The sequence below is a fragment of the Bradyrhizobium sp. CSA207 genome, from assembly GCF_029051685.1.
Classification (GTDB): Bacteria; Pseudomonadota; Alphaproteobacteria; order Rhizobiales; family Xanthobacteraceae; genus Bradyrhizobium.
The window spans coordinates 227,398-285,068 of the sequence record NZ_JAACFT010000004.1 but is presented as its reverse complement, the minus strand read 5'-3'; the positions used below and the strand labels follow the sequence as shown (position 1 = coordinate 285,068).

At 64.8% G+C, this 57,671-nt stretch carries 51 protein-coding genes and 1 riboswitch (2 of these 52 only partly in view); of the genes, 27 read left to right on the top strand and 24 right to left on the bottom strand.

Annotation, left to right across the window (positions count from 1 at the left end; genetic code table 11):
• The 13 genes in view from GWG65_RS06280 to GWG65_RS06220 are tightly spaced (at most 30 nt apart) and all read left to right on the top strand, a layout consistent with a single transcriptional unit that may run on beyond the window.
• On the top strand, positions 1 to 1,424 hold the end of the coding sequence (locus tag GWG65_RS06280) for a flotillin family protein (protein ID WP_275194533.1). 1,486 nt of this gene lie to the left of the window's left edge; the window shows 1,424 of its 2,910 coding nt (coding positions 1,487–2,910); the start codon falls outside the window, past its left edge; its stop codon occupies positions 1,422 to 1,424.
• 10 nt (positions 1,425 to 1,434) lie between these two features.
• Positions 1,435 to 1,872, top strand: a complete 438-nt coding sequence (locus GWG65_RS06275) for an SRPBCC family protein (RefSeq protein WP_247390209.1) — start codon at positions 1,435 to 1,437, stop codon at positions 1,870 to 1,872.
• Between the two features lie 5 nt (positions 1,873 to 1,877).
• Complete coding sequence (locus tag GWG65_RS06270; RefSeq protein ID WP_247390211.1) at positions 1,878 to 2,321, top strand: SRPBCC family protein; 444 nt, start codon at positions 1,878 to 1,880, stop codon at positions 2,319 to 2,321.
• 2 nt (positions 2,322 to 2,323) lie between these two features.
• A complete protein-coding gene (locus GWG65_RS06265; RefSeq protein ID WP_275194532.1) occupies positions 2,324 to 3,142 on the top strand; it encodes an FAD binding domain-containing protein in 819 nt (272 codons plus the stop codon).
• Positions 3,143 to 3,170: 28 nt separating this feature from the next.
• Positions 3,171 to 3,647, top strand: a complete 477-nt coding sequence (locus GWG65_RS06260) for a (2Fe-2S)-binding protein (protein ID WP_148738018.1) — start codon at positions 3,171 to 3,173, stop codon at positions 3,645 to 3,647.
• An 11-nt stretch (positions 3,648 to 3,658) separates the two neighbouring features.
• On the top strand, positions 3,659 to 5,245 hold the full coding sequence (locus tag GWG65_RS06255; RefSeq protein ID WP_275194531.1) for a molybdopterin cofactor-binding domain-containing protein: 1,587 nt from the start codon (positions 3,659 to 3,661) through the stop codon (positions 5,243 to 5,245).
• Positions 5,246 to 6,268, top strand: coding sequence for a molybdopterin cofactor-binding domain-containing protein (locus GWG65_RS06250; RefSeq protein WP_275194530.1), 1,023 nt, complete (start codon positions 5,246 to 5,248; stop codon positions 6,266 to 6,268).
• Between the two features lie 10 nt (positions 6,269 to 6,278).
• Complete coding sequence (locus tag GWG65_RS06245) at positions 6,279 to 7,160, top strand: MoxR family ATPase (protein WP_275194529.1); 882 nt, start codon at positions 6,279 to 6,281, stop codon at positions 7,158 to 7,160.
• Positions 7,157 to 8,278 carry a VWA domain-containing protein gene (locus GWG65_RS06240; RefSeq protein WP_275194528.1) on the top strand — a complete coding sequence of 374 codons (1,122 nt, stop codon included), beginning with the start codon at positions 7,157 to 7,159 and terminating at the stop codon, positions 8,276 to 8,278. Before GWG65_RS06245 ends, GWG65_RS06240 begins: the two co-directional genes overlap by 4 nt.
• Positions 8,275 to 9,159 (top strand): amidohydrolase family protein, encoded by an 885-nt coding sequence (locus GWG65_RS06235; RefSeq protein WP_275194527.1) that lies wholly within the window; start codon positions 8,275 to 8,277, stop codon positions 9,157 to 9,159. The genes GWG65_RS06240 and GWG65_RS06235 overlap by 4 nt, the downstream gene beginning before the upstream one ends.
• A 30-nt stretch (positions 9,160 to 9,189) precedes the next feature.
• Positions 9,190 to 10,038, top strand: coding sequence for an MBL fold metallo-hydrolase (locus GWG65_RS06230; RefSeq protein WP_247390227.1), 849 nt, complete (start codon positions 9,190 to 9,192; stop codon positions 10,036 to 10,038).
• 20 nt (positions 10,039 to 10,058) lie between these two features.
• Positions 10,059 to 11,633: an isochorismatase family protein gene (locus GWG65_RS06225; RefSeq protein WP_275194526.1), complete on the top strand. Its 1,575-nt coding sequence runs from the start codon at positions 10,059 to 10,061 to the stop codon at positions 11,631 to 11,633.
• 3 nt (positions 11,634 to 11,636) lie between these two features.
• Positions 11,637 to 12,263: an NAD(P)H-dependent oxidoreductase gene (locus tag GWG65_RS06220; RefSeq protein WP_275194525.1), complete on the top strand. Its 627-nt coding sequence runs from the start codon at positions 11,637 to 11,639 to the stop codon at positions 12,261 to 12,263.
• Positions 12,264 to 12,303: 40 nt separating this feature from the next.
• On the opposite strand, the gene GWG65_RS06215 is transcribed toward GWG65_RS06220, so the two are convergent.
• Complete coding sequence (locus GWG65_RS06215) at positions 12,304 to 13,227, bottom strand: LysR family transcriptional regulator (protein ID WP_275194524.1); 924 nt, start codon at positions 13,225 to 13,227, stop codon at positions 12,304 to 12,306.
• Positions 13,228 to 13,334: 107 nt separating this feature from the next.
• Between GWG65_RS06215 and GWG65_RS06210 the strand changes: the two genes are divergently transcribed.
• From GWG65_RS06210 to GWG65_RS06155, 12 genes are all read left to right on the top strand, one after another.
• A complete protein-coding gene (locus tag GWG65_RS06210) occupies positions 13,335 to 13,658 on the top strand; it encodes a Dabb family protein (RefSeq protein ID WP_275194523.1) in 324 nt (107 codons plus the stop codon).
• Positions 13,655 to 14,734, top strand: a complete 1,080-nt coding sequence (locus GWG65_RS06205) for a maleylacetate reductase (RefSeq protein WP_275194522.1) — start codon at positions 13,655 to 13,657, stop codon at positions 14,732 to 14,734. Before GWG65_RS06210 ends, GWG65_RS06205 begins: the two co-directional genes overlap by 4 nt.
• Positions 14,735 to 14,738: 4 nt before the next feature.
• On the top strand, positions 14,739 to 16,112 hold the full coding sequence (locus GWG65_RS06200; protein ID WP_275194521.1) for an amidohydrolase family protein: 1,374 nt from the start codon (positions 14,739 to 14,741) through the stop codon (positions 16,110 to 16,112).
• Positions 16,113 to 16,133: 21 nt separating this feature from the next.
• Positions 16,134 to 17,036: an NAD(P)-dependent oxidoreductase gene (locus tag GWG65_RS06195; protein ID WP_275194520.1), complete on the top strand. Its 903-nt coding sequence runs from the start codon at positions 16,134 to 16,136 to the stop codon at positions 17,034 to 17,036.
• Between the two features lie 15 nt (positions 17,037 to 17,051).
• The gene (locus GWG65_RS06190; protein WP_275194519.1) at positions 17,052 to 17,936 is read left to right on the top strand and encodes an intradiol ring-cleavage dioxygenase; all 885 of its coding nucleotides are present in this window, start codon (positions 17,052 to 17,054) and stop codon (positions 17,934 to 17,936) included.
• Positions 17,937 to 18,007: 71 nt separating this feature from the next.
• The gene (locus tag GWG65_RS06185) at positions 18,008 to 19,402 is read left to right on the top strand and encodes an FAD-linked oxidase C-terminal domain-containing protein (RefSeq protein ID WP_275194553.1); all 1,395 of its coding nucleotides are present in this window, start codon (positions 18,008 to 18,010) and stop codon (positions 19,400 to 19,402) included.
• A complete protein-coding gene (locus GWG65_RS06180) occupies positions 19,399 to 20,922 on the top strand; it encodes a sugar ABC transporter ATP-binding protein (RefSeq protein WP_275194518.1) in 1,524 nt (507 codons plus the stop codon). The genes GWG65_RS06185 and GWG65_RS06180 overlap by 4 nt, the downstream gene beginning before the upstream one ends.
• The gene (locus GWG65_RS06175; protein WP_275194517.1) at positions 20,915 to 21,865 is read left to right on the top strand and encodes an ABC transporter permease; all 951 of its coding nucleotides are present in this window, start codon (positions 20,915 to 20,917) and stop codon (positions 21,863 to 21,865) included. Before GWG65_RS06180 ends, GWG65_RS06175 begins: the two co-directional genes overlap by 8 nt.
• Entirely contained in the window at positions 21,862 to 22,839 is a 978-nt protein-coding gene (locus tag GWG65_RS06170) for an ABC transporter permease (RefSeq protein WP_247390256.1), read from the top strand. Before GWG65_RS06175 ends, GWG65_RS06170 begins: the two co-directional genes overlap by 4 nt.
• 43 nt (positions 22,840 to 22,882) lie before the next feature.
• The gene (locus GWG65_RS06165) at positions 22,883 to 23,851 is read left to right on the top strand and encodes a sugar ABC transporter substrate-binding protein (protein WP_275194516.1); all 969 of its coding nucleotides are present in this window, start codon (positions 22,883 to 22,885) and stop codon (positions 23,849 to 23,851) included.
• Positions 23,852 to 23,915: 64 nt separating this feature from the next.
• Entirely contained in the window at positions 23,916 to 24,203 is a 288-nt protein-coding gene (locus tag GWG65_RS06160) for a YciI family protein (RefSeq protein ID WP_275194515.1), read from the top strand.
• Between the two features lie 707 nt (positions 24,204 to 24,910).
• On the top strand, positions 24,911 to 25,954 hold the full coding sequence (locus GWG65_RS06155) for an AraC family transcriptional regulator (RefSeq protein WP_275194514.1): 1,044 nt from the start codon (positions 24,911 to 24,913) through the stop codon (positions 25,952 to 25,954).
• A gap of 161 nt (positions 25,955 to 26,115) precedes the next feature.
• Here GWG65_RS06155 and GWG65_RS06150 read toward each other — a convergent pair whose 3' ends face one another.
• From GWG65_RS06150 to hydA, 14 genes are all read right to left on the bottom strand, one after another.
• Entirely contained in the window at positions 26,116 to 27,078 is a 963-nt protein-coding gene (locus tag GWG65_RS06150) for a tripartite tricarboxylate transporter substrate binding protein (RefSeq protein ID WP_275194513.1), read from the bottom strand.
• 253 nt (positions 27,079 to 27,331) lie between these two features.
• A complete protein-coding gene (locus tag GWG65_RS06145; RefSeq protein ID WP_275194512.1) occupies positions 27,332 to 28,315 on the bottom strand; it encodes an oligopeptide/dipeptide ABC transporter ATP-binding protein in 984 nt (327 codons plus the stop codon).
• Positions 28,312 to 29,301, bottom strand: a complete 990-nt coding sequence (locus GWG65_RS06140) for an ABC transporter ATP-binding protein (RefSeq protein WP_275194511.1) — start codon at positions 29,299 to 29,301, stop codon at positions 28,312 to 28,314. The genes GWG65_RS06145 and GWG65_RS06140 overlap by 4 nt, the downstream gene beginning before the upstream one ends.
• A 19-nt stretch (positions 29,302 to 29,320) precedes the next feature.
• Positions 29,321 to 30,244 (bottom strand): ABC transporter permease, encoded by a 924-nt coding sequence (locus GWG65_RS06135; RefSeq protein ID WP_275194510.1) that lies wholly within the window; start codon positions 30,242 to 30,244, stop codon positions 29,321 to 29,323.
• Positions 30,241 to 31,182 carry an ABC transporter permease gene (locus tag GWG65_RS06130; RefSeq protein WP_275194509.1) on the bottom strand — a complete coding sequence of 314 codons (942 nt, stop codon included), beginning with the start codon at positions 31,180 to 31,182 and terminating at the stop codon, positions 30,241 to 30,243. The genes GWG65_RS06135 and GWG65_RS06130 overlap by 4 nt, the downstream gene beginning before the upstream one ends.
• Positions 31,183 to 31,199: 17 nt before the next feature.
• The gene (locus tag GWG65_RS06125; RefSeq protein ID WP_275194508.1) at positions 31,200 to 32,804 is read right to left on the bottom strand and encodes an ABC transporter substrate-binding protein; all 1,605 of its coding nucleotides are present in this window, start codon (positions 32,802 to 32,804) and stop codon (positions 31,200 to 31,202) included.
• A 141-nt stretch (positions 32,805 to 32,945) separates the two neighbouring features.
• Positions 32,946 to 34,616: an ABC transporter ATP-binding protein gene (locus tag GWG65_RS06120; protein WP_275194507.1), complete on the bottom strand. Its 1,671-nt coding sequence runs from the start codon at positions 34,614 to 34,616 to the stop codon at positions 32,946 to 32,948.
• The gene (locus GWG65_RS06115) at positions 34,613 to 35,461 is read right to left on the bottom strand and encodes an ABC transporter permease (protein ID WP_275194506.1); all 849 of its coding nucleotides are present in this window, start codon (positions 35,459 to 35,461) and stop codon (positions 34,613 to 34,615) included. The genes GWG65_RS06120 and GWG65_RS06115 overlap by 4 nt, the downstream gene beginning before the upstream one ends.
• A complete protein-coding gene (locus GWG65_RS06110; RefSeq protein ID WP_275194552.1) occupies positions 35,458 to 36,489 on the bottom strand; it encodes an ABC transporter permease in 1,032 nt (343 codons plus the stop codon). Before GWG65_RS06110 ends, GWG65_RS06115 begins: the two co-directional genes overlap by 4 nt.
• A 31-nt stretch (positions 36,490 to 36,520) precedes the next feature.
• Positions 36,521 to 38,140: an ABC transporter substrate-binding protein gene (locus GWG65_RS06105; RefSeq protein ID WP_275194505.1), complete on the bottom strand. Its 1,620-nt coding sequence runs from the start codon at positions 38,138 to 38,140 to the stop codon at positions 36,521 to 36,523.
• A gap of 107 nt (positions 38,141 to 38,247) precedes the next feature.
• Positions 38,248 to 39,684, bottom strand: a complete 1,437-nt coding sequence (locus GWG65_RS06100) for an NAD(P)/FAD-dependent oxidoreductase (RefSeq protein WP_275194504.1) — start codon at positions 39,682 to 39,684, stop codon at positions 38,248 to 38,250.
• Positions 39,681 to 40,430, bottom strand: a complete 750-nt coding sequence (locus GWG65_RS06095) for an SDR family oxidoreductase (protein WP_275194503.1) — start codon at positions 40,428 to 40,430, stop codon at positions 39,681 to 39,683. The genes GWG65_RS06100 and GWG65_RS06095 overlap by 4 nt, the downstream gene beginning before the upstream one ends.
• 1 nt (position 40,431) lies before the next feature.
• Complete coding sequence (locus tag GWG65_RS06090; RefSeq protein ID WP_275194502.1) at positions 40,432 to 41,406, bottom strand: NAD(P)-dependent oxidoreductase; 975 nt, start codon at positions 41,404 to 41,406, stop codon at positions 40,432 to 40,434.
• A gap of 16 nt (positions 41,407 to 41,422) precedes the next feature.
• Positions 41,423 to 42,892 carry a dihydropyrimidinase gene (hydA, locus tag GWG65_RS06085; protein WP_275194501.1) on the bottom strand — a complete coding sequence of 490 codons (1,470 nt, stop codon included), beginning with the start codon at positions 42,890 to 42,892 and terminating at the stop codon, positions 41,423 to 41,425.
• Between the two features lie 56 nt (positions 42,893 to 42,948).
• Between hydA and GWG65_RS06080 the strand changes: the two genes are divergently transcribed.
• Positions 42,949 to 43,611 (top strand): aspartate/glutamate racemase family protein, encoded by a 663-nt coding sequence (locus GWG65_RS06080; RefSeq protein ID WP_275194500.1) that lies wholly within the window; start codon positions 42,949 to 42,951, stop codon positions 43,609 to 43,611.
• On the opposite strand, the gene GWG65_RS06075 is transcribed toward GWG65_RS06080, so the two are convergent.
• From GWG65_RS06075 to GWG65_RS06040, 8 genes are all read right to left on the bottom strand, one after another.
• A complete protein-coding gene (locus GWG65_RS06075; protein WP_275194499.1) occupies positions 43,608 to 44,276 on the bottom strand; it encodes a flavin reductase family protein in 669 nt (222 codons plus the stop codon). The genes GWG65_RS06080 and GWG65_RS06075 overlap by 4 nt on opposite strands.
• A gap of 5 nt (positions 44,277 to 44,281) precedes the next feature.
• Complete coding sequence (locus GWG65_RS06070) at positions 44,282 to 45,214, bottom strand: N-carbamoyl-D-amino-acid hydrolase (RefSeq protein WP_275194498.1); 933 nt, start codon at positions 45,212 to 45,214, stop codon at positions 44,282 to 44,284.
• A gap of 100 nt (positions 45,215 to 45,314) precedes the next feature.
• Complete coding sequence (locus GWG65_RS06065) at positions 45,315 to 46,997, bottom strand: long-chain-fatty-acid--CoA ligase (protein WP_275194497.1); 1,683 nt, start codon at positions 46,995 to 46,997, stop codon at positions 45,315 to 45,317.
• Positions 46,994 to 48,289, bottom strand: a complete 1,296-nt coding sequence (locus GWG65_RS06060; RefSeq protein WP_275194496.1) for an aminotransferase class III-fold pyridoxal phosphate-dependent enzyme — start codon at positions 48,287 to 48,289, stop codon at positions 46,994 to 46,996. Before GWG65_RS06060 ends, GWG65_RS06065 begins: the two co-directional genes overlap by 4 nt.
• 10 nt (positions 48,290 to 48,299) lie before the next feature.
• Positions 48,300 to 49,880 carry a hydantoinase B/oxoprolinase family protein gene (locus GWG65_RS06055; RefSeq protein ID WP_275194495.1) on the bottom strand — a complete coding sequence of 527 codons (1,581 nt, stop codon included), beginning with the start codon at positions 49,878 to 49,880 and terminating at the stop codon, positions 48,300 to 48,302.
• The gene (locus GWG65_RS06050; protein ID WP_275194494.1) at positions 49,877 to 51,886 is read right to left on the bottom strand and encodes a hydantoinase/oxoprolinase family protein; all 2,010 of its coding nucleotides are present in this window, start codon (positions 51,884 to 51,886) and stop codon (positions 49,877 to 49,879) included. Before GWG65_RS06050 ends, GWG65_RS06055 begins: the two co-directional genes overlap by 4 nt.
• Positions 51,887 to 52,492: 606 nt before the next feature.
• Positions 52,493 to 53,962: a PepSY domain-containing protein gene (locus tag GWG65_RS06045; RefSeq protein ID WP_275194493.1), complete on the bottom strand. Its 1,470-nt coding sequence runs from the start codon at positions 53,960 to 53,962 to the stop codon at positions 52,493 to 52,495.
• Between the two features lie 12 nt (positions 53,963 to 53,974).
• Positions 53,975 to 56,326 (bottom strand): TonB-dependent receptor, encoded by a 2,352-nt coding sequence (locus tag GWG65_RS06040; RefSeq protein ID WP_275194492.1) that lies wholly within the window; start codon positions 56,324 to 56,326, stop codon positions 53,975 to 53,977.
• A gap of 111 nt (positions 56,327 to 56,437) precedes the next feature.
• Positions 56,438 to 56,640: riboswitch (cobalamin riboswitch) on the bottom strand.
• Between the two features lie 75 nt (positions 56,641 to 56,715).
• On the opposite strand from GWG65_RS06040, the gene GWG65_RS06035 reads away from it, so the two are divergent.
• Positions 56,716 to 57,288, top strand: coding sequence for a histidine phosphatase family protein (locus GWG65_RS06035; RefSeq protein ID WP_275194491.1), 573 nt, complete (start codon positions 56,716 to 56,718; stop codon positions 57,286 to 57,288).
• Between the two features lie 6 nt (positions 57,289 to 57,294).
• On the opposite strand, the gene cobT is transcribed toward GWG65_RS06035, so the two are convergent.
• Positions 57,295 to 57,671: the 3' portion of a nicotinate-nucleotide--dimethylbenzimidazole phosphoribosyltransferase gene (gene cobT, locus GWG65_RS06030; RefSeq protein WP_275194490.1), read on the bottom strand. 676 nt of this gene lie beyond the right edge of the window; 377 of the gene's 1,053 nt are visible here — the last part of the coding sequence; its start codon lies off the right edge, out of view; it ends in the stop codon at positions 57,295 to 57,297.

Genomic DNA, 57,671 nt, shown 5'->3' with positions numbered 1-57,671 from the left:
GCAACCAGATGCTGGAGGTCGCCGGCATCGCCGCGCGGGAGACCACCGAGGCCTCGCGTATCGCCCAGGAAGAGCGCGTCCGCTCGCTCGAAATCGCGCGCAACCGCGCTGTCGAGGAAGCCGATATCGCGTCGCGCGAAGCGATCGAGGCCGCCCGCATCGCCCAGGAGAAGGCGGTCGCGGCCGAGCGCATACAGGCTGAGCGCGACACGCGGTCGCTCGAAATCGAGCGGACGGGTGCTTTGGAGGCGGCCGAGCTGAAGCGGCGCGACGCCATCGAGCGCCAGCGTATCGGAGTGGACCTCGCGCTCGAGGCCGAGCGGATCAACTCCTCCAAGAAGCGCGAAGTCCTCAATATCGAGCAGAAGAAGGCGATCGAGATCGCGGACGAGGACCGCGTCATTGCGCTCTCCACCAAGCGCTCCGAGCGGATCGACGCCGACCGCCAGGTCAAGCAGGCCGAGATCGTTGCCCGCAAGGAAGTTGAAACCACCGACGTCTCGCGTGAGCAGGCGCTGGAGGCGGCGCGGATCGAACGCCGCCGCTCGATCGAGCAGCTCGAGGTCGCTCGCGTCCAGTCGCTTCAGGAAGCCGAGATTGCCGCACGCGAGGAGGTCGAGCGTGCCCGCATCTCCTCCGACCGCGGACTCGACGAAGCCCGCATCGGCCGCGAGCGCGAGCTGCGCAAGCTCGAGGTCAATCGCGAGAAGGAGGTCGAGACCGTCCTGATGGAGAAGGCGATCGCGATCCATACCAAATCGCTGGAGGAATCCGCGGCCAAAGCCTCGGCCGAGGAAGCGCGGATACGCGCCACGGAAGCCACCGAGCGCGTCATCACCGCGCGCGAGAACGAAATCGCCAAGCGCCGCAAGAGCGTCGAGATCCTCATCGCCGAGAAGCAGGCCGAGGAGACGCGGATTACGGCGGAGGCCGAGCGCGTGCGCGCGGCCGTGGAGGCGGAGGCGCAGCGGCTGCTCAATGAAGCCGAGAATGTGCTGACCGATCAGGCGCGCTACTCGCTGTTCCGCAGGAAGCTCTTGGACCGCATCGAGGGCATCGTGCGCGAGAGCGTCAAGCCGATGGAGAAGATCGAGGGCATCCGTATCCTCCAGGTCGACGGCCTCAACGGCAACGGCCATGGCGGCAATGGCGGCCGCAGCGCCACCGACGAGGTGATCGATTCGGCGCTGCGCTACCGCGTGCAGGCGCCGCTGATCGACTCCCTCCTGGCGGATATCGGCGTCGAAGGCGGCAGTCTCGCCAAAATGCCGGGCCTGATCCGCGAGGCCCGTGACATGCAGGGCATCAAGGAATCCGCGCGCAAGAGCGGCGGTGGCGGCGGCGAAAAGCCGGCCGCCTCGCCCACGCCACCCGCAGAGGGCGGCGAACCGCCGGCCGAGCGCGGTCCGCGGAAGAAGAGCTGAGGTCCAGACCATGCCCCGCGTCTACGTCTCTACCGTCGTCAATGCGCGCAACGACCGCGTCTGGGCGCGGGTGCGCGACTTCAACGGCCTGCCGAACTGGCATCCCGCGATCGCCGAGAGCCGAATCGAGGGCGGCGAGCCCTCCGACAAGATCGGCTGTGTGCGGGATTTTCGCCTGCGCAACGGCGATCGCATTCGCGAAAAGCTCCTCGGCCTCTCCGATTACGACATGTTCTGCACCTACTCGATCCTGGAATCCCCGATGGGCGTGGAGAACTACGTCGCAACGCTGCGGCTCACGCCGGTCACCGATGGCGACCAGACCTTTATGGAATGGACCGCCGAGTTCGACTGCGCGCCGGAGCGCGAGACGGAGCTGGTGAGCAATATCGGCGGCGGCGTGTTCCAGGGCGGCTTTGATGCCCTCAAGCGCGTGTTCGGAGGCTGACAACTGTGCCGCATATCGTCAAGAGCACCATCCTGGATGCGCCGACCGATGCGGCATGGTCGGTGCTGCGCGATTTCAACGGGCATGATCGCTGGCATCCGGCCGTTGCGACCTCCTCGATCGAGCGCGCGCAACCTTCCGACAAGATCGGCTGTGTCAGACGATTCAAACTGAAGGATGGCGCCGAACTTCGCGAACAATTGCTGGCGCTGTCCGACCTCGAGCAGAGCTTCAGCTATTGCCTGCTCGATACCCCGATCCCGATGTTCAACTACGTCGCCCATGTCCGCTTGCTACCAGTCACCGACGGCGATCGTACCTTCTGGCACTGGGAGTCGCGTTTCACCACCAAGCCCCAGGATCGGGACCGCATCATCCACATGGTCGCGGAAGATATCTACCAGGCCGGATTCGAGGCGATCCGCCGGCATCTGAAGGAGGCTGCATAGTCATGGCCGTGACCGTCAAAACTTTTGCCAGCGCCGGCGAAGCGGCCGGTGCGCTATCCTCGGACCGAAGCGCGCGCTATCTCGGCGGCGGCACGCTGGTGATGCGCGCGCTGAACGAAGGCGACGTTTCGATCTCGACCGTGGTCCGCGCCAGCGACCGGGCGCTGACCCGGATCGACCCATCGGGCCCGCGCATCACGTTGGGCGCCGGCGTGACCTTCGCACGCGTCCTCGCCGAACGTGACCTTGCCTTCCTGCACGCCCCGGCGCGCTCGATCGGAGGCCCCGCAGTGCGCAACATGGGCACGGTGGGCGGTAATCTCTTTGCTCCAAACCCCTACGGCGATTTCACCGTCGCGCTGCTGGCGCTCGATGCAACCGTCGCGGTGCAAGGCAGCTTTGGTGCACGCGATATTCCGATCGAGGAGTTCCTGCAATCGCGCGAGCGGCGGGCCGGGACACTGGTGCTGTCAGTGTCCTGCACGCGGCCGGCGAGCAATGAGGCGTTCCGTTATCGCAAGATTGCCCGCATCAAGCCGAAGGGCGGCTCCGTCATTACGATCGCCGCGCATCTGCCGATCTCGGGCGGCCGCATCGCCGGCGCGCGCATCGCACTTGGCTCGATGGCGCCGACGCAAATCCGAGCCCGCGCCGCCGAGCGCGCGCTGGAAGGGCGTTCGCTGGATGCCGCAACGATCAGTGCCGCAGCTTCGGCGGCGGCCGAAGGCACGTCGCCGTCCGACAACGCGCTTGGCAGCGCCTGGTATCGCCGCGAGATCGTCGGCGTGCATCTGCGCCGTCTGCTGTCCGGCCAGGAATAGACAGTGAATAGACAGGGAATAGACCGTCATGTCCAAGATACCCCTGCAGTTTCGTCACAATGGCCGCGATGTCGCGATCTTCGTCGACGGCGGCACCAATCTCCTGGTCGCGCTGCGCGAGCTGATCGGCGACATGACGCCCAAATTTGGCTGCGGCCAGGGCGGCTGCGGCACCTGCAGCGTGCTGATCGATGGTGAGCTTCACCTCTCCTGCCTGACACTGGCCGAAACTGTCGCTGGCCGCTCGATCGAAACGCTCGACGGCATGAAGCAGGGCCCGAACCTGCATCCGCTGCAGCGCGCCTTCGCCGACAACTTTGCCGCCCAATGCGGCTATTGCACCCCGGGCATGCTGATGGCCGCGAAGGCGTTGCTCGACCGCAACCCCTCCCCGAGCCGCGAGGAGGTCGTCGAGGCGATCTCCGGCAACATCTGCCGCTGCACCGGCTACGAGCCAATCGTCAACGCCATCCTCGCCGCCGCGGGCGGCCGAGCCAGCGCCTAAGGATGTAAACCATGCTGGAACTGCGCAAGGACATTTTCGCCGACGAGCGCGACGATAACTTAAAGGAGATCGGCAAGGGCACGCAGCGTCAGGATATGCTCGGCCACGTCACGGGCACGTCGAGCTATTTCAACGACCACAAGCTCCAGGGCATGCTGCACCTGAAGGTGGTCCGCTCGACGCAGGCGCATGCCAGGATTCGCCGCATCGATATCACGGAGGCCGAGCGTTCGTCCGGCGTGCGCCGGATCATCCGCGGCGCCGACGTGCCGCGCAACCTCAACACGCTTCTGAGCCTGATCAATTTCGGCAAGGACGACGAACCGTCGCTGGCGGTCGACAAGGTCCGCTACAAGGGCGAACCGATCGTCGCCATCGTCGCCGACAGCGAGCGCGAAGCCTTTGAGGCCATAGCCAAGGTCAAGGTCGATTACGAGCCGCTGCCAGCCGTGTTCGACGTCGAGGATGCGCTGAAGCCCGGCGCGCCCGTGGTCAACGAGACCTATCCCAAGAACACCTTCACCTATCACGAGACTTATGATCACCAGAAGCTTCGCTTCGGCGATGCCGACGCCGCACTTGCAACGGCCGATCACGTGCTGGAGCAGCGCTACCAGATGTCGCCGATCGAGCATGCGCCGACGGAGACCAACGGCGCGATCGCAGCTCCCGACACCAATGGTCGCTACGTGGTCTACACCTCGACGCAGGCGCTGTTCTTCTCGGTCGACACCTGCGCCAAGATCCTCGACGTTCCCTCCAACACCTTCCACTTCATTGGCGGCACGGTCGGCGGCGGTTTTGGCGGCAAGGTGGATACGCTGACGGAGCCGCTCGCCATTCTCGGCGCGATGCTGACCGGGCGGCCCGTGCGCTACGTGTTCGGCCGCGAGGAGGAAATGCAATACGGTCCGCCCCGCGGCGCCGAACGCATCTACATAAAGGACGGCGTGATGCGCGACGGCCGCGTAATCGCGCGGAAGATCCGCGCCTATTTCGACAGCGGTGCGTATACGCGGCTCTCGAGCTACGCCGCCGTGAAATGCGCCGCGCACCTGCCGGGCCCCTACACCATCCCGAACGTCTATGGCGACGTCTACTGCGTCTTCACGAACCGCACGCCGGCAACGGCGATGCGGGGCTTCGGCGTCACCGCGATGGATTTTGCGATCGAGTGCCAGATGGACAAGCTCGCGAACCTCGTTGGCATGGACCCGATGGAATTTCGCATCCTCAATGCCTATCGCGACGGCGACATGAAGGCGCACCGTCGCGAGGCCAAGAACACCGCGCTGATCGAGTGCGTCCAGGTCGCCGCCGAAAAGGCAAAATGGCCGATCCGCGACGAGTTCAAGCGCGCCTCATCGCGCAAGGACGGCGGCGGCAGCCGCGCAATCATCCCGCCGACGCCGGCCGATAGCCGTGCGCGACCGACCGCGCCCGTGCAGCAGCGCACGACCTACGATCGCGCGCCAGCTGCCACCTCCCGCGAACCGCCGCGAGAGCCACCGGCGCCGCCACCACCTCCACCGCGGCCGTCGGCGCCCTCCCATGGCGCGACCCGCTTCTCCTCCGTCTTCGGCACCAGGAGGCGCTAGATGACCCGGCATCGCGGACGCGGCATGGCGTCGATCAACTATCCCATCGGCATGAATCTCGGCGGCGACCCGAGCCAGGCGCTGGTCCACTCCAACCCGAGCGGCAAGTTCACGGTGGCACTGTCATCGATCGATCTCGGCCAGGGCATGAAGTCGGTGACCCGGCAGATCTGCGCGGAGACGCTGGGCGTGCCCGTGGAGGACGTCTACGTCGACACCGCAGATTCTGACACCGGCCCGCACTGCATGGGCTCGTTCGCCTCCCGCGGCACCCATCGCGTCGGCAATGCCGTGATGGCGGCGGCGCGCGAGGCGCGCGGCGTGATGATGGAGGCAGCCGCCGAGGAACTCGAGGTCAACGCCTCCGATCTCGAGACCGACGGGCGAGGCAACATCCACGTCAAGGGCGCGCCGCATCGCTCGATTTCGACCAAGGACGTCGCGATCGCTGCACAGTTCAAGCAGGGCAAGACTATCTCCGGGCGCGGCATCTTCCTTGTGCCGCTGTCGAACGTCGATCCTGAAACCGGCGAGATGTCGCCTGCGACCTGCTACGCCCATGCCTGCCTCGTTGCCGAGGTCGACGTCGATGACGAGACCGGCGAGGTGGCGATGGTCCGCATGGATTCCGCCTATGAGCTCGGCCGCGCGCTCAATCCGCGTCTGGTCGAGCAGCAACTGGTCGGCGGCGCCTGGATGGGCATCAGCCACGCGCTGTACGAGACGCCGGAGCCGTACTATCCCGACCCCGTTCACGGTCCCCGCGACTTCGTCGAATATCTGATGCCGGGCCCCGGCGACATCTGCCCGCACGACATCGCCGTATTGGAACGCCCCGCGCCCGATGGTCCCTTCGGCGCCAAAGGACCGGGCGAGATGTGCGCCAATCCGGTGCTGCCGGCCGTTGCCAACGCCATCTTCAACGCTGCCGGCGTGCGGATCGACGATTTGCCGATCACGCCCGAAAAGGTGCTGCGCGCGATCAAGGCCCAGGGCGGCGCCCGGCCGCAGCCGCGCCGCTGAGGGATTTGCGATGGCGGTCCGCAGCAACATCGTCGGCATCGATAGCCCGGAAGCGCTGGAGAAGGCGCTGCGGGCGGCCTATTACCTCGCTGACGAGGGGCTGGCGACCGCAGCCTATCTTGGGCTGGCGCTCGGCAAGCCGCTGCTGCTCGAAGGTGCGCCCGGCGTCGGCAAGACCGAGGCCGCCAAGGCCATTGCCGCCGTGCTCGGTCGCCGGTTGATCCGCCTGCAATGCTATGAGGGCATCGACGCATCCGCCGCACTCTACGAATGGAACTATCCGCGTCAGATGCTTGCGATCCGCCAGGCCGGCGACGAGAGCATCGACATCTATGGCGAGACGTTTCTGATCGAGCGCCCGATGCTGGCCGCGCTGCGCGCGCCCGATTCCACTGTCCTGCTGATCGATGAGATCGACCGTTCCGATCAGGAATTCGAGGCCTTCCTGCTCGAGTTCCTCTCCGATTTCCAGATCTCCATCCCCGAGCGCGGCACGGTACGCGCCGTCGAGCGACCGGTCGTGGTGCTCACCTCGAACCGAACGCGCGACCTGCACGAAGCCTTGCGCCGGCGCTGCGTGTACCACTGGATCGACTATCCCACAGAAGAGCGCGAGGCGCGCATCGTGATGCTGCGGGCCTCGAGCGTCGCGGAGGCGACCGCGCGAGCCGTCGTCGCGGCCGTCGGGAAATTGCGGCGCGAGCCGCTCAGCAAGGCGCCGGGCATCGCCGAAGCCGTTGACTGGGCCGAGGCGGCGACCCTGCTGCACAAGGGTGGCGCGCGCTGGCCGGACGCGTTCAAGCGCTCGATCGGCGTGGCGCTCAAGGACGAGGAGGATCTGCATTTCATGTCGCCGCGGCTCGACGCAATGCTCGCGGAGGCGACCGCATGAGCACCGAATCAGAGCTCCCGCGCGCAGCCAGCATCTTCGTCTCCTTCGTCGCGCTGCTGCGCGCCAACGGCTTTGCGGTCGCGCCGGAGCAGACCACCACCTATCTTGCCGCGATCGAGCTGCTCGGCCCGCGCGACCTCAACGACATCCGGCAGTCGGCGCTGGCGACCCTCGCCCCGCCACCCGAGCGTCGCACCACCTTCGACCGGCTGTTCGATCTCCATTTCCGCGGCAGCGAGGCGATCGAGCATGCCGATGACGGTGAGGACGACGAGACCGTCCGTCTCCAGGAGGAAGGCCGCGGCGACGAGGAACCCCTGCTCTCCGACGAGGCCAACGAGTCAGGCCTGGCCGCGAGTCGAACCGAGGCACTGGTCGGGCGCAATTTCGCTCAGGTCTCCATGACCGATGCGCTTCGCCGACTCGCGCGCGACGCCCCCAGCCGCCTGCCGAAACGGCGCGGCCACCGGCGCATGCGCGCCCGTCGCGGACCGTTTGCCGATCTTCGCCGTACCTTGCGCGACTCAGTCCGCAGCGACGGAGAGATCCTTCGGCTCGGGCATCTGAAGCGCAGGCAACGCCCGCGAAAAATCCTGCTGCTGATCGATGTCTCGGGCTCGATGAAGAGCCGCACCGAGGAGAACATGAAGCTTGCACATGCGCTGGTGCAGGCCGCGCCAGGCGTCGAGATCTTCACCTTCGGCACGCGGCTCACCCGCGTCACTCGCCCGCTGCGACTGAAGCGGCGGGAGCAGGCGCTGAATGCAGCCGCGCACCTCGTCAGCGACTGGGACGGCGGCACCCGCATCGGCGACGCACTGCAAGCCTTCCTCGCAGTGCCGCGGTTCGGCGCATATGCGCGTGGGGCGGCCGTGGTCGTCGTCTCGGACGGCCTCGAGCGCGGCGATTGCGATGCCTTGCGCGACGCCGTGGCAAAACTGTCGCGGCGCGCCTGGCGCGTCAGCTGGCTGACGCCGCTCGCGACGGGTCCGGGCTTCCGCCCGCAGACCGAGGCGCTGGTCGCCATCGAGCGGTTCGTCGATGACCTCGTGGATGGCGGAACAAGCGCGTCGATTGTCGCGCACGTCCTGTCACTCGGACGAAGGAGAGTTGCGTGACCGATATCGTCGATGGCCATCATCATATCTGGCGGCAAACCGATCTGCCCTGGCTGAGCGGCCCGATGCAGCCCCGTATCTTCGGACCCTACGAGCCGATCCGGCGCGACTATCCGATCCAGGAATATCTGGGCGACCTGAAAGATATCGGCGTCACACGATCGGTCTACGTCCAGACCAACTGGGCCAATGACCGTTTCGAGGACGAAGCCGCCTGGGTGCAGCGGACGTCCGACGAGCACGGCTGGCCTCATGCGATCGTCGCCTACGCCAATTTCGCGGTCGACGACGTCCGTTCGCAGCTTGATCGCCTAAAGCGCTACCCGCTGGTGCGCGGGCTGCGCATGCAGCTGCACTGGCATGAGAATCCGCTTTACCGCTTTGCCGCCCGGCCTGACCTCTGCATCGATCCCATGGTTCGCCGCAACGTGGCGCGCCTTGCCGACTATGGCTGGAGTTTCGATTTGCAGGTGTTCACGCCGCAGATGCCGAATGCCGCGCAGTTGGCCGAGGCGTGTCCCGCAGTCACTTTCATCCTCCAGCATGCCGGCATGCTGGAGGATCTCTCGCCAGCCGGCCGCACCGCATGGCGCGCCGGGATGGCCCGGCTTGCTGCATGCCCGAACGTGGTCTCCAAACTTTCCGGGCTCGGCACTTTCATCCATCGCAACGATGCGGCACATATCGCCGCCGTTCTGACCGACACCGTCGCGATCTTCGGTGCCGAGCGCTGCCTGTTCGGCTCCAATTTCCCGATCGAGAAATTATGGAGCAGCTATGGCGACCTCGTCGATGCGTTTCGTGCGGCTGCCGCGCCGCTGACGGCCCAGCAGCAGGACGCAATCTTCAGGACGACGGCGACACGCGTCTATCGGCTTTGACAGACAACAACAGAACAGGGAGCGAAAGGAATGGCGCTGGAGATCAAGATCCTGGACTACGGCGATATCGAGCTGGAATCGAGCTTTCTGGTCCTCGGCCGTGACTGCGGCCGAACCCGCCGCGTCCTCACCCTCGGCTTTCTGATCCTTGGCGGCAAATATCCGGTCGTGGTCGATACCGGCTATCGGTCCAACCAGATCATGGAGACGCTGGGCATGCGCGGGCTTCAGTACCATGAGCACATGATCGAGAACCAGCTCGCCCGTCACGGCGTGCGCATGGGCGACGTCCGCTTCGTCTGCCACACCCACCTGCACATCGACCATGCCGGCAAAGACGATCTGTTCCCCATGAACACGACCGTCGTCCTCAACCGCAAGGAGCTCGAATATTCCGTCTCCGGCCTAATGCACCCGCAATATCCGGCACCGGACATCAAGCATCTGATCGACCGTCTGCACACCAAGAGCGCGCTGCGTTTCCTCGACCTCGAGATCACCGGCCCGATCGAGCTGATGCCTGGCGTGTACTGCGATGCCGCCAACGCGCATACCGAAGGCTCGATGAACATCATCGTCGAGACCGCGGACGGCATAGCTACCATTTGCGGCGACGTCATCTACGACATCAACGACCAGATCGTCACGCCCTTCAATGAGATTCACGATTGGGAGCCGCGCACCACCGGCAACCACGGTACCACCAAACGAGCGGAGAAGGCCGCGATCAAGAAGCTGCTCAGCAATTCCCGCTATTTACTGCCGGTGCACGACCGCCCGGCCAAGATCGAAGGCGGTAACGTCATCGGACGACTGCACGACCAGGTCCCCGGACCGATCGTGCAGTCACTGCCCGAGCGCAACTGGTTCCCGGCCTGAGGTCAGCCAAGGATCGACCGATGACGCACGTCACCTTGCGAAGCGAATTCGAGACACTGATTGATCCCTACGCGCCGGTCGCGCAGGTCGGCACCGGTTTCGACTTCACGGAAGGTCCGATCTGGCATCCGGTCGACCATTATCTCCTGTTCTCGGACATGCCGGGCGACGTACGCCGGCGCTGGGATGCGCGGCGCGGCGTCGTCGAGGTCAAACGTCCGTCGAACAAATGCAACGGCATGACCTACGACGCTGAGCTCAACCTGATCGTCTGCGAGCACGGGACCTCGTCGCTGGTCCGCGAGCGGCCGGACGGGCGGCGCGAGGTGCTTGCCTCACATTTCCAGGGCCAAGAGCTCAATAGTCCCAACGACGTCTGCGTGCACTCCTCCGGCGCGATCTATTTCTCGGATCCCTGGTATGGCCGCATGCCGGTCTATGGCGTCGAGCGGCCGCGCCAGCTCGGCTTCCAGGGGGTCTATCGCGTCATGCCCGGCGGCGAGCCGAAGCTCGTCGTCGACCGCAACCTGTTCGATCAGCCGAACGGACTATGCTTCTCGCCGGACGAGAAACTGCTCTATGTCAACGACACCGTGCAGGCGCTGATTCGCGTGTTCGACGTCGATAGTGACGGCTCACTGTCGAATGCGCGGGTGTTCGCCAGTGGCATCCGCTCCGAGCTGGAGCCCGGTGTGCCCGACGGTATGAAATGCGACCAGCATGGCAATATATGGGTCACCGCGCCTGGCGGCGTCTGGGTCTATTCGCCACGCGGCGAGCTGCTCGGCAAGCTGCGCGTGCCGGAGCTGGTCGCCAATCTTTCTTGGGGCGGTCCCGATTTTCGCACGCTGTACCTGACATCGACGCATTCGGTGTATGCGATTCCGACCAAGGTCGGCCCGCGCCACGAGCCTTATATGAGTGGCCGGCGCAGTGCTGGCGGCGCGACTGCAAGCTCTTCGCCCGCAGCGCCCATCCTCGCCGATGGCGAGATGCGGCTCGATCCGCAGCGTTGCGCCATGATCATTCAGGATCTCCAGAACGACGTGATCATGGATGGCGGCGCCTTCGCCGAATCGGGCGCACCGGCTCACGCAAAGCAGCAGCATGTCGTCGAGAATGTCCGCCGCCTCGCCGAGGCGGCGCGCGCCCGGGGCGTCGCCATCATCCATGTCTGGTTCGTCGTCGAGCCGGGCGCCCCCGGGGTCACGCTGAACGCGCCGTTGTTCGAGGGGCTGGTCGACAGCAAGGCGATGGTTCGCGGAAGTTGGGGCGCGGCACCGATATCCGGACTCGAGCCACGACCTGGCGATTTCGTCGTCGAGAAGATGCGGATGAGCGCCTGGGAAGGCACCCGGCTCGAGACGATCCTGAAGGCGACGGGGCGCGACATGATCATCAACACGGGCGCATGGACCAACATGTCGGTCGAGCACACGGCACGGACCGGCGCCGACAAGGGTTATTTCATGATCGTCCCGGAAGATTGCTGCTCGACCATGAACGCCGACTGGCACAACGCTTCGATCAATTTCGCCATGCAGAACGTCGCGGTCGTCACAAGGGCAGATGTCGTCATCAGAGCGCTGGGATAAGGAGTGGCAAAGCTCCTGCACCTGTCCTGCTCGCCCCGCGCCGACTCCGAGTCGAGTGCGGGCGCGCGCGTCTTCCTTGACGGCTTTCGCCAGGCCCGGCCGGACTGGGATGTCGATGTCATGGACATCTGGCGGGAACGCATGCCGGACTTCTCCGGTCCGATCGTCGAGGCCAAGTACGCGCGCATGAACGCGCAAGCCTTCAACGACGCGCAACGCGACAGCTTTGCCGAAGCCGAGCGAATGGCGCTGCGCTTCTCACTTGCCGACCGGGTGCTGATCTCAACGCCGATGTGGAACTTCAGCATTCCCTACAAGCTCAAGCAGTGGTTCGACATCATCGTCCAGCCCGGGCTCACCTTTACGTTCGATCCTTCGCAGGGTTATCTGCCGCTGCTGAAGGACCGGCCGACGCTGGTGATCCTCGCCAGCGGCAGCGATTTCGCCACTGGAATGAACCGCGGCCGCATCGACATGGCGACGCCTTACTTGCGAGAAATCCTGCGCTTCGTCGGCATCAGGAATGTCCGCTTCGTGCCGATTGGGCCAACCACCGGACCGCAGCAGCCGATCGTGGCTGCGCGCGAGAGGTCCGAGCAACGCCTCGCTGCTATGGCGACGAGCTTCTGATGCACCCGCAACGCCTGACCCTTGCATCGGCTTTCGCAAATTATTTCGTTGCGTCTATCCAGATCCCGGGCTGCGAATGCTCGCGGATGTACGTCACCAGGAAATCGGAAAAGACCCTGATCTTGGCGGGCAGTCCCGCGCGATTTTGATAGGCGACGTTCATGGTGAGCAGAGGCAGCTCCCAATCCATCAGGATCGGCACGAGGTGGCCCGCCGCGATGTCGCTCTGAACGATGTAGAGCGGCTGGATGAGAATACCGAGGCCTGCGAGCGCGGCTCCACGGATGACCTGACCGTCATTGCTATCGAGTGTCGGCGTGAGGCGGATCGTCTGCGTTCCATTGCCCTTGCGCAGGCGCAGGGAATACGGGTCGTTCGCAAGGTTGTAGACCAGCATGTTGTGACGCGCGAGATCGGCGGGCTGCTCTGGCAGGTCGTGGCTCGCAAGATATGACGGCGCGGCCGCCAGCACGCGGCGCATCTGGCCGATGCGGCGAACGATGATGTTTGAATCCGGTTCCTGCTCGCGCGTTCGGATCGCCACGTCGATACCTGCCTCGATGAAATCGGGGTAACGGTTGGCGGTGGTGATCTGCATGTTGAGCTTCGGATAACGCGCGCGGAAGGCTGGCAGCATCGGTGCCAGATAGATCACTGCAAAGGAAAGCGAACTCGTGACACGTAGCGTGCCCTGAGGCGACAAGGCGCGATCGCTGACGATGTCCTCGGCTTCCGCCAACTCGCTCAGAACCGGGCCGCACCGCTCGAGCAGTTCCTGCCCTGCCTCCGTCAACCACAAACGACGCGTGTTGCGCTCGATCAGCCGGACGGCGAGACGTTCCTCGAGTGCACTGAGGTGGCGGCTGGCGGCCGCATTCGACATGCGCAGCGCCTCGGCGGCTTTAGAAAGGCTGCCGAGCTCGGCGGTCTTGGAGAACACCTCCAGTTGCAGCAAACGATCCATTGTTCCACTTATAGAAAAAGAGACTTACAATTATTGGCCTTTATTTCCATATCCCGCAAGGCAAAATGGTCTGAAGACAAGCAAGATGCAGGCGAGGAAACAGGGAAATGTCGGGCCCGATCAGGCACATCGTGATGTGGCGGCTGCGCGGGGAGACCCCCGAGGAGCGCTCCGCCGCCCGGGTGAAGGTCAAGACCCTGTTTGAGGGCCTCAAGGGCCGGATCGACGGCCTCACCCACATCGAAGTCGGTCTCGACGTCAGTGAGGTCGACTACGCCTGCGACGTGGTGCTGTTCTCCGAATTTGCCGATCAGGCCGCGCTTACCGCCTATGCCACCCACCCGGAACATCTGCGTGTGCGCGAGGCGTTGGGCGACTTGCGAACCGGGCGCTTCCAGGTCGATTATCCCATCAAAGAGACCGGCGCATGATCGGTTCGTTTACCTTTGAAAACCTGCCTTGCCGCGTCGTGTTCGGCAGCGGAACACTTGCGACCGCCAAGGCCGAGATCGAGCGGCTCGGCGGCAAGCGCGTGCTGGTGCTGACGACGCCGCAGCAGGAGGCGCAAGGCAAGAGGCTCGGTGAGGCCCTCGGCCCGCTCTATGCCGGGCTTTTCCCGGGCGCCACCATGCATACGCCGGTCGACGTCACGGCGCGTGCGCTCACGGCGATGAAGGCTTGCGATGCCGATTGCGTCGTGTCGCTCGGCGGCGGATCGACCACCGGCCTTGGCAAGGCCCTGGCCTTGCGCACCGGCGTCAACCAGCTCTGCATTCCCACCACCTATGCCGGCTCCGAGATGACGCCGATCGTCGGCCAGACCGAGAACGGCCTGAAGACCACGGTACGCGACGTGGCGGTGCTACCGGAGACCGTGATCTACGATGTCGATCTCACTTTGACGCTGCCGACGAGCCTGGCTGCGACCTCCGGCATCAATGCGATCGCGCATGCGGTGGAAGCGCTCTACGCGCGCGACGCCAATCCCGTCACCTCGCTGATGGCCGAGGAAGGCATTCGCGCATTGGGACGCGCCCTGCCCGCTATCGCCGCGAAAGGCGACGACCGCGAGGCCCGCACCGAGGCGCTCTATGGCGCCTGGCTGTGCGGGGTGTGCCTCGGCACCGTTGGCATGGCGCTGCACCACAAGCTCTGCCACACGCTCGGCGGCACATTCGATCTGCCGCACGCCGAGACCCACACCATCGTGCTGCCGCATGCGCTGGCCTACAACGCACCCGCGGTGCCGGACGCGATGACGCGCATCTCGCGCGCGATCGGTACCGCCGATGCCTCGCAGGGGCTCTACGAGCTCGCGAAGCGGCTGGGCGCAAAGCTCGCCCTGCGCGACATCGGGATGCCCGAGAACGGCATCGACAAGGCGGCCGACCTCGCCGTCACCAACGCCTACTGGAATCCGCGCCCGCTCGAACGCAACGCCATCCGTGATCTGATCGCGCGTGCCTGGGCCGGCGAGCCGCCGGGCGCAACCAAAGCGGCGGCGTGAAGCGATGCGGCGCACGCTGATCAAATCCGCCATCGTCATCAGCATGGATGACAGGATTGGCGACCTCCGGACCGGCGATGTGCTGATCGAAGGCAATCGCATCGTTGAGGTGCGCCCATCCATCGACCTCGGCAGCGGCGCGGCCGAAACCGACATCGTAGAGGGAACGGGACGGATCGTCATACCCGGCCTGATCAACGCGCATATGCACACCTGGCAGACCGCGCTGCGCGGCTATGCCGCGAACTGGACGCTGCTCGAATATTTCCGCCGTATGCATGCCGGCCTTGCAACCGTGTTCCGGCCTGAGGACACCTACATCGCGACGCTGGTCGGCGCGCTGAACCAGATCAACTGCGGCACCACCACCCTCGTCGACTGGTGCCATAACAATCCGACACCTGATCATACCGACGCCGCCGTGTGCGGCCTGATCGAAAGCGGCATTCGCGCCGCGTTCTTCCACGGCTCACCAAAGCCTGAGCCTAAGCCGGGCGAGCCCCACTTCTCGGAAGTGCCGCATCCGCGCCACGAAATCGAGCGGCTGCTGGCCGGCCCCCTCGCCGACCGCGACGGCCTCGTCACGCTCGGGCTTGCTATTCTCGGTCCGCATTATTCGACCCTCGACGTCGCCATGCATGATTTTCGCATGGCGCAGGAGCTGAAGCTGATCGCATCGATGCATCAGGGCGGTGGGCCGGCAAAGACGCCGGGCGGCTGGGAGAAGCTGATCGAGGCCGGCCTCGTCGGCGTCGGCGTCAACATCGTTCACGGCAACGGCCTGCCTGACGATCTCCTCGATCGTCTTGTCGAACTCGGCGTGTCCTTCTCGGTGACGCCGGAAAACGAGATGATCCAGGGCCACGGCTTTCCGATCACGGGGCGGCTCCTGAAGCGACGCGCGCGCCCGACTATCGGCATCGATCTGGAATCGGTGTTGGCCGGCGATCTCTTCTCCGCCGCGCGGGTTGCGCTCTCGATGCAGCGGGCGCTGGACAATGCGGACGCGCGCAAGGCCAGCGGCGCCATTCCGGCGACGACAACGATTCCCGCGCGCGAGGCGTTGCGCTGGATCACGACCGAAGGCGCGCGGATGCTCGGCCGCGACCACCAGATCGGCTCGCTGACGCCGGGCAAACTCGCCGACCTCGTCATCATCAATGCCAACGATCTCAACCTCGTCCCGGTGCACGATCCCGTTTCCACCGTCGTGATGCAGACGAGCCTCGCCAATATCGAAGCCGTCATGATCGGTGGCGTCTGGAAGAAACAGAACGGCCGGCTGCTGACCGAGGACCTGGAGCAGAAGAAAGAGTTGCTGGCGCAATCCGGCCAGCGGCTGGTGCAGGACATCGAACGACAGGGACGCGCCGCGTAAAGGCGCAAACGGACAACGACAATGACAGACGCTTCGAAGAATATCGCCTTCATCGGGATCGGCAAAATGGGCCTGCCGATGTCGTTGCTCGTCGCCAAGGCCGGTTACGCCGTGACCGCGTTCGATCAGAGCGCGGCGCGGCTCAACGAGGCGCGCGCGCAAGGCATCGCCATCGCCCCCACGCCGACCGAAGCGGTTGCCGGACGCGCCGCGATCGTCACGTCCCTGCCCGATGATACAGCCTTGCGCGCGGTGATGCTCAGCCCCACCTGTCTCATCGGCGCGATGGCCCCTGGAGCCGTGCTGATCGAGACCAGCACCGTGAGCCCCGAGGCCTCTGCCGAAGTCGACGCCGCGGCGCAGGCGCGCGGCATTTCCTATCTACGCGCCCCTGTCTCCGGCAATGCCAGCATCGTTCACACGGGCTCACTGAGTTGCTTCGTCTCGGGTCCCAAGGACGCGTTCGAAAGCGTAAAGCCGTTGTTCGCCGCCTTCACCCGCGCCCAGACCTATCTCGGCGCTGGCGAGGAAGCCCGCTACGCCAAGCTCTCCGTCAACCTGATGATCGCCGTGTCCGCCGCCATGATGGCCGAGAGCCTTGCGCTGGCGCGCAAGGGCGGTATCGCCTGGCGGGACATTCTGAAGGTGCTCGACGACAGTGCGGTGGCCTCGCCCATGGTGAAGTACAAGACCGCGCCGCTCAGGACGCGCGATTTCGACTCCACCTTCTCCTGCAAGCAGATGGCCAAGGACCTCGATCTCATCCTCGGTGCCGGCCATTCCCTCGGCGTGCCCCTGCAGCTTGCTGCGCAGGTCCGCGAGACCTACGGCTCGCTGGTCGCGCAAGGCGATGGCGACACCGACTTCATCGCGACGGTCAAGCATCTCGAACGGCTATCCGGCCTCGGTGAGCCGAAACTCTGATCAGCGGAGGCGCATATGCGAAACTTCAACGAGAATACGATCACGGACGCGGTGCTCGAGCGGATCGCGGGCGCGACCGATCCCCGGATCAAGCAGGTCAGCGAAGCGTTGGTTCGCCACCTTCATGCTTTCATCCGCGAAGTGCGCCCGAGCCAGAAGGAATGGGAATACGGCATCGACTTCCTGACCCGCACCGGTCACATGTGCGACGACAAGCGCCAGGAGTTCATCCTGCTGTCCGACACGCTCGGCGCCTCCATGCTGGTCGACGCGATCAACCATCCGGTGCCGGAAGGGGCAACTGAGACCACGGTGCTGGGGCCGTTCTTCGTTCAGGCCTCACCCGAGAAGAACAGTGGCGACGACATCTCGGGCCCGATGGAGGGCGACCCGATGCTGGTGACCGGCTCGGTCTCGACCGTTGACGGACGGCCTCTTGCCGGCGCAGTCGTAGACGTCTGGCATTCCGACGATGACGGCTACTATGACGTGCAGCAACTCGACAAGATCGGCGACCTTGCGATGCGCGCGCGCTTCCACACCGACCCGAACGGCCGCTTCCATTTCTGGTCGATCAAGCCTGCGGCCTATCCCATTCCGCACGACGGCCCGGTCGGCGAGATGCTGGAGGTGCAGGGCCGCCATCCCTGGCGGCCTGCTCACGTGCACTTCATGATTTCCGCACCGGGCTTCGAGCAACTGGTGACGCATGTGTTCGTCGCCGGCGACCAGTATCTCGACAGCGACGTGGTGTTCGGCGTCAAGGACAGCCTGATCCGCGAATTTGTGCGCTGCCCGCCCGGCCGTGCGCCGGATGGTCGCATGGTGGACGCGACCTATTTCCACCTCAACTATGATTTCGGTCTGAAGCAGGTTGCGAGCAACGCGCAAGCGGCCTAAGCCGGACACAAACCAAACGGCCGGCAAGAGCCCGCAACAAGAGTCCGCAAGAGGATACAGACGGGGAGATGATGGGACCGCGAGTCAGCATTGCCGCATTGGCCGATCGCCTGTCGAGCATGATCGGCCCACGTGCCAGCGTTGCGCACGGCGTGCTGGATCAGCACGGCCAGAGCGAATCCCACTACCGCAACCTGCCGCCCGATATTGTCGTCTTCCCGGAGACTACGATGGAGGTGGCGGAGATCGTCAAGCTGTGCGCCGGCGCGAACATGCCCATCGTGCCGTTCGGCGCTGGCACCTCGCTTGAGGGCAATGCGGCATCCGTTGCGGGCGGCGTCTGCTTCGACTTCGCGCGCATGAACAAGGTTCTGACGGTGCACGAGAGCGACATGGATGTCGTCGTTCAGCCCGGTATCACCCGAAAGCAGCTCAATGCGGAGCTGCGCGGCACCGGCCTTTTCTTTCCAATCGATCCCGGCGCCGATGCCTCGATCGGCGGCATGACATCGACCAGGGCCTCCGGCACCATGGCGGTGCGCTACGGCACCATGAAGGACAATGTCATGGCGCTTGAGGTCGTGCTGGCCGACGGCCGTGTGATCCGCACATCACAGCGCGCGCGGAAGTCGGCCGCCGGCTACGATCTGACTCGACTGTTCGTCGGGGCGGAAGGCACCCTCGGAATCATCACCGAGATCACGCTGAAACTGCATCCCGTACCGCAAGCAATATCGGCCGCCGTTTGCAGCTTCGACAGCCTGCACGGCGCCGTCGACACCGCGATCTCCGTGATCCAGTCCGCGATTCCTGTGGCGCGCATAGAGCTGCTCGACGACGTCATGATGCGCGGCATCAATGCCTACGCAAAGCTGGGCTATCGCGAAACCCCGACCCTGTTCTTCGAATTCCATGGCTCCGAGACCTCCGTTGCCGAGCAGGCCGAAGCCGCGGAGGCAATTGCCGCCGAGCATAACGGTCATGGCTTTACATGGGCAAAGGCGCCTGAGGATCGCAGCCGGCTCTGGCACGCGCGCGATAACACTCTCTATGCCGGCCTTGGCCTGCGGCCCGGCGCGCGCGCCGTGATCACGGATGTCTGCGTGCCGATCTCACGGCTTGCGGAGTGCCTGACCGAGACGCGGCGGGACGCGGACGAGCATGGCTTTATCGCCCCGATCGTCGGCCATGTCGGCGACGGCAATTTCCACATGCTGATCCTGGTCGATCCCGCCAAGCCGCAGGAGATGGAAGGCGCCAAGGCACTTCAAGCGCGCATGGTCGCCCGCGCCATTGCCATGGACGGCACCTGCACCGGCGAGCACGGCATCGGGCTCGGCAAGATCGACTATCTCGCCGACGAGCTCGGGGAGGCCGTGGACGTCATGCGGTCGATCAAGAGCGCGCTCGACCCGAACGGCCTGATGAATCCCGGAAAGATCTTTGCAAGCGGAGCGCATGCATGAGCACCGCGGCAGTCGCCATCGAACCCTCCCCTGCCCCGCTGCTCGAATTGCGCGGCATCAGCAAGGAGTTTCCCGGCGTCAAGGCGCTGGACGACGTGTCCTTTGCCGTGTTTCCCGGCGAGGTCCACATGCTGTTAGGGGAGAACGGCGCCGGCAAGTCGAGCCTGATGAAGGTGCTGTTCGGCGCTTACCGCGCCGATGCCGGCGAATTCTACTACAAGGGTGAGAAGGTCGCGATCACCTCGACCGCGGATGCGCAGAAACTCGGCATTGCCGTGATCTTCCAGGAATTCTCGCTCGTCCCCCATCTCGACATCGCGCAGAACATCTTCCTCGGCCGCGAGCCGATGGGCCGAATTCCCGGCACGATCGACCGCCGCAAGATCCTGGCCGACGCCAGGCGCGTGCTCGACATGATCGGCTTCGACATCGATCCTTCCACCACCGTCGACAAGCTCGGCGTCGCCCAGCAGCAGATGGTGGAGATCGCAAAAGCGATCAGCCAGAACGCGCGCATCCTGGTGATGGACGAGCCGACGGCCGCGCTGTCCGACCGCGAGACCGAGCTGCTGTTCGCGCTGATCGCGCGGCTGAAGGCCGACGGCACTTCCATCGTCTATATCTCGCACCGCATGGCGGAAGTATTCGCGCTCGGCGACCGCATCACCGTGCTGCGCGACGGCCGCCGCATCGACGGCGTCCGTCCCGCCGACGTCACCCCGGACCAGCTCGTCCGCATGATGGTCGGGCGCAATGTCGACATGACCTATCCGCGCAATTTTGCCGACAAGCCCGGAGAGGTGCTGCTCGAGGTCAAGGGACTGGCGACGTCCACCGGCATTTCGGATATCAACATCGAGGTGCGCCGGGGCGAGATCGTCGGCTTGTGCGGGCTGGTCGGCTCGGGACGCAGCGAGGTCGCGCGCGCCATTTTCGGCGCCGATCCCATAACCTCCGGCGAGATCGTTTTCGACGGCAAGCCCATCATCGGGGAGCCCGATGTCGCGGCGCGCCGGGGTATCGCGCTGATCCCGGAGAGCCGCAAGAGCGAGGGACTCGCGCTGCTGCGCTCGGTCGGCGACAATCTCGTGGTCTCGGCACTGCGAAAGCTGTTCCCGCGCGGCCTGTTCGACCAGCGCCGCGCGCAGCGCACGTCTGACGGCCTGATCCGGCAGCTTAGGATCGCCACTCCGAGCGCGCGGCAGACCGTCGGCCTGCTCTCCGGAGGCAACCAGCAGAAGGTCGTGATCGGCAAATGGCTGGCTGCTGGTTCAAAACTCTTCATTTTCGACGAGCCTACACGTGGCATCGACATCGGCGCCAAGTCCGAGATCTTTGCCCTGATCGACCGTTTGGTCGCCGAAGGCGCCGCCGCGTTGATGATCTCGTCCGAGCAGGTCGAGATCTGCCATGTCTGCGACCGCGCCTACGTGATGCGCGAGGGCCGCATTGCCGGACATCTGACGCGCAGCGATCTGACCGAGGAGAACATCGTGCGACTGGGGATGCATCATGCGTGAGGCCGCGGTCGTTTCACAGCCCAATCCGCTGCAACGCATTCCCGGCGTTGCCATCGTGCTGGTGCTGCTGATCGCGCTGTTCGGCGCGATCGCACCCGGATTTCTCTCGGTTGCCAACCTCTCCAACGTGCTGGTGCAGTCGACCATCCTGACCATGCTGGCACTGCCGATGACGCTGATCATCATGACCGAGGGGCTCGACCTGTCGATGGGTGCGGTGCTGACGTTGACCTCGCTGTGCGTCGCCATCGTATCGCTTGCGACCCAGTCGATGCTGCTGGGCCTCGGCGCCGGCCTGCTGGTCGGTGCGGCCTTCGGCACCGTCAACGGCTGGCTGGTGGCAATCCTCGGCATCCCACCATTCGTCGCGACGCTGGGCACGCTCGGCATGGCGCAGGGCCTGTCCCTGATCGTCAGCGACGGCCAGAGCGTGGTCGGCATTCCTCACAGCGTGCGCGACATCTACTCGGCAACGCTCCTGGGCGTGCCTGTCCCGATCGTGATGGCGCTGGTGACCTACGCGGGATTTCACACGCTGCTCTATCACACCCGGTTCGGCACCTACATCTTCGCGCTCGGCGGCAACCGCGAGGCACTGCGCTATGCCGGCCTTTCGCCGAACCGGCTCCTGATCGCGGTCTATGCGATCGGCGGGGCCATGGCCGGCATCGCCGGCCTGCTGATGACCGCGCGAATGAATTCCGGCCATCCGACCGCGGGCCTTGGCCTCGAGTTCGACGCGATCGCGGCGGTCGCAGTCGGCGGCACCTCATTCGAGCGCGGCAATGGCTGGCTGCTCGGCACCCTGCTCGGCGTCATTTCGGTCGGCGTGTTGCGCAATGGACTCAATCTGATCTCGCTGCCCTCCTCGGTGCAGGTCGCAAGCGTCGGCGTCCTCGTTATCATCGCACTGTTCCTGGATGGGCTTCGGAGCCGCGCATGACCGACATTACCAAAGACGCCATCGCGCCGCCCCGCTCCTTCCTGTCGCAGGACGCGATCCAGGTGTTCTATCGCCTGCTCGCCGCGCTCCTGATCTGCGCGGTGCTGGCGGTGCTGAGCGATTCCTTCCTCAGCCTCGGCAACATCCTCAACGTGCTGCGGCAGGCGAGCCTGACTTTCTTCATCGCCTCAGGGTTGACCCTCGTGGTCTTGACCGCGGGCCTCGATCTCTCCGTCGGCGCCAATGTCGCGCTGTCGGCCTGTATCGCCGGGACCGTGATCCACAAGACCGGCTCGCCGGCACTCGGCATCCTCACCGGGCTTGCCTGCGGCGGCATCGTCGGGCTGCTCAACGGCGTGATGGTCACCGCGCTGCGCATCCCCTCCTTCATCGCCACCTATGGCATGCTCTGGGTGCTGAACGGCCTGACCTACTGGTACATGGCGGGCGAGACCCTTCACGGCTTTCCGGCCGGATTCCGCCAGATCGGCAGCGGTTATCTGTTCGGCCTCCCCATTCCGGTCTATCTGCTGCTGGTGTTCCTCGGCATCGGAACGCTGTTTGCCCAGCGGACGATCTGGGGCCAGGAGATCTATGCGATCGGCGCCAACCCGGTCGCGGCACGGCTGTCCGGCATTCCGGTCGCGCGCCGCCTGCTGCTGGTCTACGCCGTCTCCGGCACGATGGCGGGACTCGCGTCGATCATCTTCCTGTCGCGGCTCAATTCGGCGGAGGCCGACATCGGTGAAAGCCTGACGCTGCCGGCAATCGCGGCCGTGCTGATCGGCGGCACCTCGCTGTTCGGCGGTGTCGGCACCGTGTTCGGCACCTTCATCGGCGCGTTGATCCTGACGCTGGTGCTGAACGGCATGAACCTTTTGGCAGTCAGTGCAAACTGGCAACCGCTCGTGACCGGCATCATCGTCATTCTCGCGGTCTGGCTCGATATGAAGACCCGGCGCCGCGCGCAATGAGTTTCTTGAAAGATCAACAAGCAGAACGAGGGATGGAGGCAACATGAGACTGAGTTACCTGGCGCTGCCGCTGCTGATGGCCGCTGCGTTCACCACACAAGCGCGCGCAGACGGCGAGACCATCGCCGTCTTTACCAAGAACCAGACCAACCCGTTCTTCCAGACGGTGCGAGTCGGCGCCGATAACATGGCAAAGACGCTCAACGCCAAGACGCTGCAATACATCCCGACCAAGCCGGATTCGATCCCCGAGCAGCTCAGCCAGATCGAGGACGTCGTGGTGAAGAAGCCGAGCGCCATCGTCTTTACGCCGGTCGATTACAAGGCGATGGTGCCGGGCGTCGAGAAGATCAACGAGGCGAAGATCCCCGTGGTCAACATCACCGACCGCTCCGCCGGCGGCAAGTTCATCTCCTTCGTCGGTGCCGACGATTACAGCCTAGGGCTGGAGACCGCTCGGTTCATGCTCAAGACATTGGGCGGCAAGGGCAACATCGTCATCATCGAGGGCGTCAAGGGCTCGCTGACCAATGTCGACCGCGTCCGCGGCTTCAACGACGCGCTGAAGGAGAACAGCGGCGCAAAGCTCCTGGCCTCGCAGCCCGGCAACTACCAGCGGCTCCAGGCGCTCCAGGTGATGGAGAATTTGATGCAGTCGAATGCGCAGATCGATGGGGTGCTCGCCGCCAACGACGCCATGGCGGTCGGCGCGATCGAGGCGCTCGACGGTGCCAACCGCGAGGCGCAGGTGATCGGCATCAACGGCACCAAGGAGGCGATCGATGCGATCAAGTCGGGCAAGCTGCTCGCAAGCGGCGATTACAACGGATTTGCGCAAGGGTGCCTCGGCACCATGATGGCGATCCGCAGCTTGCGCAACCAGCCGGTCATCAACGAGATCGTGCTGAAGCCGACTGTGATCACCAAGGACAATTACCAGCCGTTCGACGTTCCGCTGGAGCAGCGGACTTGCCCGACCTTCGAGGACGCCGGCAAGCTCGGCAGCAAATAGGCACGCCACGCAAGACAAACCCGGACGGCCGCCCTTGCGGCCGTCCCCGAGAAACGGAGACACCATGCTGTTTGCCATTCACGCGCTCGACCGCGCCGGCGCGCTCTCGACGCGGCTTGCCAATTACGACGCCCACAAAGCCTTCCTGAGCGACACCTCGCGCTTTGGCGTCAAGATCGTGATGTCCGGCCCACTCGTCTCAGATGACGGCGCCACAATGATCGGCAGCCTGTTCCTGATCGAGTCCCCTGGCCGCGCGGAGGTCGAAGCCTTCAACCGTGCAGATCCCTTTGCCGCAGCCGGGATCTGGGAAAAGGTCACGATCACGGGCTTTCTGCGCCGCCAGGGTTGAAGGCGGCGCAGCACGCACATGCGCCGACCGAACGCGGTTGATGTTCGATTCAGACGATATCCGTGACACTGCCCGCCGGTTGCTGGATTAAAAGACGCGAAAACAACCCCATGCACAGTAGGGATACCCTTGTTTCTAAAGCCAAATCCACACCGCTTCTCAAGCCAAATCCACGTCGCGCGTGGCTTTGACTCATCGGGCAAAACAGGAGCACAATGCCATCATCAGCCCGACTGTCCCGCCCCCGCGTCAACCCAGATCTGCTCTCCCGTGACCCGGACCGGATAGAGCCGCAGCGGCGGACTTGACCGGCCTGAAGAGATGCATCCGTCGCGCAAGTCGAACGATGTTGCGTGACGGGGACAAAACAGCCGGCCCGCCACCACCTATACAGGACCGAGATCCGCCTGTTCGTGCGAGCACGCGCGTTCGCCGGCGGCACCATGCCTCCCGTCTTGTTCGCATCGTCCCGCCCCTAACAGCCGCCCGAGTCGGACCGCGACCTGCAAGCCATTGATCTCTTTGGCGCAATCGACGGCTTTGCGGCATGCGGTCGCACCACGCGCGCTTGCAAGTTCTAACAACCCTTAAGCATCTCTAACGAGCTTCGGGACAGGATCAGCCATATCGTTTGACCATCGAGGTGCTGCATTCGGCAGTCCGGCATTCGGCTCGGCCGCAGCGGCACTCAGGAAATGGAACGAACGATGCTCACGCATATGCAAACGGCCGGCGCCTGGTTCAGCCATGACACCTGCCAGCCCGAAACGGACTTCCCCCAACCGACGCGTGGCTTTCCTCACGAGCGAAAGTGGCGCCAGCCGGAGCAAAGCGGGATGGCCGCCGAAGACATCACGATCTCGCGCTGGACCTGCGCGCAGCCTGTCGCAAGGCGCGAAGAGGCGACGACGCCACCAGACCGGTATTTCATATCGATCGCGTTGAAGACGACCCGCCTCAAGCTGACCAGGGGCAATCAGAGCATTTTCGACGGCATCATGCCGGCGGGCTCGCTTTATGTCGCCGGGCCATCGGAGCAACTCAGCGCGCAGTTCGATGCTCCCTGCGATTTCCTGCACTTCCACATCTGCATCAGTTGCTTTCCATCCGTCCAGTCCGGAATGGACGCTGCGCCCCGCGAAGACCTCAACGACCTCGTGCTGTTGCGCGACCCGTTCGCCGCGCAGCTCGCAAAGGCGCTGACCGAACACGGCAACTCGACCGACCAGGAATTCGCGCGCTGCGTCGGCCAGACGCTGGCGCTGCATGTTGCCCGGCATGAACTGCCACGCGCGAAGGTCAATGCCTTGCCGAAATGGCGGCTACGACGGGTCGAGGAATATGTCAGGACGCACTACGGCGATTGTATCAGCCTGTCCGATCTTGCCCGGGTCGCGGGGCTGTCGCGCATGCACTTTGCAGCACAGTTTCGTGCGGCGACGGGATACCGGCCGCGCGAGTACCTCCTGCACCAGCGCGTCGAGCATGCGAAATCATTGTTGTCGACTTCCAGGATGCCTCTGGCCGAAGTCGCGCTGGCCGTCGGCTTCTGCACGCAGGCGCATTTTTCGACCGTCTTCAAGCGCATCACGGGCGATACGCCCGCACGCTGGCGATGTGCCAGGCGGAACGAACCGTCTTCGATCGCGGCGTTCGGCGGTAATCCGGCTCCGATGCGCGCCTATTTGTCTCGTACCGCCGCAAGGGGCCGGCGTGAATCATGCGAAATGAGAAACTTCCTCGGTTCGTGAAATATTTTGTCCGCCGGATCGGCGATGCTGCAAGTGTGAGTGACTAAGACCCCCACCAGTCACGGCTCGAGCCTCTCCTCCCAGGCCTGCGAGCCTCAGGGCCGTCCTTCCCCAAAGCACGGCCCCTTTTTTTGCCGCCGCACGGCCGGCATCGCTGGTCTTCAATCCCGCTTCAGCCCGATCGACTTGATGATGGGAGCCAGTCGCTTCAGTTCGTCCTCCACCAATCGCTGAAATTTGTCCGGGCTGGAATCGGCATCCGGCTCCATGCCTTGCGAACGGTAGGTTTCCTGCAGCGCAGGATCGGCCATCGCGGTACGGGTCGTTGCGGATAGGCGGTTCACGATCTCATCCGGGGTTGCCTTCGGCGCAAACAAGCCGAACCATCCGGCATAGCTGAGGTCCGGCATGCCAGCCTCGGTGACGGTTGGAATTTCCGGCGCGCCGCTCAAGCGGTTGCGGCTCGTCACGGCGAGCATGCGCAGCTTGCCGGCGCGGTGCAATTGCACGAGGTTGCTCGATACGACGGCGATCATCGCCGGGATCTCGCCGCTGACGAGGTCATTGGTCGCGGCCGCCATGCCGCGGTAGGGAATGTGGACGATATCGGCTTCGGTGCCCGATTGTCGCCTGAACATCTCGCCGACGAGATGATTGCCGGTGCCGACGCCTGGCGTGCCATAGGAAATCTTGCCGGGATTGTTCTTCACGTAAGCGGCCAGCTCTTGCATATCCCCGACCGGGAGCGAGGGATTCACGACGAAGGCGAGCGTGCTGGTGATCAGGCGATAGACGGCCCGGAAATCGCGGATCGGATCGTAGGCCGTGCGCGCCGAGGACAACGGAATCATCACTTGCGTGCTGCCGTTGCCGAGCAGCAGCGAATAGCCGTCAGGCGCACTCTGGGCCACTACGGCGGAGCCGACTGCCCCGCCGGCGCCGCCCAGGTTCTCGACATAGATCGGCCCAAGCAGCGAGGCCATCCTGTCGGCCCAAGCCCGGCCGATCTGATCACCGGCGGCACCCGCCGCATACGGGATCACCAGCCGGATCGGGCGAGAAGGATAGTCATTGGCAGTTGCACCGCCAGGCCATGCGGTCAGCGCGGCAACAGACGCGGCCATTTCGAGGACTTCCCGCCGTGAAAGGTTCATTGCGCGCACAAGTCAGGGATCTGCACCGTGGTTTTACAGCAGCGGAGCACGAGGAGATACCGCTCAAGGGCCGAGCTGCCATCTCCATATTGCTTCAAAGGCTCAGCGCTTCACCACGAGGAGAATAAAGGCCCCAAGGATTGAAATTCCATCATGCGTACACGCCGTACGGCGCGCATGCCACCACGCCGGCGACCACGCAGTTCAAGGACGCCGCGCAGTTCTAAGCCTGCGGCAGTGCGTCGAGATGGCATGCCACCCACTGGTCATTCCCACTGGAACGAAGTTGCGGCTCCTCTGTCCGACAGCGATCGAAGACGTATGGACAACGGGTGTGGAAACGGCATCCGCTCGGCGGGTTGATCGGGCTTGGCACGTCACCGCCAAGGATAATGGGATTGCGCTGGGCACCAGGCTCGGGCACCGGCACCGCGGAGAGCAGCGCCTTGGTATAGGGATGTCGCGGCGCCGCAAAGATCTCCCGGCGCGGCGCCACCTCGACGATCTTGCCGAGATACATCACCGCGACGCGATGGGTCATGTGCTCGACAATCGCAAGATCATGGCTGATGAACAGCAGCGCAAGACCGAACTTGTTCTGGAGATCCTGCAACAAATTGACAATCTGCGCCTTGACCGAAACGTCGAGCGCCGAGACCGCCTCGTCGCAGACGATCAGCTCGGGCTCGGCGGCAAGCGCCCGTGCGATGCCGATGCGCTGACGCTGGCCGCCCGAGAACTCGTGCGGCCTGCGGCTCAGCGCCTCGCGCGGCAGGCGCACAATGTCCATCAGGTCCGTGACACGCACCTCGAGATCGGCTGCGGACTTCGCGAGGCCGAAATTGCGGATCGGCTCGGCCAGGATGTCGCGCACGCGCATCCGGGGATTGAGGCTCGAGAACGGATCCTGGAACACCACCTGAACGCGGCGGCGCATCTGCCGCATCGTGCTCGGCGCGGCGTCGTCGATACGCTGGCCATCGAGGATCACCTGGCCCGAGGTGATGTCGAACAGCCGCAGGATGGCACGGCCGACCGTTGACTTGCCGCAGCCGGACTCCCCGACCAGCGACAGCGTCTCGCCGCGCGCGATCTCAAAGGATACGCCGTCCACCGCGTAGACCCATTCGGACCTGCGGCCGAACAGGCCGGTCTTGACCGGAAAATGCTTCTTGAGGTCGTTGACCTGGAGCAGCGGGGGACTCATGCCGCGGCGGCTCCCTTGATGGCGTAGTGGCAGGCGGCAACGTGGCGAGGCCCCTTCTCCTCGAGCCCCGGCGCATATTGGCGGCACAGATCGGTCGCGAGCGAACAACGCCCGGCAAAGACGCAGCCGGTGATCGGCTTCCTGAGATCGGGCACCTGCCCGGGAATCTCGGCCAGCCGCCGCGCGGTGCCGGTCAGCGAGGAACCGAGCCGCGGCACCGCGCCGAGCAAACCCTGCGTATAGGGATGGCGCGGCGAACGGAACAATTCTGCGACCGGCGCCTCCTCGACCTTGCGGCCGGCATACATCACCATGACACGTTCGGCGATCTCGGCGACAACGCCGAGATCGTGCGTGATCAGGATGATCGCCGCGCCGACCCGGCGCTTGAGGTCCAACATCAGCTTGAGGATCTGCGCCTGGATGGTCACGTCGAGCGCGGTGGTCGGCTCGTCCGCAATCAGCAGTTTTGGATTGCAGGCAAGCGCAATCGCGATCATCACGCGCTGGCGCATGCCGCCGGAAAGCTGATGCGGATATTCGCGCACGCGCCGCTTCGGCTCGGGGATGCCGACCAGAATCAGTATTTCGATGGCGCGTGCCTCTGCGGCCTGCTTGTCCAGGCCTTGATGGATCATCAGTGTCTCGCGGATCTGACGGCCGACGGTCAGGACCGGATTGAGGCTCGTCATCGGCTCCTGAAAGATCATCGAAATGTCGTTGCCGCGGATCGCGCGCATCTCGCGTTCGGACAGTTGCAGCAAGTCCCTGCCCAAGAAACGGACGGCGCCTGCGATCTTGCCAGGCGGCTCGGGGATCAGCCGCATCAGCGACATCGATGTCACCGACTTGCCGCAGCCGGACTCGCCGACGATCGCCAGCGTCTCGCCCTCGTTGACATGGAAGGACACGCCGTCGACCGCGCGGTTGATGCCCCCCGGCGTGCGAAAGTGGGTTTGCAGATTGTCGACTTCGAGCAGTGCCATCGCGATCAGTCCCTCGGCACTAGAGGCTCTTGGCCATGCGCGGATCGAGCGCATCGCGAAGACCATCGCCGAGCAAATTCACGGCGAGCACGGTGACCGACAGGAAGGCTGCCGGGAAGAACACGATGTAGGGCTTGACCTGCCACAGCGCGCGGCCTTCGGCCATGATGTTGCCCCAGGACGGGATGGTCGGCGGCGTGCCGGCACCGATGAAGGACAGGATCGCCTCCGTGATCATGGCGCTGGCGCAGATATAGGTCGCCTGCACCAGCATGGGCGCAACCGTGTTAGGCAGGATATGGCGCAGGATGATCATCGGCGTACGCGTGCCGCAGGCCACCGCCGCGTCCACATAGGGCTGCTCGCGCAGCGACAGCACCACGCTGCGCACGAGGCGCGAGACGCGCGGGATCTCGGCGATGGTGATCGCCAGGATGACATTGCCTACGCTGCCGCGCGTCAACGCCATCAGCGCGATCGCCAGCAGGATCGGCGGGATCGACATCAATCCGTCCATGAACCGCATCAGGATTCCGTCGGCCCAGCGGATGAAGCCGGAGACGATACCGATGGCAAGACCCGCCGCGGACGCGAATATCGCGACCGACAGGCCGACCGTGAGCGAGACCCGCGCGCCGAAGAGCACGCGGGAATAGATGTCGCGGCCGAGCACGTCGGAGCCGAACCAGAAATCCGCCGACGGCGCGCGGGTGCGCTTGGCGGGCGCGAGCGCGGTCGGATCGACTGTTCCGAGATAGGGCGCGAAGACTGCGATCAGGACGAGCGTCAGCAGCAGCGCGCCGCCGATCGCAACCGTCGGATGGCCCCGCAGCAACCCTACCAGGCCACGACGGATGACGACCGGCCGAAAGATCTCGGGCAGTTGCGGCGCGACGACGAAGCCGGCCGGAAGCGATTGCGGGTTGACGGTCGTATCGGTCAATAGCGGATCCTCGGGTCAACGAGCGTATAGATGACGTCGATCATCAGATTGACGAGAACGTAGACGAAGCTGAACAGCAGCACGATGCCCTGAATCACAGGATAATCGCGGCGCAGGATCGCATCGATCGTGAGCCGGCCAAGACCGGGAATCGCGAACACGCTTTCGGTCACCACCGCGCCGCCGATCAGGAGCGCGATGCCGATCCCGATCACCGTGACGATCGGCACCGCCGCGTTCTTCAGCGCGTGGACGAACAGGATGCCGCCCTGCCCGAGGCCCTTGGCGCGTGCGGTGCGGATATAGTCCTGTTGAAGCACTTCGAGCATGGTGGCGCGGGTGATCCGCGCGATCAGCGCGATGTAGACGCAACCGAGCGCGATCGCCGGCAGGATCAGGTTCTCGAGCCACGGCCAGAAGCCTTGCGCGAGCGGCGTATAGCCCTGCACCGGAAGCCATTCCAGTTCGAGCGCGAAGATGTAGGCGAGCATGTAACCGACCACGAAGACGGGCAGCGAGAAGCCGAACACGGCAAAGCCCATGATGACACGGTCGATCAGGCTGCCGGCCTTCCACGCCGCCACGACGCCGAGCGGCACCGCGACCACGATCGTGAGCAGAAGCGTGACCATCATCAGCGACAGCGTCGGTCCAAGACGCTGCCCGATCATCGTCGAGACCGGCAGGTTGGTGAAGATCGAGGTGCCGAGATCGCCGTGCAGGATGCGCCAGACCCAGCTTCCGAACTGGATCAGGAAGGGCCGGTCGAGGCCGAGGCTCTGGCGAATGCGCTCCACATCCTCCGGGCTCGCCTGATCGCCCGCGATCACCACGGCCGGATCACCCGGCGCGATGTAGAGCAGGCTGAACACGAACAACGCGACGATTGCCATCACTGGCAAGGTCGAGACGATGCGCCGGAGGATGTAAGAGAGCATCTGGCTTCAGCGCGCGATCATGCCGACTTCGTCACGTTCCAGAACAAGGGGACCGGTCCCTTGGCAACGCCGGAGACGTTCTTGCGCCACGCGGTGTAGCCCAGGAAGAAGCCGGTCGGGGCGTAGACGACATCATCCATCGCCGCCTTGTTAAGACGACCGATGGCGGCCTTCTCCTCGTCGAGGTTCTTGGCCTCGAACCAGGACGTGACTTCCTTCTCCGTGCCGGAGCTGGTGGGCCAGCCGAACCAGGCCTTGTCACCATTGGCACGAATGGCGGTGTACGGTGCCGGATTGACGCAATCCGCACCCGCATGCCAGGTGTGGAACATGTTCCAGCCGCCCTGTCCGGGCGGTGTCTTCTGCGCGCGGCGGGAGCCGACCGTGCCCCAGTCCGTCGCCACGAAGTCGACGTTCATGCCGAGCCTCTTGAGAAGGTCCGCGGTCACGTCGCCCATCGCCTTGGTGATCGGCTGATCCTGCGCGACAAGGCACGTCACCGGCTGGCCGGAATAGCCGCTCTCGGCGAGCAGCTTCTTGGCCGCGTCGAGATCGCGCTTGCCCTTCAGGATCTCGCCACCCACTTCGGTGTAAAGCGGCGTGTCCGGCGTAAAATAGCCCGGCAGCGGCTTCCAGAGTGAATTGTCGTCGCCGACGATCGCGCGCATGTAGTCTTCCTGGCTGAGCGCCATCAGCACCGCGCGCCGCGCCTTGACGTCGTTAAAGGGCGGATACAGGAAATTCATGCGGAACGAGCCGATATTGCCGAGGGGATCGCCGATATCGACGCTGATATTCTTGTTCTTCTTCAGGACCGGAACGAGATCTGCGATCGGGTTCTCCCACCAGTCGATCTCGCCGTTCTGCAACGCGGCTGCCGCGGTCGCCGGATCCGGCATGATCACCCATTCGACGCGATCGATCATCATCTGCTTGCCGCCGGCGAGCCACGACGGCTTCTCCTGCCGCGGCACATAGTCCGCGAATTTCTCGAACACGGCTTTTGCGCCGGGGACCCATTCGCTCTTGACGAACTTCAGTGGGCCGGAGCCGATATAATCCGAGATCTGCTTGAACGGGTCGGTCTGCGCGATGCGCTCCGGCATGATGAAGGCGCATGGCGAGTTGTTCTTGCCCAGCGCGAACAGCATTTTCGGAAAGGGCTGCTTCAGCACCCATTTGAAGGTACGGTCGTCGACGGCGGTGAGCTCCTGCTGGAGCGCCTTAAGCATCAGGCCCATCGGGTCGCGCGCCGACCAGCGCGTCAGGCTCGCGACGACATCTTTGCTCAGCACCGGCTCGCCGTCGTGGAATTTGAGTCCCGGCCGCAGCTTGAACGTCCAGGTCGTGCCGTCGTCCGTCACTTCCTCGGATTCGACCATCTGCCGCTGCGGCTGGAACGAGGAATCGATGCCGTAGAGCGTGTCCCAGACCATCGCGGCGGCGTTGCGCACGACGTATTGCGTACCCCAGATCGGATCGAAATTGGCGAGGTTGGCCTGCGGCACGAAACGCAAGGTGCGGGCCGCCGCACCTTGCGAAAGCGCAGGAGCCGAGAGGCCACCCGTCAGCGCCAGCCCGCCCGCGCCAGCCAGTCCCTTCAATATGGTCCTGCGATCCATGAAGTCCTCCCAATAATGTCGTGATGCCGGCCGTTCGTTGGCCAAGGGCAGGTGAAACCGAGCCCATTAGCGTGCAAATGGTGTGCCACTAACCGGACCTTCGCCAGCAGGAACTGGTCTGATTTCTGCGGCACTCCGATATCAAAGAGCCGCCGCCAGCGCCGGCCCGGCCTCGAAATGAGGAATCGCCTCGACCAGCTTGCGCGTATAGTCCGTCTTCGGATTGTCGAACAGCGCCCGGCTTTCCCCCTGCTCCACGATGCCGCCGTTGCGGAGCACGATGGTGCGGTCGCACAGCATACGCACCACGTTGAGATCGTGGCTGACGAACAATAGCGCGATGTCGTTCTCGCGCCGCAGGCGGTCGAGCAGTTGCAGCACCACCGCCTGCACCGAGACGTCGAGCGCGGCGGTCGGCTCGTCCAGCACGAGAAGCCGCGGCCGGCAGGCGATAGCGCGGGCGATCCCGACACGGGCCTTCTGGCCGCCGGAGAGCTGGTGCGGAAAGCGCGGCAGGAGATCCAGCGGCAATCCCACGCGCTCCGCGCACTCATTCACCCGCTGGCGCAATTCGTCGCCCCCACGCAGACCATCAAGCCGCATCAAGGGATGGGCGATGCAGTCAAAGGCGGTGAAGCGCGGGTTGAGGCTCTCGTTCGGGTCCTGGAAGACCATTTGAATGTCTTTGCGGAAGGGCGAGCGGTGAAAGTCGCGCGCCGCGACGTGGCCGATCGACTGTCCGTCGAAGACAATGTCGCCTTCGCTCGGATCGATCAGACGGCAAATCATGCGCGACGTCGTGCTCTTGCCAGAGCCGGATTCGCCGACGAGCCCGACGCTTTCGCCGCCGGCCATCGTCATGGAGAAATCCGCAACCGCGGCCGCCCCCTGATCAAAGCGCTTTGCAAGCTTCCGCACCTCAAGGAGCGGCGGTGTGCCTGCCGCGAGCTCCTGCCTGGGCTTGCTGATGATCGCGGCGTAACCCTCCCTCTCCTCCTCCGTCACGAGATCCTCGATCCGCGAGACCGCGGTCGGTGAAGCCGCGACCAGGCGCCTGGTGTAGGCGTGCCGCGGGCCACCAAACAGGGCTTTCGGGCTTGCCTCCTCGACGATACGGCCGCGCTCCATGACGGCGATGCGGCGGCAATAGCGCGCTGCAAGACCGAGGTCGTGCGTGATCAAAATCGTCGCCATGCCGCGTGCGGCGGCAATATCCGCCAACAGATCCATCACCACCTTCTGCGTGGTAACGTCGAGCCCGGTGGTCGGCTCGTCGGCAATCAACAGCGCGGGATTGCAGGAAATCGCGATCGCAATCATGACGCGCTGGCACATGCCGCCGGAGAGCTCATGCGGATAGGCATTCATCCGCGTCTCGGGATCGCGGATTTGCACCGCGCGCAGCAGCTCGAGCGCCTCGGCGCGCGCGGCGTCCTTCGATATCCGCTTGTGTGTCAGGATCGCGTCCGCGATCTGCAATCCAATCGCCCGGATCGGATTGAGCGCCGCCCGCGGGTTCTGGAAGATCATCGACATCGCGGCGCCTTGCAGCTGGCGAAGGTCGTCACCCCGAAGTTTTGTGACGTCCTGCCCGCGAAACAGGATCTTTCCGGCAGTGACGCGCCCGGCCGCATCCAGCAGCCGCGTCGTTGCAAAGCCGGTGACCGATTTGCCCGAACCACTCTCGCCGACGAGACCGAGCATCTCGCCGGCCCCGACCGTGAGGGTGACCCCGCGCACGGCCTCGACCATTCCGCGCCGCGTCGAGAACGAGACGTGGAGGTCGTCGATCCTGAGCAGGGTCGCGCTCATGTCCGCATACGCGGGTCGAGAATGTCCCGCATCCCGTCCCCAAGCAGGTTGAAGCACAGCACCGCCATCATCAGTGCCAGGCCCGGAAACGCCACCAGCCACCATCGCCCGGTCGAGATGAAGCGCGCGCCTTCCGCGACCATGATGCCCCATTCCGGCGTCGGCGGCTTGACGCCAAGACCGATGAAGGAGAGGCCGGCCGCGTTCAGGATCGCCCAGCCGAGATTGAGCGAAATCTGCACCGCCATCGCCGGCAGGATGTTCGGAAGCAGGAAGCGCAGCACCACCGAGAAATGGCTTTCGCCGCAGGCGCGCGCGGCCTCGACCCAGCCGACGTTGCGCCGGACGTTGACCTCCGCCCGAGCGAACCGGATGTAGAACGGCAGATTGATGATCGCGGTCGCAATCACGATGTTCTCGATCCGGTTTCCCAGCGCGGCGACCATCGCCATCGCCAGCACGAACAGCGGAAAAGCCATCATCACGTCGACGAAGCGGCCGACCGCGCGGTCGAGCTTGCCGCCCGCATAGCCGCAGAACGAGCCGATGACGGCGCCGAGCACGAAGGAAATGCCGACCGCGGAGACCGCAATCGCAAGGTCTAGCCGCGCCGCGATGACGAGGCGGCTGAACACGTCGCGTCCAAGTTGATCCGTACCGCCGATATGGGCTGCACTCGGCGGCAGCAGCGCCTGCGACACATTCGAGACCACGGGATCATAGGGCACGATCCACGGCCCGAAAATCGCGACCAGGATGAACAGGAGAACGCCGGCTGCGGCGATGCCGGTGAGCGGGTTTCCGCGCAGGATCCAGATCGAGTGCCGAAGGGTTGCGCCGGTCATTCGATCGACACCCTGGGATCGGCGATGCCATAGCAGATATCGACGATCAGATTGACCAGCACGAATACGCTCGCCATCAGCAGCACGAAGCCCTGCACCGGCGCATAATCCGAGGACAGCAGCGCGTCGAGCGCGTAGGAGGCGACGCCCGGCCAGGAGAAAACTTTCTCCACCAGGACATTGGCGCCTAACATGGTCGAGAACACGATGCCCGCGATGGTGATGACGGGCAGGATGGCGTTGCGCAGCGCATAGGTGACGACCACCTTGCGCCAGGACAACCCGACCGAGCGCGCGGTGCGCACGAAATCGCTGCCGAGCGAGACCAGCATCGAGGCCCGCGTGATCCGCGCCAATGGCGCGATGACGAACAGCGCCATGCTCACCGCCGGCAGGATCAATTGCTTGCAGGCCGCCCACCAGCCGTCGATGTCCCCGGCGAGCAGGAAGTCGATCGAGAGGAATCCGGTGCGCTGCGGCGGCAGCGAGGTGAAGACATCGATCCGCCCGGTCGGATCGGGCGCAAACCCGAGCAGGTAGTAGAAGACGTAAATCAGCAACAGGCCCGAGACGAAGGTCGGGACGCAGACGCCGAGCGCGCAGAACATCCGCACACCGTGATCGACGAGCGAGCCCGGCCGCAGCGCCGCGAGCACGCCGAGCGGCACGGCCGCAACGAGGGCAATCAACAGCGCGGTGAAGGTAAGCTCGAGCGAAGCCGGCAGCCGCTCCCGCAGATCCTTGAGCACCGGCTGCCCGGTCATCATGGAGCGGCCGAGATTGCCGTGGCCGATATCGGAGAGATAGAACACAAGCTGCTCCGGCACCGACTTGTTGAGGCCCATCTGCTTGCGGATCTGTTCGATCTCCTCCTTGCCGGCATTGGGTCCCGAGGCAAAGAACACCGCGGGGTCCCCGGGCAGGACGCGCATCAGGAGAAAAGTGAAGACCAGCACGCCGAACAATGCCGGCAGCGACGACAGAAGCCGCCTGCCCGCCCGCACCATCGTTGCGCCAAGGCCGGTCATCAACTCTAAGAGCTCCTTGCGCTTGCGGATGTCACTTGCGGCTGACATCGCGGTAGTCGACCTGGCGGTGAAATTCGTAGGTGTAGCCCTCGATCGAGGAGGCCATCACTGCATCCTGGTTGGGCTGCCACAGCGGGATCTGCGGCATCTCGCTGAAGTGGATCGCATTGAGCTTGCGGCCGTCCTCCTCGTACTTGGCCTTGTCCGGCTCGAAGCGGGCTTCCTGCGCGATCGCAGCCAATTCAGGATTGTTGATCGAGCTGTAGTTCCAGCGCTGATTGCCGGTGTAGAAGTTGCGGTAGAAATAATCCGTCGAAGGCAGCCAGGCGACGATGCCTTCGGTGAACAAGGGCAGCTTCTTCTCGTTGATCTGCGTCGACATCTGCGCATCCGGCAGCTTCTGGATGTCGACCTTGATCCCGATCTTGGCAAGCGACTCCTTCACGAGGGCCGCCATCGGCTCCGCAGTCGAGGCCTGACCGACGTTGAAGCTGAAGGTGGTCGAGAAGCCCTCGGGAAGGCCCGCGGCCTTGAGATATTCCCGCGCCTTGTCGAGATCGATCTTCACCGGCGCCTGGAATGGATAGATGCCGGTCAGCGGCTTGCCGTCCGGCCAGGTCGCCCCGAACAGCGGCGAGCCGCGGCCGAACAATGCGGCCTTGAACATGTCGTCATAGGGCAGCGCGAAGGCGATGGCGCGGCGGACGTTGACGTTGTCGAAGGGCGGGATCTGGTTGTTCATCGACACGAACGTGATCGCATTGTATTGCGGCGTGGAGACCACCTTGAGCTTGCCCTTGGCTTCGAGCGACTGCACGTCGCTGGCCTGGAGATCGAGCACCAGATCGGCATCGCCGCGCTCAACCAGGTTGGCGCGGGTCGCGGGCTCCGGCACAGACTGCACGATCACGCGCTTGAAGAAGGCCGGCTTGTCGGGCGAGCCGCGATTCCAGTCCTCGCTGCGCTTGAGGATGACCTGCTCGCCCGGCTTGAAGGTCTCGACCACATAAGCGCCGCTGCCGGCGGCATGCTCCTTCAGCCAGGCGGTGGCCCAGGGATCATCCGTCGTCGCATGCTCCTTCGCCACCTTGGAGTTGATGATCATCGGATAGACGGTGGCAAGATTGGGCAGCGCCAGCTTGTCGGGCTTCGGCAACGTCACCTCGATGGTGACGGGATCGATCACCTTGAATTGGTCGGCGGAGGTCAACGATCCCGTCAGGAGCTGCGCCTTGCCGAGGATCGGCGCGGTGACGCAGCGGTCGAGCGACCATTTCACGTCCTCGGCCGTCACCGGCGAGCCGTCCTGGAATTTGGCATCCTTGCGCAGGCGGAAGGTGAGCTTCAGGCCATCGGGACTGACGTCGTAGGATTCCGCGAGCTCGCCCGTGATCTTGTCGAGATCGAACACCCATTTGCCGTTGAGTTGCTTGCGGCCAAATGCCACCAGCCGGTCATAGGTGCTCATGCTCAGCGCAAAGGACTCGCGGGTCGAGCCGGGAATGTTGGGATCGAGCGTGTTGACGGATGCGCCGGTCACATAGCGCAGCGTCTCCGCCCTGGTTTGCGCCTGCGCAGGCGCGTTGGCGACGAGCAGCAATGCGGCGGTGGCGACGACACAAGACGCCAGCCTGAATGATGCGAAACGCATTCGATTTCCCCAAGATTTCGACAAAAACGCCAGCAAGGCATGATGAGAAAGAAGCAAGTTATGCGCCAATCCTGAGGGGGCGCTTCGTCGCAGCGGAGCACGGGCAATCATCGGGATTCCTCCAAATTTTCTGCCGAACGCGTGACCACGGCCTGCGGCACGTCATAGGCGCTCAGCGAAGCCCAGTGATGCCCGACATCGGCGCGGAACAGGCCGCGCGTCAGGCCGTGGACCAGCTTGGGGACGGCAGTCGTCATTGCGTTGATCGACGATCCCGAGGGACCGAAGCTCATGGTTGAGGCGATCGCGAAGAGATGGATGTCCGATATCCACGGCGTCTCGCCCGGCACGCGCTCGGTGAAGGCATAATCGTCGGCGAGATAGGGAAAGCGGCCGAGCCGCGCGTTGCGCTCGCCCTCCGGCGGCTGGTAACGGTCGGCCCAGGTCGCGATGTTGCCGGCAAATCTGGACAGTTCACTGCGCCCGACAAAGTTCATGTCGATGCCGGTGCCGCAGATGACGAAATCGGCCGTGACGAGGCCCCGCGGCGTTTGCAATTCGATGCCGTGATCGGTCCGGCGCGCAGCCTCGACCGGCGCGCCTTCGTGCAGCGTGAAATTGCCATGGCGCGCGCAACGGTCATAGGTCGGCTGCGGAAATCCCTCCCGCATTTCGAGGATGGTGCGCATGAAGCGCCAGCGCCAGGCATCATCGAGATCGCTGAGATGGCGCAGGAAGCCGCGAAAGGTCAGCCAGCGATAGGGCTGGATCACCTGGATCCGCGGCCGGCGGCAGAGCAGGTGCACTTCGGCGGCGCCCGCCTCGAGCGCAGTTGCCGCATTGTCGAACGCGGATGCGCCGGCGCCAATCACGACGACGCGCTTGCCGCGAAGCCCTTTGAAGTCGATATCGTCGGCGACGGTTGCGACCGAAGTTGATGGCAGGTCTCGAAGCGGCTCCGGAATGATCCAGCTTCCCATCCCTTCCTGTCCCGTCGCCAGCACGATCTTGCGCGCATAGAGCGTCTCGACGCCATCGGCACGCTTCACCTGTGCGGCGAGCAGGCCATCGGCGGCCGGCGCAATCTCGAGAAGCTCGCAGCCGTTGCGCACCGGCACTCCGATCGTGCGCCGCAGCCAGAGCAGATAGTCCGCCCAATGGCCGCGCGGGATCAGGTCGAGCGTCTGCCAGCTTTCCCGGCCAAAGCGGGCTTCATGCCAGGACTGGTAGGTCAGGCTCGGGATATCGAGATCGGGGCCGGTATAGTCCTTCGGGCTGCGCAGCGTCGGCATGCGCGCATAGGTGAGCCACGGGCCCTCCATGCCCTCCTCGGCCTTGTCGAGCAGCAGGATGTTGCCGACGCGGGAGCGCATCAACCCGAAGCCGATCGCGATGCCGGATTGGCCGGCGCCGACGACGAGAACATCCAGCGCCGGCTTGCCGTCCGGCCCCGGTTTTGGAGGGAGCCACGCGGCGCCGGGATGCGCGATCATGGCAAGATCGGCGTGAACATCGGCTTCGAGTTGTGTCAGCGCGTCACTCATGCGGCGAGCCACCCGCCGTCGACCACCATCACGGTACCTGTTGTGAACGAAGACGCATCGCTCGCCAGATGCAGCGCGGCCTGCGCGATCTCCTCCGCCTGGCCGAACCGCTTCATGGCGTGGCGGTTGCGAGAGGCTTCACGCACCTCTTCCGCATTGGCATGACGCGCAAAGCTGCGGCGAAGCATCGGCGTGTCGATCGCACCCGGGGCAATCGCGTTGACGCGAATGCCGTCCGCGGCGAAATCCACAGCCATCGTCCGCGTCAGGCTGACGATCGCGCCCTTGGCTGCGATATAGGCGCTGTTGCCCTTGCCGCCGGCGACGGCGAGCTGAGACGCCAGCGTGATGATCGACCCGCTGTTCTGCTGCTGCATCTGCGGCACGGCCGCCCGCGCCCACAGCCAGGTGCCGCCGACATTGGTGCGAAAGACTGCGTCCCAGTCTGCCGGATCCGTGGTCAGCACCGTGCCGCCGCAGGAGAAGCCTGCCGCAGTCATCAGGATATCGAGCCGGCCGTGTCGCGCCACCATGTCGCTTGCGACGGTCTCGGCAAAGCCTGCCTCACCGACATCACCGACGTGCGTGGTTGCTTCACGCACGAGGCTTAGCGTCTCCTGGAGGCCCGCAGCATCGCGATCGACCAGAGCGAGACGCGCGCCTTCCTCTGCGAACAGCTTTGCGCTGGCGCGGCCGATGCCCGAGCCCGCCCCGGTGATGATGGCCGTGCGCCCCTGCAGCCGCATGTCAGATCCCTTCCCGGTGCTGCATCCACCAAGCGCTCATCGCCGCCGCAGACTCCGTACAGCCGAAGCGCGCGCGCCAGCCGAACTCCTCTGCCATCCGCGCGACCGACAGCGGCGCGCGATCCGGCCCATGCAGCTTGATGATGGTCTTTTCGTCCGGCGCCGCCAGCCGGCATTGCAGGCCCGGATGCAACGCCGCAAAGGCCTCGCCCCATTGCAGCGCCGGCCATGCCGCACCGCCGGAGATGTTGTAGAGCCGACGGCGGGGACGCTCGGCTTCGATCAGCACCGCGACTGCCTCGGCGGCATCGACGGCGTAGATCCAATCCTTGATGCCTGGATCCGGCATGATCGCCGGCTCGCCGCGACCGAACGCGGCCAGAATCTGGAACTGCAGGCTCGGCGTATCGCGCACCGTGCCGATCCGCTCCCACGGACCGAACACGGCGCTCAACCGCACGCTGAGGAAATCGCCGCTGAGTAGTTCGGCATGCCGCGCCACCGATCGCTCTGAAGTGAACTTGCTGATGGCATAGAACGACACCGGATCGCAGGGTGTATCCTCGTCCAGCACCTGATGACGCTGGCCCGCGGCGCCATAGGCCGATGCCGACGAGAGATTGACGACACGGCGAACGCCATGGCGGATCGCCGCTTGCAGGATCGGTATCTGGGCCATCACGTTGATCTCGAGAACGCGCGAGGCCGACGCCCTCTCGAGATCATCGCCGGCAGTGATCGCCGCGCCCAGCACGATCGCATCACAGCCCTCGGCAATGAGGGCGTCGATAGTTTTCGCGTCGTTGATCTCCCCCTGGACGGCTCGGAGCCGTCCTCCGTCATCAGCCAGCGAGCGACGCGCCGCCGGCGGGAGCGGTGCAAGATCATACAGCGTCACGTCATGGCCGCGCGCGAGCAGCACCTCCGCGAGATTGAGGCCGACAAAGCCGGTGCCGCCGAAGATGACGATCTTCATCTGGTGGGGCCGCCCGTCACAGCAGCTTCGCTCCAAAGTTCCGTTCCGGATCCATGTCGGCGACGAGGCGGCCGGTCGGCTTGGCTGCCTCGCCGCCGGTACGGGCGAGGAACTTGCCGCTGCCCGCATCCGCGAGGCATTTGTTGCCATCGACGATGACGCGGCCGCGCGAGAGCACGGTTACCGGCCAGCCCTTCAACTTGCGGCCTGCGAACGGTGTGTAGCCGGTGAGGTCGTGCATCATTTCGTCGGCGATCGTGACCTCACGATTCGGATCCCAGATCGCGATGTCGGCATCCGCACCAACCGCGACTGAACCCTTACGTGGATGCAAATTGTAGATTTTTGCCGGCGCCGTCGCGGTCAGCTCGACGAATTTTTCCAAGCCCAGCCGCCCCTTCGACACCATCGCGTCGAACAGCAACGGCAGCCGCACTTCAAGGCCCGGCAGGCCGTTTGCGACCTGCTTGAAGTTGGGATTGGGCCCGGCGCGCAGCTTGCCGGTCTCGTCGAAACGATACGGTGCGTGATCCGACGAGACGGTCTGGAGATCGCCGAGCGACAGTGCCTGCCAAAGCGCCTCCTGATCCGAATGCGTCCGCGGCGGCGGGCTGCACATCCACTTCGCACCGTCGGCGCCGGGCTTGTCGAGATCGCCGGCGGTGAGGAACAGATATTGCGGACAGGTCTCGGCAAACACCTTGAGCCCCTGCCCGCGCGCATCCCGGATCACCCTGGCGCCTTCGGCCGTCGAGACGTGGAAGATCATGATCGGCTGGTCGATCAGCGCCGCCATGCCGATCAGCCGGGTGAAGGCTTCCGCCTCCGACACCCGGGCGTGGCTGACGGCGTGGTATTTCGGCAGCGTGTAGCCGCGCGCGAGCAGGCGCTTCACCATCCAGGCGATGATGCCATGGTTCTCGGCGTGGGCACACAGCATCGCGCCCGATTGACGCGCAGCAAGCAGGATGTCGAGCAGCGGCTCGTCGTCGACCTTGAGCCGGTCGTAGGTCATGAATATCTTGATCGACGCGTGACCCTGCTTCACCAGTGCCGGAATGTGCTCCTCGACCGTCTCCCTGGTCGCGTCCGCAATGATCATGTGAAAGGCGTAGTCGATCACGGCGCCCTTCTTCGCCAGCGCGTGATAATCCTCCACCACCTGCGGCAGCTTCATGCCGACATGCTGGGCGGCAAACGGAATCACCGTGGTGGTGCCGCCGAATGCCGCCGACACGGTCGCGCTCTCGAAGGTGTCGGCATTCATGATGCCGGCCGCGGACAATTGCTCGATATGGGCGTGGCTGTCGACACCGCCGGGCAACACCAGCTTGCCGCGGGCGTCGATCTCGCGCTTTGCAGCCGGAAGCCCTCGGCCGACAGCTGCGATGGTCTCGCCGGAGATGGCGACATCGGCCTCGAACACGTCGGTCGTGGTGGCGACGCGTCCGCCGCGGATGATCAGGTCGTAGGTGGGTTCAGTCATGTGGCACTCCGTGATAGGCTCAAGACAAATGATCGCCCATTCGCAGGAAGACCATCATGTCCCGGCCGCGCATTCTCGTCATCAATCCGAACTCCAACCCCACGGTTACGCAGGGGCTGGAGGACGCGCTGAGGCCGCTCGATTTTGACGGCGGACCCGAGGTGGTCTGCCAAACGCTGGCCGAGGGTCCGTTCGGCATCGAGAGCCAGGCCGACGTCGACAGCGTCGCGATGCCGCTGCGCCGCTTGGTCGAAAGCGACAACCGTTCCGCCGCCTTCATTATCGCCTGTTACAGCGATCCCGGGCTTCAGGTCTGCCGTGAAGGCACCGACCGCCCCGTGTTCGGCATCGCCGAGTGCGGCGTGCTGACGGCGCTGGCCCGCGCCGAAACCTTTGGCGTGATCGCCATCGCGCAGCGTTCGATCCCGCGGCACATGCGTTATCTCAGACAGATGGGCCTGACCGAACGGCTTGCCGGCGAGCGGCCGCTCAACATGAGCGTCGCCGAAACCGCTTCGGGCGAAGGAACGCTGGCCAAGATGATCGACATCGGCCGTGCACTGCGCGACGAGGACGGCGCCCGCGCCATCGTGATGGGTTGCGCCGGCATGGCGCGCCACCGCCGTCCGCTCGAAGATGCGCTCGGCATTGCCGTGATCGACCCGACGCAGGCGGCCGTCACGATGGCGCTCGGTACGGTGCAGTTCTCGCGCCACTAGGCGTCCTTCAATTCTGTGGCGTCCCGGCGCGCGAGCCATTGCGAATGGCTCTCGCGCACGAGGGCGAAAATATCCCGCTGCGTCGTGTAGAGATTGCCGAACATGCGGCCGATCGGCCGGTAGGCTTCGAGATCGACATACATGTTCGCCTCGTCGACGAGGCCGTCACGGGCGTGAACCCGCAGCACCTCCCCAACCAGCAGCTCGCGATCGGGCGAAAAGTTGAGCACGATTTGGCGCCGGCATTCGAGCGCGAACGGCGCCGCGGCGAGTCGCGGCACCTTCACGTCGACCGAGGCAAGCGTCGCGAGACCGGTCGCCGCGACCTCGCTGTCACCGGACGGGAAATCGACCGCGCAGTCGTTCATCGCCGCCGACAGCGCCTCGTCCACCATGTGAACTACGAACTCGCCATCGCGATGGATGTTGCGGGTCGTGTCCTTCGGGCTGTGATCCGGCTTGTGCTGAAGGCCGAGCACGATCAACGCCGGACTCTCGGAGAAGACATTGAAGAAGCTGAAGGGAGCTGCGTTGACCGCTCCGTTCTCGTCCAGCGTCGTCACCAGCGCGATCGGCCGCGGCACCACCACGCCGCACAGCAGCTTGTAGCGGTCGCGCGGATCGAGTTCGCGCAGCGAAATGCCGGATGTGTCCTTGTCTGCCATCGGCCTCACACTTCCGGCGGCGGCACGGCGCCGGTTTGGCTGGCGATCAGCCCATAATGCTCGATACGGCGATGCTCGGCGAAATTGAAAATCGTGGTCTTGCCGAATGTGGTCGCGTCGAGATCACAGGGGTGAACCAGCAGCTCGTCGTCTTCCGTCTTGGCCTCGGCGACGATCTCGCCGTCCGGATCGACGATCAGGCTGCCGCCAAACAGCGCGTGTCCGTCCTCGACGCCGGCCTTGGCCACGGCGACGACCCAGGTCGCATTCTGATAGGCGCCGGCCTGCACGGAGAGGCGGTTGTGAAACAGTCGCTTCTCGATGCCCTCATCACTCTTCTCCGCGTTGACGGACGGTGTGTTGTAGCCGATCAGCACCATCTCGACGCCCTGCAAGCCCATGACGCGATAGGTCTCGGGCCAGCGCCGGTCGTTGCAGACGGCCATGCCGATGATGCCGCCCAGCGCGCGCCAAACGTTGAAGCCGAGATCACCCGGTTCGAAATAGCGCTTCTCCAGATGCTGATGCGAACGCTTGGCGTCGAACTCCACATGACCCGGCAGGTGGATCTTGCGATATTTTCCGACGATCTTGCCGGACTTGTCGGTGAGGATCGAGGTGTTGAAGTGGTGACCGTCGGGCGTCAGCTCCGCATAGCCGAAATTCATCGCCATCTGGTGCTGCGCCGCACGCTCGAACAGCGGCTTGGTCGCCGCGTTCGGCATCTCGCGCTCGAACCAGACGTCGAACTCGGCCCGGTCCTCCACGTACCAGCGCGGAAAGAACGTGGTGAGCGCGAGTTCCGGATAGACGATCAGATCGGCCCCCTTGGCCTTGGCTTCGTCCATCAGCGCGATCATGCGCCTGACCACGGCCTCGCGGCTGTCGGCTTTCTGGATCGGGCCCATCTGGGCGGCGGCAACATTGACAATACGCATCAGTGGTTTCCTGGTGATCCCTTAAACGAAGCCATAGCTTCAACGATTTGTCGGCGCGGGCAGCATAACGCAGTCCCGTCAGGTGTTTCCAGCCGGGCTTTCATGCCGTCCGGCCCCATTCGGCGTCCTGCAACAGCCGCCAATTGATCTTGTTGCTGGCAGTCCGCGGCAAAGACTCGACGAAGACCACGGCGCGCGGCGCCTTGTAGCTCGCCATCGCGCCACGCGCCCAATCTATGACATCGTCCGGCGACGTCGTCGCCCGCGCGGCCTCATCCAGCACCACCAGCGCCTTGACGGTCTCGCCGCGGTAGCCATCCGGCGCCGAGATGATACAGCACTCCCGGATGGCGCGGTGATGGTACATCGCCGCCTCGACCTCGGCGGGCCACACCTTGAAGCCGCTGACATTGATCATGCGCTTCAATCGGTCGACCGCGAAGAAATATCCGTCGGCGTCGCGATAGCCGAGATCGCCGGTGCGCAGGAACCGCTTGCCGTCAATCTCGATGAACGCCTCGGCATCAGCCCGCGGCCTGTTCCAGTAGCCCTGCAACACCTGCGGACCATGCACGACGATCTCGCCGACGACGTTGTCGTCGAGCTCGATCCGGCTCTCCGGATCGATAATCCTTGCGTCGGTCTCATGCACGGCAATGCCGAGGCATTGCCGCTTCGGCGCGGCCATCGGGTTGAGGTGCGTCGGCGACATCGTCTCGGTCATGCCGTAGCCCTCGACAAAGTCGAGGCCGAACCGTCCCTTCAGACGCTCAGCAACCGCGGTCGGCATCGCGGCGCCGCCACCGGTCAGCACCTTGAGCCTGGCAAAACACCGGTCTCGGAATCGGGCGCTCGCGAGCACGTCGACAATCATGGTCGGCGCCGCGTTCCAGAACGTCACGCCGTAGGTTTCGAACAGATCCGGCAGCAAATCCTTGTCCCAGCGCGCCATCAGCAGCAGCGTGGCGCCGGCGACAACAGCCGCATTCATCGAACCCTGCATGCCCGCAACGTGAAACAGCGGCATGAAGCCCGTCATCACGTCGTCACCGCCGAGGCCGTACCAGCGGGCCTGCAACACCGCGGTAAACAGCGCATTGCGATGGCTATGCATGCAGGCCTTTGGTTTGCCTGTTGTCCCCGACGTGTAGGGCAGGATCATCAGATCGTCGGCCGCAGCGCTCATCGCAGCAGGCCGCAAGCCCTGCGCGATCGCGGATGACCAGGAATGCCAGCCCGGCAACGACGGCAGCTCCGACGGCGCTTCGGTCACGCAGGTCGGCAACGTATAGGGCGTGGCGGCGGGCACCTCGCCGCGATATTGCGCGACGATTGCATGCCCGATGGCTTCGCCCACCAGCGGCGCAAACATCTCGATCAGCTCGCTGCCGATGATCGCGACCTTGGCGCCGCTATCAGCGGCGAGATACGCGATCTCGGCCGTCTTGTTCATGGGGTTGACTGGCACGATCACAGCATCCGCCCGCATCACCGCATAATAGGCGATGACATATTGCGGCGAATTCTGGAGCGCGATCATGACCCTGTCGCCGCGCCTCACGCCGCAAGCGCTTTGCAGAAAGCCGGCCAAGGCGTCGATGCGGTCACGCAGCTCGGCATAGCTGAGGCTCGCTCCGTAAAATATTGTTGCCGGATGCGTCGGCCGATCATGTGCCGCGCGCGCCAGCGCGTCGTAGAGCGTTCCCTCGGGCATCGCGAGATGCCAGGGTTCATCCGCCGGCCACGGCGGTGACCGATAGGCTGGGGCGTGGTCGGCGCTCACCCGTGCTCCTCGTCGGCAATGTCCAGGCCGTGGTCGAGCGCATCCAGAAGCCGTTCGGTCTCATGCTCGGAGATCACGAGCGGCGGCGCAAGGAACAGCGAGGTCTGTTCGCCGCTGGTCCCGATCACCGCGCCAGCCTCCAGCGCCCGCGTCGCCACGCGCGAGGCGATCGGCACCTCGCTCGTGTCGGCGTGCCAGGAGCGCCAATCCGGACCATGCAGTTCGACCGTCCAGTGCAGCCCCTGCCCCGCCACGCGCTGCACGCTCGGATGTTTTTGCGCGATGTCGAGCAGGCGGCAGATGAACAGCTTTTCGAGGCTGCGCACGTGCTCCAGAATCTCTTCTTCGGTGACGACCTTCAGGTAAGCGCTGACGGCGGCCATGCTGATGGGATGGCCGCGTAGCGTGCCGTAATTCTGCCAGCTCGTGCCGTTGAGCCGCTCGACGATCGCCTTCGACACCACGACCGCGGCGACCGCAGCCGCGCCGCCGCCGAGCGATTTTCCGAGGGTCACGATGTCGGGACGGCTCGCAGCCCCCTGGAATGCGAACCAGCGGCCCGCGCGGCCTGCGCCGGTGACGACTTCGTCTGCGATCCAGTACGAGCCGGCCTTGCGCGCGCAGCGCGCCACCTCGTCCTGATAGGCGCCGTCGTAATAGATGCCGCCTTGGGTGTAGTCGATGATCGTCGCCGCCGTGTCCGAGAGCAGGCGCGTGGCGTCCGCGAGATATTCGCCCGGAGGCGCATTGTTGGCCGGCGCGCCATAGATCGCGCCGGCCGGCGCCGGCAATACCCGCACCGGCGCCATCGGTGATGGCCGCTGCGATCCGCCGGAGTGAACCGCAAGCCCACCGTGCCATTGCGGCTGCACCGTCATGCTGCGCGACAGGCCGGTGAGGCCGTGATAGGCGCGCTCGCGCGTCGCAAGCGCAGACCGCTGCGTCAACGCCTGGCAGAGCGACAGCGCCATATCGTTGGCCTCGCTGCCGCTGATACAGAAGCGGACCGCGCCGACCCAATCCTCTTCGCCCTTGAACGCGATGGCCATCAAATCGTCGGCGGCCTGCTCGCGGCCGACCCAGGTCCAGCCTTCGTTCACGACCGGCGTATCCGCCGCGCGGCGGATCGCCTCCACCATCGCAGGATGACGATGTCCGAGTCCGCCGCCGGTGTTGCTGCCGTCGATCAGCCGGCGGCCGTCCGCAAGATGGAAGTAGACGCCCTCGCCGCCGACCACGGTCATTGGCGCGGCTTCGCCCGCATTCAATCCGGTTCGCAGCAGATTGCTCATCGCAGTCCCTTCATTCCGCCGCCTCGGCGCCGTAGCCGCCGCCGCCGCAGGTCTCGACGGTGACGAGATCGCCCTGTTGCAGCACCAGGTTCGACTTGCCGTCGATTGCGATGTTCTTACCCTGCCGGATCAGCGAGATGCGGCAGGGCTTGCCGGGCTGCCCGCCCTGCATGCCGTACGGCGGAATCACCATGCGCTCGATGCAGGTGGTCAGGTGCATCGAGGGTGCCAGGATGCGGTAGGCGCGAACTACGCCGTCGCCGCCGCGATATCTGCCCGCGCCACCCGAATCCCGGCGGATAGCCTGTTGCTCGACGCGGATCGCGTAGCTCGCCTCGATCACCTCAACCGGCGTGTTCGAGGTGTTGGACAGATGCACCCGCGTCGCCGCTATACCCGGACGATTATGGCGCGCGCCTTCGCCGCCGCCGTGGACTTCGTAGAGCATCCGCCATGAACCGTTCTGCCGCGGTTCGGCAAAGAACAGCACGCCCGCTGTGGTTGCCCCGCCCGCCGACAAGCGCCGGGGAACCGTGTCCTGCATGGCACGGAAAATCGCATCGACGATGCGCATGGACGTCTCGTGATTGCCGGCGGCAACGGAAGCCATCCAGCCCGGCTCCAGGATCGAGCCCGGGCGCGTGATGATGGTCAAAGGCCGCAGCGCGCCCATGTTCTGCTGCATGTCGCGCCCGCTCATGATGCGCGCGGCGTAGGCAACGGCGGAACGTGCCATGAACGGCGTCGTGTTGCAGAAATTGGAAACGCGGTCGCAGCTTCCGGACAGGTCGAAGGTCGCCTCATCGCCGGCGATGGTGATCTTGACGTGAATGCGCGCCGGCGCATTGTCCACGCCGCCGTCGTCGAGATAATCCTCGCCTTCATAGACGCCGTCCGGTAGCGCGCGAAGCGCCTCGCGCATCTCGATCTCCGACAGATCGTGCAGGCGCGCCTGCGTCGCCGTGAAGACCGGCTTGCCGTGCATGCGGCAGAGCTCGATGATGCGCCGTTCGCCGGCCTTGGTCGCCGCAATCTGGGCGAGCAGATCGCCCTCGCAGGCCTCGGGATCCCTGACATTGGCCTTGAGGAGCTGAATGATGGGCGCGCTGACGCCGGCGGCGGTCGCGATCAGCACCGGCGGAATGCGCATCGCCTCCTGGAACGTGTCGATGGCTTTGGCAAAATAGCTGCCGGGCCAGGTGCCGCCGATATCCGGCCAGTGCGCAAGGCTGACCGCGAACGCCACGATCTCGCCGTCGACGAAGACGGGACGCACGACCTTGACGTCGTTGAGGTGATTGCCGCCGAGCGCGCCGAGATTGTAGATCAGCACGTCGCCGTCGTTCAGGCTGTCGGCCGGCACCACCTTCAGCAATTCGGGGATTGTATAGGCCATCGCGCCAAGATGGATCGGGATATCGCGGCCCTGCCCGACCAGGCCGCCGCGAGCGTCCGTGATCGCCGACGACAGATCGCCGGCCTCGCGCAGCAGCGGCGAGCGCGCCGAGCGCGTCATCACCAAGCTCATCTCCTCGGCCGCGGCGGAGAACCCGTGCCTGATGACTTCGACGACGAAGGGGTCGAGCTTCATGGCGTCCCCCGGGTCAGGAACAGGTTGCCGGCGGCGTCCGGCCTTGCCTGCCAGCCGGGCGGCACCACGACGGTCGACCAGGCGTCTTCGATGATGGCGGGACCACTGACCACATCGGACACCGCGGCGCGATCGACGATCGCGGTCGCAATCTCATGGCAGCCGTCGAACGAGCAGATGCGGCGACCGGTGGACACGGCCCGGAGCGCAGTCGCCGGCCGGCTCACAACGGTCGTCGACGGGCGGCGCGCCTGCACCCGCACCGATTCGATGACGCAGCTCTCGCTCGTCGCATAGCCGAAGAGCTCGTGATGCCGCGCCAGAAAATCCGTCTTCAGCCGCGTCACGTCGAGCGGCAGCGCGAGCGGCACCGGAATGGCATCGTTCTGCGCGGCGTAGCGCATCAGGGCGACCAGTTCGACCTCGATCTCGGCTTGCGCGACGCCATTGGCGATCAGTGGCGCCGAGGCATCGCCGATCAGCGTCGCGATCCGCTCCGAAACGCGGCCGAGATCGATGCTGTCGAGCGCCGCCCGCAAGGTCTGCTGCTGGAGGAAGCTGAAATCGGCGGTGAGACAGCCCAGCGCGGAAAACGCGCTCGACGCGCTCGGCACCACGATTGATTCGATGCCGTAGAGATCGGCAAGGCCCGCGGCATGCATCGGACCGCCGCCACCAAAGGCGAGCAGCGTGCAATCGCGCCCGTCGATGCCGCGCTCGACCGTGACGCGGCGGAGCGCACGGGCCATCGTCGCGTTCGCGACCTTGATGATGCCGAGCGCCGTTTCGGTCATGCTCAGCCCCAAGGCTTGCGCGATCGGTTCGATGACGCGCGCGGCGGCCTCGACATTGATGCCGATGCGATCGCCAAGCCGGGTTTCCGGATTGAGATAGCCCAGCACGGCGTTGGCGTCGGTGATGGTAGGCTCGATGCCGCCTCGGCCATAGCAGGCCGGCCCCGGCTCCGAGCCGGCGCTCTCCGGCCCGACCGTCAGGCCGCCGGGCCCGTTGCGCACGATCGATCCGCCGCCCGCCCCGATCGAGTGAACCGCGAGCATCGGCTGACGCAGCGGCTTGTCGCCGAGCATCCGGCCATCCGTCATCTCGGCCTGGCCGTCGACGATCAGGCAGACGTCCGTCGTGGTGCCGCCCATGTCGAAGGTCAGCACCCGCGAGGCGCCGAGCTGGCGCGCGATGCTGACGGAGGCCGATACGCCGGCGGCCGGCCCCGACATCGCCATCACCAGTGGCCGCCTCTTCACCGCCGAGATCGGGACCATCGCGCCGGCCGAATGAAATACCTGCAAGCCGGGGCCAATCGGCAGCCGCTGCTCCAATTCGCTGAGGTATTCGACCGCGATCGGCATCGCCGCCGCGTTGAACACGGTCGCCGAGGTCCGTTCGTATTCGCGCGCCTCGGGATTGACCTCGTGCGACAGCGAGACGTGGGCGACGACGTCCTTGAGGCGCTCGCCGAGAATCTTTTCGTGCAGCGGGTTGGCATAGGCATGAAGCAGGGCCACTGCGACGCTCTGGACACCGGTCTGCTTCAGCCACCGGACCAGCCGCTCGATCTCCGCTTCATCCAACGCCTTCAGCACCCACCCTTCATGATCGAGACGCTCGGCGAGCCCGAAGCAGAGTTCAGGCGGCACCAGCGGCGGCGATTTCGGCGGAATGTCGAGGCGATAGAGATCGCGCCGGCGGTAGCGCGCGATCTCGAGCACATCGGCAAATCCGTCGGTCGCGACCAGCGCCACCTTCGGCAGCCGATTCTCGACGATGGCGTTGGTCACGCGCGTGGTGCCGTGCACGAAGCGCTTGACCTCGCTTTTGCGCAGGCCCACGGCCTCGATGGCCTCGAGCATCGCTTGAACGGGCGCCTGCGGCCGCGACGGCACCTTCGCGATCCGCGTCTCCGCGGACTCGCGCCGGATCGCGATGATGTCGGTAAAGGTGCCACCGATATCGGTGCCGACTTCCCAATGACTGGCGGAATCGCTCATGTGCAGGGATCAGCTACGGATGACGTCCGGACCGGACGCCGGGTGCTTCCCATCCATCGCGACGTCCAATGCCGAACTGAGACTGCCCATCATGCATCCCCTGTCATGCCACCGCCTGCGAGCGTGCGACAGAGCTATGGGCTCCGGATAGTGCCAGAGTTGTCGCGAACCATTGGACCAGCGCCCGAGGGACGCCGCGCGCTGCGCCACCGGCTGCACGTTTTGGTGCAGCGGTGCCTGCACAGAGTGCAGACGAACACGGACTGCTCCACGTGAGAAAAGTGCAGTGCACCACGGATTCTCCCGCGCAGAACGCGGCGCTCGCTGCATTGCGATCCAATCCCCACAAACCTTCTGTCTAATTTGGAGGCGATCGAACGACGCCGCGGCGTCTTCGGGCGCCCACGAGCTATGCATGGCGGTCGGTTCAGCCTCTCTTTATTGTACGAACAGTAAGAGTGCTATTTACCGTATCGGCGGGAAGCCGATGCCGATGCAACCTGCGATTCTCGAAAGCAGCGAAGACCGGCATCGAGCGATGGGACGGTCACACCAGGCTCGACTTGCTGCGGCTCAACACCTCGCCCCGCCCTTGTGATGGTCCAGTCAACCACGCCCGGCGGGCGCATTTGCGCTCGAAACTCGGGCAACCACAGAGGACCGCAGGCGCCGCCAGCCGATGACGGCACCGGTGACGGAAAACATTAGCCCAAGCATACAAAAGCCGACGATCAGGGCGTCACGCAGGCGCGGGCGCGCCAGCAGCACCGGAAAGTCGAGCGTGTGCAGCGCGCCGTAGAACCAGCGATAGGCCCGCCGCGAGGAATCCAGCCTTTGCAGCACGCGACCGTCGGCCCCGTCGATATCGAACCAGAGGTCGCCGCAGCGAGAGCGATAAACGGGCGCACCCGGGATGATAGACTGTGCGGGATAGTCGTCGTCACCGGCAAGAACCGACGGCAGGTCGCATCCAACGGCAAAACGCATCGTCAAACCCTGAACTTCGCGCGCATTCAAAAATCCCGTCCGTCCGCTACGAGCAGCTTCGCCTGCCCCAATCAGAGCTTGCTCGCCGAGACCAATCCGCTCGCGTCGATAGAGGTTGCCGTTGAAGGCAAACCATTCGACTTCGCGGGCGGCTGACGATATCGGCTTCCGATCGAGCGATGCGGCTGTCGTCCAGTCGGGCGAAGCATTCGTCATGCCAGCTTCAATCGCGCTCAACTGCCCGCGCGAGAACAGCCGGCCGTGATCCATGGAAAGCCAGCCGCTGAAAATCCAGGTCAGCACGAAGACCATCGCTGCGAGGCCGATGAGGTGATGCAGGGCATGCCAGCCGCGGTATGGCGAGGAGATTCGCCGCTTGCGAATCCTGATCCGGGCGATTCCGAGCGCTGCGCCTAGCACCGCCGCGATCAGGGCCAGCAGCGACAATGTCCAGACCACGCGATCCCATAGCGCCCAGTTGCTTCGCAGAACCGTGGGATAGATCCAGTGCAGGACGCTACCGACCATATTCCAGCTGCGCTCGCGTCGTGTCGTATCAAGGACGATTTCGCCGGTGCGCGAGGAGACATAGACCTCGGTCCCGGCGGCGTCACCAAGGGCCACACGAAACTGCGGTCGGTGGCGATCAAAGCCATTGGGAACGATCCATTGATCATAGTCCGCCTGAGCGAGGATGGTTGCGCCCATGGCATCGAGCCCGCGATTGCGGGCATGATCCTGTGCTATGGCGAGCGCAAGTTCGGCAGACGTCGCCGATGCGACGGCTCCGTCCGAGGCGCGGACCGCGCGCACGAGTGACGCTCCCGAGACGACGTACACCGGTCCATCGCTGCGCTGGATCAGTCGAACGCGCGTGGACTCGGCGATCCCGCTTGCAACCACCGCGTCAGTAGCAGAGATCGTGACCTGCGCGCGATCCACCGTCCCCAGACCGGCAAACCGCTCCGCTTCCGTCAGCGACGGAAACGGAACGAAGTGCATCACGATTCCCGTCGCGAACCACATCGCGAACAGCAGACAGAACGCGATCCCGAGCCAGCGGTGCAGCAGGACGATCACGCCCATCATGTGTTCAACGCCCTACCATTTGAACGCAGCCGAGATCTCGTAGGTGCGCGGCGCGCCCAGCAATACCTGGTCGGGATAGAACGGATCGCCCCAGATCGCGTAGCGCTTGTCGGCAATGTTCCGTACCCGGAAGGTCAGGCGCGCCTGGTCGACCGCAGAGAATACCGTCCTTGGGATATCGACGAAGGCGTAGACATCGGCCACGGTATAGGCCTTCAGCGTCACCGTGTTAGCGTCGGTGTTGTAGCGGTCGCCGACATGGCGGCCGACGATCCCGAGTTCGACCGGCCACGGCGTGAAGAACCGGTAGGACGCACCGGCATTCGCAACGATCCGCGGCACGTTCGGCGGCGTGTTTCCAGAGAACGAGCCGCCAACGAAATTGTAGTCGGCATAGCGCGCATCGACATAGGCGATATTGCCCCACAGACGCAGCGGCTCGATCGGACGCACTGATGCGGCGAGCTCGACGCCCTTCGACTCCTGCCGGCCTGCGATGTTGAGCTGCATGCCGCCTGCCGCCGCATAGACGTTCTTGCGAACGATGTCGTAGGCCGAGAACGACCACTCCGCCCGGTTGTCCCAGAGCAGGTGCTTGACGCCAGTCTCGTAGGTGCGCGCCGTCGTCAGATCGAGCGGCTGAGTAGGCCCGAGCAGAAAGATGTTGTTCGCCGAGATATCGGCGCCGGTGGCGTACTGGCTGAAGAAGGTCAGGCCGGGAACGGCCTCCCACGTATAGCCGATACGGCCCGTGACCGGCGCCCAGTCCTTCGAGAACGGGAAGTTCGCCTTTTCCAGCCCGTTCTTGTCGGTCGAATTGCGGTCGAGTCCGATATGCTCGACACGCAGGCCACCGACCAGCGCGAAGCTGCGCGTCAGCTTCAGCCGGTCCTCGAACGACAGCGCTTCGTTGTCGATGCGCGCGGTCTGCTGCTGCGTCGTGAGCAGGCCGTAATAGCCGCGAACGGGATCGACCAGCGAGACATCATCGTTCGGGAAATTTGCGGCGCCCGGCCTTACGAAGTCGAGGTAACTCGACGAAAGGGTCGTGACCAGGCGGTTGTCGAAGCCGGCGATATTGGTGTCCCAGATCAGGTCGGTGATGTTGCCGACGAGGCGCTGGCTGTGCGCGACATAGAAGCGCTCGCGGTACACCCGGTTTGTTGTGGAATCGAACGCCTCGATCTCGTTGTTGAACCAGGTGCGCTCCGCGCCGTAGCCATAGGCCTGGCTTTTCAGCGTCAGGTCAGGCGCCAGTTTCAGCTCGAAGCCGCCGCGCAGCCACACCTCCTGCGCCACGTTTCGGTTGTCGAGGACATTGTAGTTGGTGTTGAACGTGCGGTCGTCGACCGTCACGGATCCAAGATCAGTCCTGTTGAAGTAGTTGCCCGAGACAATGCCGGTCGTGGCGTGTGAGCCGCTGAAGGCGATCGGAACCAGCGGCACGCCCCAATAGGCCTTCGAGCGATCCTCGCGGTACTCGATCGCGCCCCAGATCTTAAGACTGTCGGAGATGCGGTAGTTGAGCTGCCCCGAGACATCGAGCGTCTTGGTATTGGTGTCGTCAGCAAAGCCATTGAGCGAGGATCGGCTGATGTCGAAGCGGTAGTCGAGGCCCTGGACGTTGGTGCTGCCGCCGGAGCCGTAATGCGCGCGGAAGGAGTTCAGGGAGTCCCAGGAAAAGTCCGCCTCGTTGCGGATCGGTCCGGTGTGCGGCTGTTTGGTGACGAAATTGATCGCGCCGCCGGCGGCGCCCTCGCCCGAGATCAGCGAGGCCGGGCCTTTCAAAAATTCCACCGCCTCCAGATTGGCCGTGTCGGCGATCCGCGAGGTCATGTTCTGCGGGCCGATCTTGATGCCGTTGTAGAGTGTGTTGATCTGGCTGTTGGTGAAGCCGCGCATCGAGAAGGCCGAAGGCTCGGCCGGATTGTCGCCGGAGGTGACGCCGACTGCGCCCTGCGCCACGTCGGAGACGGTGCGATAACCCTGCTCGCGCATGGTCTCGGCCGAGATCACCTCGACGGTTGCCGGGATTTCACGCACGGTCAGGCCGAGGCGCGAGGCGCTTTCGGCGACCGCATTGGTGTTGAGCGGCGTCTGCGCAGTTGCAGCCGGCACGATCGGCTTTGGCGCAGCCGGTGTTGCAGCCGGCCTGCTCGCCGCCGCGCGACGTGGCCCCTGCCCCGCGCGTCGGGCGGGCTTGACCGGCCTGCGGGACTGTTCAGGCGCGGTCACCTCGACGGGCGGCAGCGGCTCGCGGACCTGCTGCGCTAACGCAGCGGGCATATTAGCGGCAACAAACGACGTAAGGGCAGCGGAGGCGAACAGAAATTGACGCGGTCGCACACTCGGGACGGATGACATGGTCGAGACCTCGGTATGACGTCAGTGGCACGTCACAGCGAACGAGGTCTCACCTTGGCTTGTCAGCCTTCGATGAAGCCGAATGTCTGTACTCCCCGACCGACATCTTCGCGTGTGACCACGGCTGACGGCAGGTCTCCTGGCTTGCGGGTCATCACCTTGCGTCGCCTTCCCGGGACCGAGATACCCAGTGGCTCGTGACGCAAGATTCGCCGCTTACAGTTGCGGGGGCAGCCGCGGCATTGGGGACAACGTCCCCGCACCGCATTCCCTTTTCATCCCCGGATGGGGAAACCGTCACGGCCATCTAGGATTACGATCCAGACAGAGTCAATGTGCCTGTTGCGGCGTTGTTGCCACAGCGACCAACTTTCCTTGGAGATTTTCACATGGAAGGCGAGACCTTCCTCTGGCTGATACGTCATGCGGCCGTCGACGGCGTCGCGGGGACCATCCATGCCGCCGACGCCGCGGCCGATCTCGGCGATCGCGCGCAATTGGAGGCCTTGCGGCGATATCTGCCGCAGGACGCGGCCAGTTACGCGAGCCCGGCGCGACGCACGATCGAGACGGCGCGCGCGCTCGGGCTTGAACCGGAGTTGATGGGCGAATTGAGCGAACAGGATTTCGGCGACTGGACGGGGCAGCGGCACGACGATCTCGCCGCAATGGGTAGCGACGCCTATGCGCAATTCTGGAGCGATCCGGCGCGCGCTCGGCCGCCCGGCGGTGAGAGCTTCGAGGATCAGGTCGCGCGCGTTCGGCTGGGTCTGTCACGGGTCGGAGCAGGATCCGCAACGCTGGTCGTGCATTCCGGCACCATCCGGGCCGCGCTGTGCATCGCGCTCGATCTGACGCCCGAAGCGGCCTTGCGCTTCGTTATCGATCCGCTGTCGCTGACACGGATCGATCGGCTCTCGACGGGCTGGCGTGTCGTCTCGGTCAATCAGCGCATGGCATGAACTGGATCAGGCCGGACGATCTGGCACATTGGCCTGCGCGAACGTCGCCATGCCGTTGTGAAGGCTGCAGGCGAGCCGCACCAGCGGCAGCGCGATCGCGGCGCCAGACCCCTCCCCGAGCCTGAGATCAAGACTGATCAGCGGCTGGACGTTCAAGGCACGAAGCACCAGCCGATGGCCCTGCTCCGCCGATTGGTGCGATGGCAGCAGGAACGGCTGGCACGACGGGTTGAGGCGCACCGCCGCCAGGGCCGCGACCGATACGATGAAACCGTCGATCAGGATCGGGATGCGGGCTTGCGCGGCCGCGATGATCGCGCCGCAGATCGCTGCGATTTCGAGGCCGCCGACGGCACACAGGATCTTTTCGGCCGATGCACCGG

Coding starts and splice junctions, on each gene's coding strand:
- GWG65_RS06275 (WP_247390209.1), top strand. CDS start 1,435: ATGCCCCGCGTCTACGTCTCTACCGTCGTCAATGCGCGCAACGACCGC.
- GWG65_RS06265 (WP_275194532.1), top strand. CDS start 2,324: ATGGCCGTGACCGTCAAAACTTTTGCCAGCGCCGGCGAAGCGGCCGGT.
- GWG65_RS06260 (WP_148738018.1), top strand. CDS start 3,171: ATGTCCAAGATACCCCTGCAGTTTCGTCACAATGGCCGCGATGTCGCG.
- GWG65_RS06255 (WP_275194531.1), top strand. CDS start 3,659: ATGCTGGAACTGCGCAAGGACATTTTCGCCGACGAGCGCGACGATAAC.
- GWG65_RS06250 (WP_275194530.1), top strand. CDS start 5,246: ATGACCCGGCATCGCGGACGCGGCATGGCGTCGATCAACTATCCCATC.
- GWG65_RS06245 (WP_275194529.1), top strand. CDS start 6,279: ATGGCGGTCCGCAGCAACATCGTCGGCATCGATAGCCCGGAAGCGCTG.
- GWG65_RS06240 (WP_275194528.1), top strand. CDS start 7,157: ATGAGCACCGAATCAGAGCTCCCGCGCGCAGCCAGCATCTTCGTCTCC.
- GWG65_RS06230 (WP_247390227.1), top strand. CDS start 9,190: ATGGCGCTGGAGATCAAGATCCTGGACTACGGCGATATCGAGCTGGAA.
- GWG65_RS06225 (WP_275194526.1), top strand. CDS start 10,059: ATGACGCACGTCACCTTGCGAAGCGAATTCGAGACACTGATTGATCCC.
- GWG65_RS06215 (WP_275194524.1), bottom strand. CDS start 13,227: ATGGATCGTTTGCTGCAACTGGAGGTGTTCTCCAAGACCGCCGAGCTC.
- GWG65_RS06210 (WP_275194523.1), top strand. CDS start 13,335: ATGTCGGGCCCGATCAGGCACATCGTGATGTGGCGGCTGCGCGGGGAG.
- GWG65_RS06205 (WP_275194522.1), top strand. CDS start 13,655: ATGATCGGTTCGTTTACCTTTGAAAACCTGCCTTGCCGCGTCGTGTTC.
- GWG65_RS06200 (WP_275194521.1), top strand. CDS start 14,739: ATGCGGCGCACGCTGATCAAATCCGCCATCGTCATCAGCATGGATGAC.
- GWG65_RS06195 (WP_275194520.1), top strand. CDS start 16,134: ATGACAGACGCTTCGAAGAATATCGCCTTCATCGGGATCGGCAAAATG.
- GWG65_RS06190 (WP_275194519.1), top strand. CDS start 17,052: ATGCGAAACTTCAACGAGAATACGATCACGGACGCGGTGCTCGAGCGG.
- GWG65_RS06185 (WP_275194553.1), top strand. CDS start 18,008: ATGGGACCGCGAGTCAGCATTGCCGCATTGGCCGATCGCCTGTCGAGC.
- GWG65_RS06180 (WP_275194518.1), top strand. CDS start 19,399: ATGAGCACCGCGGCAGTCGCCATCGAACCCTCCCCTGCCCCGCTGCTC.
- GWG65_RS06175 (WP_275194517.1), top strand. CDS start 20,915: ATGCGTGAGGCCGCGGTCGTTTCACAGCCCAATCCGCTGCAACGCATT.
- GWG65_RS06170 (WP_247390256.1), top strand. CDS start 21,862: ATGACCGACATTACCAAAGACGCCATCGCGCCGCCCCGCTCCTTCCTG.
- GWG65_RS06165 (WP_275194516.1), top strand. CDS start 22,883: ATGAGACTGAGTTACCTGGCGCTGCCGCTGCTGATGGCCGCTGCGTTC.
- GWG65_RS06160 (WP_275194515.1), top strand. CDS start 23,916: ATGCTGTTTGCCATTCACGCGCTCGACCGCGCCGGCGCGCTCTCGACG.
- GWG65_RS06155 (WP_275194514.1), top strand. CDS start 24,911: ATGCTCACGCATATGCAAACGGCCGGCGCCTGGTTCAGCCATGACACC.
- GWG65_RS06150 (WP_275194513.1), bottom strand. CDS start 27,078: ATGGCCGCGTCTGTTGCCGCGCTGACCGCATGGCCTGGCGGTGCAACT.
- GWG65_RS06145 (WP_275194512.1), bottom strand. CDS start 28,315: ATGAGTCCCCCGCTGCTCCAGGTCAACGACCTCAAGAAGCATTTTCCG.
- GWG65_RS06140 (WP_275194511.1), bottom strand. CDS start 29,301: ATGGCACTGCTCGAAGTCGACAATCTGCAAACCCACTTTCGCACGCCG.
- GWG65_RS06130 (WP_275194509.1), bottom strand. CDS start 31,182: ATGCTCTCTTACATCCTCCGGCGCATCGTCTCGACCTTGCCAGTGATG.
- GWG65_RS06125 (WP_275194508.1), bottom strand. CDS start 32,804: ATGGATCGCAGGACCATATTGAAGGGACTGGCTGGCGCGGGCGGGCTG.
- GWG65_RS06120 (WP_275194507.1), bottom strand. CDS start 34,616: ATGAGCGCGACCCTGCTCAGGATCGACGACCTCCACGTCTCGTTCTCG.
- GWG65_RS06115 (WP_275194506.1), bottom strand. CDS start 35,461: ATGACCGGCGCAACCCTTCGGCACTCGATCTGGATCCTGCGCGGAAAC.
- GWG65_RS06110 (WP_275194552.1), bottom strand. CDS start 36,489: ATGACCGGCCTTGGCGCAACGATGGTGCGGGCGGGCAGGCGGCTTCTG.
- GWG65_RS06105 (WP_275194505.1), bottom strand. CDS start 38,140: ATGCGTTTCGCATCATTCAGGCTGGCGTCTTGTGTCGTCGCCACCGCC.
- GWG65_RS06100 (WP_275194504.1), bottom strand. CDS start 39,684: ATGAGTGACGCGCTGACACAACTCGAAGCCGATGTTCACGCCGATCTT.
- GWG65_RS06095 (WP_275194503.1), bottom strand. CDS start 40,430: ATGCGGCTGCAGGGGCGCACGGCCATCATCACCGGGGCGGGCTCGGGC.
- GWG65_RS06090 (WP_275194502.1), bottom strand. CDS start 41,406: ATGAAGATCGTCATCTTCGGCGGCACCGGCTTTGTCGGCCTCAATCTC.
- hydA (WP_275194501.1), bottom strand. CDS start 42,892: ATGACTGAACCCACCTACGACCTGATCATCCGCGGCGGACGCGTCGCC.
- GWG65_RS06080 (WP_275194500.1), top strand. CDS start 42,949: ATGTCCCGGCCGCGCATTCTCGTCATCAATCCGAACTCCAACCCCACG.
- GWG65_RS06075 (WP_275194499.1), bottom strand. CDS start 44,276: ATGGCAGACAAGGACACATCCGGCATTTCGCTGCGCGAACTCGATCCG.
- GWG65_RS06070 (WP_275194498.1), bottom strand. CDS start 45,214: ATGCGTATTGTCAATGTTGCCGCCGCCCAGATGGGCCCGATCCAGAAA.
- GWG65_RS06060 (WP_275194496.1), bottom strand. CDS start 48,289: ATGAGCAATCTGCTGCGAACCGGATTGAATGCGGGCGAAGCCGCGCCA.
- GWG65_RS06055 (WP_275194495.1), bottom strand. CDS start 49,880: ATGAAGCTCGACCCCTTCGTCGTCGAAGTCATCAGGCACGGGTTCTCC.
- GWG65_RS06050 (WP_275194494.1), bottom strand. CDS start 51,886: ATGAGCGATTCCGCCAGTCATTGGGAAGTCGGCACCGATATCGGTGGC.
- GWG65_RS06045 (WP_275194493.1), bottom strand. CDS start 53,962: ATGATGGGCGTGATCGTCCTGCTGCACCGCTGGCTCGGGATCGCGTTC.
- GWG65_RS06040 (WP_275194492.1), bottom strand. CDS start 56,326: ATGTCATCCGTCCCGAGTGTGCGACCGCGTCAATTTCTGTTCGCCTCC.
- GWG65_RS06035 (WP_275194491.1), top strand. CDS start 56,716: ATGGAAGGCGAGACCTTCCTCTGGCTGATACGTCATGCGGCCGTCGAC.